Annotated in this window: 56 protein-coding genes and 1 pseudogene (1 of these 57 only partly in view); 21 read left to right on the top strand and 36 right to left on the bottom strand. The window is 32.7% G+C overall.

Annotated features, from left to right (window positions below):
• Nucleotides 1–124 precede the first annotated feature (124 nt).
• Entirely contained in the window at nt 125–1924 is a 1800-nt protein-coding gene (gene lepA / locus Q5I06_RS03045) for a translation elongation factor 4 (RefSeq protein WP_370690923.1), read from the top strand.
• Between the two features lie 264 nt (nt 1925–2188).
• On the opposite strand, the gene Q5I06_RS03040 is transcribed toward lepA, so the two are convergent.
• The 16 genes from Q5I06_RS03040 to Q5I06_RS02965 all read right to left on the bottom strand — a co-directional run bounded on the left by Q5I06_RS03040 (nt 2189) and on the right by Q5I06_RS02965 (nt 19304).
• Nucleotides 2189–2716, bottom strand: coding sequence for an HNH endonuclease family protein (locus Q5I06_RS03040; protein WP_305516957.1), 528 nt, complete (start codon nt 2714–2716; stop codon nt 2189–2191).
• Between the two features lie 141 nt (nt 2717–2857).
• Entirely contained in the window at nt 2858–6997 is a 4140-nt protein-coding gene (locus tag Q5I06_RS03035) for an autotransporter domain-containing protein (RefSeq protein ID WP_305516958.1), read from the bottom strand.
• Between the two features lie 74 nt (nt 6998–7071).
• Nucleotides 7072–8730 carry a vWA domain-containing protein gene (locus tag Q5I06_RS03030; RefSeq protein ID WP_305516959.1) on the bottom strand — a complete coding sequence of 553 codons (1659 nt, stop codon included), beginning with the start codon at nt 8728–8730 and terminating at the stop codon, nt 7072–7074.
• 2 nt (nt 8731–8732) lie between these two features.
• Complete coding sequence (gene tadF / locus Q5I06_RS03025; RefSeq protein WP_305516960.1) at nt 8733–9296, bottom strand: tight adherence pilus pseudopilin TadF; 564 nt, start codon at nt 9294–9296, stop codon at nt 8733–8735.
• Nucleotides 9277–9816 (bottom strand): TadE/TadG family type IV pilus assembly protein, encoded by a 540-nt coding sequence (locus Q5I06_RS03020; RefSeq protein ID WP_305516961.1) that lies wholly within the window; start codon nt 9814–9816, stop codon nt 9277–9279. The genes tadF and Q5I06_RS03020 overlap by 20 nt, the downstream gene beginning before the upstream one ends.
• A complete protein-coding gene (locus tag Q5I06_RS03015; protein WP_305516962.1) occupies nt 9813–10535 on the bottom strand; it encodes a tetratricopeptide repeat protein in 723 nt (240 codons plus the stop codon). The genes Q5I06_RS03020 and Q5I06_RS03015 overlap by 4 nt, the downstream gene beginning before the upstream one ends.
• Nucleotides 10535–11371: a type II secretion system F family protein gene (locus Q5I06_RS03010; RefSeq protein ID WP_305516963.1), complete on the bottom strand. Its 837-nt coding sequence runs from the start codon at nt 11369–11371 to the stop codon at nt 10535–10537. The genes Q5I06_RS03015 and Q5I06_RS03010 overlap by 1 nt, the downstream gene beginning before the upstream one ends.
• Nucleotides 11371–12279, bottom strand: a complete 909-nt coding sequence (locus Q5I06_RS03005) for a type II secretion system F family protein (protein ID WP_305516964.1) — start codon at nt 12277–12279, stop codon at nt 11371–11373. Before Q5I06_RS03005 ends, Q5I06_RS03010 begins: the two co-directional genes overlap by 1 nt.
• Nucleotides 12276–13595, bottom strand: a complete 1320-nt coding sequence (locus Q5I06_RS03000; RefSeq protein WP_305516965.1) for a TadA family conjugal transfer-associated ATPase — start codon at nt 13593–13595, stop codon at nt 12276–12278. Before Q5I06_RS03000 ends, Q5I06_RS03005 begins: the two co-directional genes overlap by 4 nt.
• On the bottom strand, nt 13586–14662 hold the full coding sequence (locus tag Q5I06_RS02995; RefSeq protein ID WP_305516966.1) for a hypothetical protein: 1077 nt from the start codon (nt 14660–14662) through the stop codon (nt 13586–13588). Before Q5I06_RS02995 ends, Q5I06_RS03000 begins: the two co-directional genes overlap by 10 nt.
• 9 nt (nt 14663–14671) lie before the next feature.
• Entirely contained in the window at nt 14672–16057 is a 1386-nt protein-coding gene (locus Q5I06_RS02990) for a type II and III secretion system protein family protein (RefSeq protein ID WP_305516967.1), read from the bottom strand.
• Nucleotides 16035–16874 (bottom strand): CpaB family protein, encoded by an 840-nt coding sequence (locus tag Q5I06_RS02985; RefSeq protein ID WP_305516968.1) that lies wholly within the window; start codon nt 16872–16874, stop codon nt 16035–16037. Before Q5I06_RS02985 ends, Q5I06_RS02990 begins: the two co-directional genes overlap by 23 nt.
• 20 nt (nt 16875–16894) lie before the next feature.
• On the bottom strand, nt 16895–17311 hold the full coding sequence (locus tag Q5I06_RS02980) for a prepilin peptidase (RefSeq protein ID WP_305516969.1): 417 nt from the start codon (nt 17309–17311) through the stop codon (nt 16895–16897).
• Nucleotides 17312–17320: 9 nt separating this feature from the next.
• Nucleotides 17321–17569: a Flp family type IVb pilin gene (locus Q5I06_RS02975; RefSeq protein ID WP_305516970.1), complete on the bottom strand. Its 249-nt coding sequence runs from the start codon at nt 17567–17569 to the stop codon at nt 17321–17323.
• 230 nt (nt 17570–17799) lie between these two features.
• Entirely contained in the window at nt 17800–18867 is a 1068-nt protein-coding gene (locus Q5I06_RS02970; RefSeq protein ID WP_305516971.1) for an NAD(P)-dependent alcohol dehydrogenase, read from the bottom strand.
• 14 nt (nt 18868–18881) lie between these two features.
• On the bottom strand, nt 18882–19304 hold the full coding sequence (locus Q5I06_RS02965; protein ID WP_305516972.1) for a (R)-mandelonitrile lyase: 423 nt from the start codon (nt 19302–19304) through the stop codon (nt 18882–18884).
• 320 nt (nt 19305–19624) lie between these two features.
• Here Q5I06_RS02965 and Q5I06_RS02960 point away from each other — a divergent pair, with 320 nt between their 5' ends.
• Genes Q5I06_RS02960 through Q5I06_RS02950 form a run of 3 tightly spaced genes read left to right on the top strand, consistent with a single transcriptional unit; the run spans nt 19625 to nt 21472 of the window.
• Complete coding sequence (locus Q5I06_RS02960) at nt 19625–20680, top strand: DNA adenine methylase (protein ID WP_305516973.1); 1056 nt, start codon at nt 19625–19627, stop codon at nt 20678–20680.
• A 56-nt stretch (nt 20681–20736) separates the two neighbouring features.
• Nucleotides 20737–21198: a hypothetical protein gene (locus Q5I06_RS02955; RefSeq protein WP_305516974.1), complete on the top strand. Its 462-nt coding sequence runs from the start codon at nt 20737–20739 to the stop codon at nt 21196–21198.
• Between the two features lie 10 nt (nt 21199–21208).
• Entirely contained in the window at nt 21209–21472 is a 264-nt protein-coding gene (locus Q5I06_RS02950; RefSeq protein WP_305516975.1) for a hypothetical protein, read from the top strand.
• Here the strand turns inward: Q5I06_RS02950 and Q5I06_RS02945 are convergent.
• Both Q5I06_RS02945 and Q5I06_RS02940 read right to left on the bottom strand, forming a co-directional pair.
• Nucleotides 21459–22232, bottom strand: coding sequence for a DNA-methyltransferase (locus Q5I06_RS02945; protein ID WP_305516976.1), 774 nt, complete (start codon nt 22230–22232; stop codon nt 21459–21461). The two genes, Q5I06_RS02950 and Q5I06_RS02945, sit on opposite strands and share 14 nt — an antisense overlap.
• The gene (locus Q5I06_RS02940; RefSeq protein WP_305516977.1) at nt 22222–22368 is read right to left on the bottom strand and encodes a hypothetical protein; all 147 of its coding nucleotides are present in this window, start codon (nt 22366–22368) and stop codon (nt 22222–22224) included. Before Q5I06_RS02940 ends, Q5I06_RS02945 begins: the two co-directional genes overlap by 11 nt.
• 181 nt (nt 22369–22549) lie before the next feature.
• Here Q5I06_RS02940 and Q5I06_RS02935 point away from each other — a divergent pair, with 181 nt between their 5' ends.
• Entirely contained in the window at nt 22550–22774 is a 225-nt protein-coding gene (locus Q5I06_RS02935; protein ID WP_305516978.1) for a hypothetical protein, read from the top strand.
• A 34-nt stretch (nt 22775–22808) separates the two neighbouring features.
• Here Q5I06_RS02935 and Q5I06_RS02930 read toward each other — a convergent pair whose 3' ends face one another.
• The 3 genes and pseudogenes from Q5I06_RS02930 to groES form a co-directional block, all read right to left on the bottom strand.
• Complete coding sequence (locus Q5I06_RS02930; protein WP_305516980.1) at nt 22809–23966, bottom strand: DUF5655 domain-containing protein; 1158 nt, start codon at nt 23964–23966, stop codon at nt 22809–22811.
• 243 nt (nt 23967–24209) lie between these two features.
• The gene (groL, locus tag Q5I06_RS02925) at nt 24210–25850 is read right to left on the bottom strand and encodes a chaperonin GroEL (RefSeq protein WP_305516981.1); all 1641 of its coding nucleotides are present in this window, start codon (nt 25848–25850) and stop codon (nt 24210–24212) included.
• Nucleotides 25851–25874: 24 nt separating this feature from the next.
• Nucleotides 25875–26144, bottom strand: a pseudogene (groES, locus tag Q5I06_RS02920) (co-chaperone GroES); the annotation flags it as partial.
• Between the two features lie 250 nt (nt 26145–26394).
• Here groES and dnaG point away from each other — a divergent pair.
• Nucleotides 26395–28050: a DNA primase gene (gene dnaG / locus Q5I06_RS02915; protein ID WP_305516982.1), complete on the top strand. Its 1656-nt coding sequence runs from the start codon at nt 26395–26397 to the stop codon at nt 28048–28050.
• Nucleotides 28047–29096 carry an argininosuccinate synthase domain-containing protein gene (locus Q5I06_RS02910; RefSeq protein WP_305516983.1) on the top strand — a complete coding sequence of 350 codons (1050 nt, stop codon included), beginning with the start codon at nt 28047–28049 and terminating at the stop codon, nt 29094–29096. Before dnaG ends, Q5I06_RS02910 begins: the two co-directional genes overlap by 4 nt.
• A gap of 27 nt (nt 29097–29123) precedes the next feature.
• Here the strand turns inward: Q5I06_RS02910 and Q5I06_RS02905 are convergent, their stop codons facing one another.
• The 6 genes from Q5I06_RS02905 to Q5I06_RS02880 all read right to left on the bottom strand — a co-directional run bounded on the left by Q5I06_RS02905 (nt 29124) and on the right by Q5I06_RS02880 (nt 36328).
• A complete protein-coding gene (locus Q5I06_RS02905) occupies nt 29124–30386 on the bottom strand; it encodes an MFS transporter (RefSeq protein ID WP_305516984.1) in 1263 nt (420 codons plus the stop codon).
• Nucleotides 30387–30654: 268 nt separating this feature from the next.
• Nucleotides 30655–32829 carry a ferrous iron transport protein B gene (gene feoB, locus Q5I06_RS02900; protein ID WP_305516985.1) on the bottom strand — a complete coding sequence of 725 codons (2175 nt, stop codon included), beginning with the start codon at nt 32827–32829 and terminating at the stop codon, nt 30655–30657.
• 96 nt (nt 32830–32925) lie between these two features.
• Complete coding sequence (locus Q5I06_RS02895) at nt 32926–34131, bottom strand: Opr family porin (RefSeq protein WP_305516986.1); 1206 nt, start codon at nt 34129–34131, stop codon at nt 32926–32928.
• Nucleotides 34132–34142: 11 nt separating this feature from the next.
• On the bottom strand, nt 34143–34979 hold the full coding sequence (gene panC / locus Q5I06_RS02890; protein ID WP_305516987.1) for a pantoate--beta-alanine ligase: 837 nt from the start codon (nt 34977–34979) through the stop codon (nt 34143–34145).
• Nucleotides 34976–35662, bottom strand: coding sequence for an orotidine-5'-phosphate decarboxylase (gene pyrF / locus Q5I06_RS02885; protein WP_305516988.1), 687 nt, complete (start codon nt 35660–35662; stop codon nt 34976–34978). Before pyrF ends, panC begins: the two co-directional genes overlap by 4 nt.
• On the bottom strand, nt 35663–36328 hold the full coding sequence (locus Q5I06_RS02880) for a DedA family protein (RefSeq protein ID WP_305517016.1): 666 nt from the start codon (nt 36326–36328) through the stop codon (nt 35663–35665).
• Nucleotides 36329–36422: 94 nt separating this feature from the next.
• On the opposite strand from Q5I06_RS02880, the gene Q5I06_RS02875 reads away from it, so the two are divergent.
• Genes Q5I06_RS02875 through nusB form a run of 4 tightly spaced genes read left to right on the top strand, consistent with a single transcriptional unit; the run spans nt 36423 to nt 38771 of the window.
• The gene (locus Q5I06_RS02875; protein ID WP_305516989.1) at nt 36423–37073 is read left to right on the top strand and encodes a carbonic anhydrase; all 651 of its coding nucleotides are present in this window, start codon (nt 36423–36425) and stop codon (nt 37071–37073) included.
• 5 nt (nt 37074–37078) lie between these two features.
• Complete coding sequence (gene kdsA / locus Q5I06_RS02870; protein WP_370690926.1) at nt 37079–37876, top strand: 3-deoxy-8-phosphooctulonate synthase; 798 nt, start codon at nt 37079–37081, stop codon at nt 37874–37876.
• Nucleotides 37873–38340: a 6,7-dimethyl-8-ribityllumazine synthase gene (gene ribH, locus Q5I06_RS02865; RefSeq protein WP_305516991.1), complete on the top strand. Its 468-nt coding sequence runs from the start codon at nt 37873–37875 to the stop codon at nt 38338–38340. Before kdsA ends, ribH begins: the two co-directional genes overlap by 4 nt.
• 2 nt (nt 38341–38342) lie before the next feature.
• Nucleotides 38343–38771 (top strand): transcription antitermination factor NusB, encoded by a 429-nt coding sequence (gene nusB, locus Q5I06_RS02860; protein ID WP_305516992.1) that lies wholly within the window; start codon nt 38343–38345, stop codon nt 38769–38771.
• Between the two features lie 13 nt (nt 38772–38784).
• On the opposite strand, the gene radA is transcribed toward nusB, so the two are convergent.
• The 3 genes from radA to Q5I06_RS02845 are packed head-to-tail and all read right to left on the bottom strand — an operon-like array spanning nt 38785 to nt 41610.
• The gene (gene radA / locus Q5I06_RS02855; protein WP_305516993.1) at nt 38785–40131 is read right to left on the bottom strand and encodes a DNA repair protein RadA; all 1347 of its coding nucleotides are present in this window, start codon (nt 40129–40131) and stop codon (nt 38785–38787) included.
• A 3-nt stretch (nt 40132–40134) separates the two neighbouring features.
• Nucleotides 40135–41004: a signal recognition particle-docking protein FtsY gene (gene ftsY, locus Q5I06_RS02850; RefSeq protein ID WP_305516994.1), complete on the bottom strand. Its 870-nt coding sequence runs from the start codon at nt 41002–41004 to the stop codon at nt 40135–40137.
• A gap of 15 nt (nt 41005–41019) precedes the next feature.
• Complete coding sequence (locus tag Q5I06_RS02845; RefSeq protein WP_305516995.1) at nt 41020–41610, bottom strand: hypothetical protein; 591 nt, start codon at nt 41608–41610, stop codon at nt 41020–41022.
• Nucleotides 41611–41676: 66 nt separating this feature from the next.
• On the opposite strand from Q5I06_RS02845, the gene Q5I06_RS02840 reads away from it, so the two are divergent.
• Both Q5I06_RS02840 and rny read left to right on the top strand, forming a co-directional pair.
• Nucleotides 41677–42282 (top strand): 5-formyltetrahydrofolate cyclo-ligase, encoded by a 606-nt coding sequence (locus Q5I06_RS02840; protein WP_305516996.1) that lies wholly within the window; start codon nt 41677–41679, stop codon nt 42280–42282.
• A complete protein-coding gene (gene rny / locus Q5I06_RS02835) occupies nt 42227–43798 on the top strand; it encodes a ribonuclease Y (RefSeq protein WP_305516997.1) in 1572 nt (523 codons plus the stop codon). Before Q5I06_RS02840 ends, rny begins: the two co-directional genes overlap by 56 nt.
• Here the strand turns inward: rny and kdsB are convergent.
• Together kdsB and Q5I06_RS08720 are read right to left on the bottom strand one after the other, a co-directional pair.
• The gene (kdsB, locus tag Q5I06_RS02830) at nt 43764–44507 is read right to left on the bottom strand and encodes a 3-deoxy-manno-octulosonate cytidylyltransferase (protein ID WP_305516999.1); all 744 of its coding nucleotides are present in this window, start codon (nt 44505–44507) and stop codon (nt 43764–43766) included. The genes rny and kdsB overlap by 35 nt on opposite strands.
• Nucleotides 44504–44977 carry a ferric reductase-like transmembrane domain-containing protein gene (locus tag Q5I06_RS08720; RefSeq protein WP_370692171.1) on the bottom strand — a complete coding sequence of 158 codons (474 nt, stop codon included), beginning with the start codon at nt 44975–44977 and terminating at the stop codon, nt 44504–44506. Before Q5I06_RS08720 ends, kdsB begins: the two co-directional genes overlap by 4 nt.
• A 187-nt stretch (nt 44978–45164) precedes the next feature.
• Between Q5I06_RS08720 and Q5I06_RS02825 the strand changes: the two genes are divergently transcribed.
• From Q5I06_RS02825 to Q5I06_RS02805, 5 genes are all read left to right on the top strand, one after another.
• Entirely contained in the window at nt 45165–45914 is a 750-nt protein-coding gene (locus Q5I06_RS02825; RefSeq protein WP_305517000.1) for a DsbA family protein, read from the top strand.
• A 30-nt stretch (nt 45915–45944) separates the two neighbouring features.
• Nucleotides 45945–46565, top strand: a complete 621-nt coding sequence (locus Q5I06_RS02820) for a UPF0323 family lipoprotein (protein ID WP_305517001.1) — start codon at nt 45945–45947, stop codon at nt 46563–46565.
• A gap of 8 nt (nt 46566–46573) precedes the next feature.
• Complete coding sequence (locus Q5I06_RS02815) at nt 46574–47746, top strand: glutathionylspermidine synthase family protein (protein ID WP_305517002.1); 1173 nt, start codon at nt 46574–46576, stop codon at nt 47744–47746.
• Between the two features lie 72 nt (nt 47747–47818).
• On the top strand, nt 47819–48361 hold the full coding sequence (locus tag Q5I06_RS02810) for a PepSY domain-containing protein (RefSeq protein ID WP_305517003.1): 543 nt from the start codon (nt 47819–47821) through the stop codon (nt 48359–48361).
• A 104-nt stretch (nt 48362–48465) separates the two neighbouring features.
• On the top strand, nt 48466–50643 hold the full coding sequence (locus Q5I06_RS02805) for a TonB-dependent receptor domain-containing protein (protein ID WP_305517005.1): 2178 nt from the start codon (nt 48466–48468) through the stop codon (nt 50641–50643).
• A gap of 19 nt (nt 50644–50662) precedes the next feature.
• Here Q5I06_RS02805 and Q5I06_RS02800 read toward each other — a convergent pair whose 3' ends face one another.
• The gene (locus tag Q5I06_RS02800; RefSeq protein WP_305517006.1) at nt 50663–52693 is read right to left on the bottom strand and encodes an ATP-dependent helicase; all 2031 of its coding nucleotides are present in this window, start codon (nt 52691–52693) and stop codon (nt 50663–50665) included.
• A 473-nt stretch (nt 52694–53166) separates the two neighbouring features.
• Here Q5I06_RS02800 and Q5I06_RS02795 point away from each other — a divergent pair, with 473 nt between their 5' ends.
• Genes Q5I06_RS02795 through Q5I06_RS02785 form a run of 3 tightly spaced genes read left to right on the top strand, consistent with a single transcriptional unit; the run spans nt 53167 to nt 54807 of the window.
• The gene (locus Q5I06_RS02795) at nt 53167–53415 is read left to right on the top strand and encodes a DNA adenine methylase (protein WP_305517007.1); all 249 of its coding nucleotides are present in this window, start codon (nt 53167–53169) and stop codon (nt 53413–53415) included.
• A 46-nt stretch (nt 53416–53461) separates the two neighbouring features.
• Nucleotides 53462–54205, top strand: coding sequence for a DNA adenine methylase (locus Q5I06_RS02790; protein WP_305520909.1), 744 nt, complete (start codon nt 53462–53464; stop codon nt 54203–54205).
• Complete coding sequence (locus Q5I06_RS02785; protein ID WP_370692170.1) at nt 54172–54807, top strand: restriction endonuclease FokI C-terminal domain-containing protein; 636 nt, start codon at nt 54172–54174, stop codon at nt 54805–54807. The genes Q5I06_RS02790 and Q5I06_RS02785 overlap by 34 nt, the downstream gene beginning before the upstream one ends.
• Before the next feature lie 5 nt (nt 54808–54812).
• Here Q5I06_RS02785 and Q5I06_RS02780 read toward each other — a convergent pair whose 3' ends face one another.
• The 3 genes from Q5I06_RS02780 to Q5I06_RS02770 all read right to left on the bottom strand — a co-directional run.
• Nucleotides 54813–55904: a TDP-N-acetylfucosamine:lipid II N-acetylfucosaminyltransferase family protein gene (locus Q5I06_RS02780; protein WP_305517009.1), complete on the bottom strand. Its 1092-nt coding sequence runs from the start codon at nt 55902–55904 to the stop codon at nt 54813–54815.
• A gap of 185 nt (nt 55905–56089) precedes the next feature.
• The gene (locus Q5I06_RS02775; RefSeq protein WP_305517010.1) at nt 56090–56872 is read right to left on the bottom strand and encodes a hypothetical protein; all 783 of its coding nucleotides are present in this window, start codon (nt 56870–56872) and stop codon (nt 56090–56092) included.
• Nucleotides 56869–57671, bottom strand: the 3' portion of a protein-coding gene (locus tag Q5I06_RS02770) for a formyltransferase family protein (RefSeq protein ID WP_305520908.1). Its footprint extends 70 nt past the window's final position; 803 of the gene's 873 nt are visible here — the last part of the coding sequence; its start codon lies off the right edge, out of view — the gene reads right to left on this strand; the stop codon is at nt 56869–56871. The genes Q5I06_RS02775 and Q5I06_RS02770 overlap by 4 nt, the downstream gene beginning before the upstream one ends.

Genomic DNA, 57671 nt, shown 5'->3' with positions numbered 1-57671 from the left:
GTACCCTGAAAATATAGAGAAATTCATTTGGCTTACAGAGTTTTCTCAACTCTCTGAAATAACGCAATGTTTAGGTTATAATGAATAATTTGATACAATACAATAAAAATAAAAATGGATATAAATGACCCAGATGCAACATATAAGAAATTTTTCTATTATTGCCCATATTGACCATGGTAAAAGTACGTTGGCAGATAGGCTTATTCAAGAATGTGGCGGAGTGAGCGAGAGAGAGATGACAAGTCAGATTATGGATACTATGGATATTGAAAAAGAACGTGGTATTACCATAAAAGCACAGTCTGTGAGATTAAAATATATCTTAGATAAAGAAGAATATATTTTAAATCTTATTGATACTCCCGGTCATGTTGATTTTAGTTATGAAGTTTCGCGATCGCTTGGATCTTGTGAGGGGGCTTTGCTAGTGGTGGATGCTTCTCAAGGTGTAGAGGCTCAAACCATCGCTAATGTTTATATAGCATTAGAAAATAATCTTGAAATCATTCCTGTTATTAACAAAATCGATCTTCCTGCTGCTGATCCTATTGCAGTAGCTGAAGATATTGAAGAAACCATCGGAATTGATTGCACAGAAGTATTGCAGGTAAGTGCAAAAAGCGGAATAGGGATTAAAGAGCTGTTAGAGAAAATAGTGCGTCAAATTCCTCCTCCAAATGGAGATAAAGATGCTCCCACAAAAGCTTTGATTTATGATTCGTGGTTTGATAATTATTTGGGAGCTTTGGCTTTGGTGCGTCTAAAAGATGGTTCTATCAAGGTGGGTCAAGAAGTACTTGTGATGAGCACGGGCAAAAAGCACGAAGTTCTAGCTCTGTATTATCCTCATCCAGTGCATAAGATTTCTACAAAAGAAATAAGCTGTGGAGAGATTGGCATTATCTCGCTTGGTTTGAAGAATGTGACAGATATGGCAGTTGGAGATACGATTACAGATGCGAAAAATCCGGTATCTAAACCTATCGAAGGCTTCATACCAGCTAAACCATTTGTTTTTGCAGGAATATATCCTATTGATACTGATCGATTTGAAGAGTTAAGAGATGCACTCAATAAGCTCAAAATGAATGATTCTGCACTCAGTTTTGAACCAGAGACAAGTGTCGCTTTAGGCTTTGGATTTCGGGTTGGCTTTTTGGGATTGTTACATATGGAAGTTGTAAAGGAAAGATTAGAAAGAGAGTTTTCACTTGATCTTATCGCCACTGCTCCAACAGTTATTTATGAAGTTACGCTTACAGATGGAAGTAAAGTTTTTGTCCAAAATCCAAGCGAACTTCCACCAGAACAAAAAATTGCCTCTATAGAAGAACCCTATGTCAGGGCTTCTGTAATCACACCTAGCGAATATTTAGGAAATATTATTACACTTTTGAGTAATCGCAGGGGAATTCAAGAAAAGATGGAGTATCTTACACAATCACGAGTATTGCTTGTTTATGCTCTTCCTAGCAATGAAATTGTGATGGATTTTTATGATAAACTCAAATCTTGTACGAAGGGTTATGCAAGTTTTGATTATGAACCTATTGAATCTAGAGAAGGTAATTTGGTCAAGTTAGATATTAGAGTGGCAGGTGAGGTTGTGGATGCACTCAGTGTGATTGTCGATAAGGATAAATCTTATGAGAAAGGTAAAGCACTAGTAGAATCAATGAAAGAAATCATTCCAAGACAGCTTTTTGAAGTCGCTATTCAAGCAAGTATTGGCAATAAGGTTATCGCTAGAGAAACCGTGAAGTCAATGGGAAAAAATGTTACTGCCAAATGCTATGGAGGTGATATTACTAGAAAGCGAAAACTCTTAGAAAAACAAAAGGAAGGCAAAAAGAGAATGAAAGCTATTGGTAAAGTTGAGCTTCCACAAGAAGCTTTTTTAGCAGTGCTGAAGATAGATTGAATTTTTTATCTCTCTTTGTGTTAGATTACAAAAGAGATAGGGTGTTCTTATTCTGATTGTAGATTATAAGATTGCTCAATGATTTGCATTATTTTATCAATGTCGCTTATTTTTCAAAAAATAATTCGACATTACGATTTCCCCAATGCCCGTTATTGATAATGTCTCTGCAAATTTTGTATGGATCATTTATTTCTTCAAAATTCATATTTACGCAGACGCAAAGCCTCTATTTTTGTATGATGATATCTGTAAAATTGGTGTCTAGTTTATAGGCAATTCAGGGTAGCTCCATATCTTACTAGCTATTTTTGCCAATTCTTTTGCTCTATTTTGTATAGTTTCTTCATTCCATTTATTTTGTTTTCGGATAAAGTTATTAATCTTCAGACCGCTTTCTATAAAGCCACCTTTTGTATTGAGCTTTTCTTGAAATGACTTATCGCTCATTTCAGAATTGTAGGCAGTAAGAGTTAGATTTCCGATTGTATGTAAGTACTTTTTTTGAATTTCTTTCCAATTTTGTCCAAGAGCTTCTTTCCAGTGATTATTTATTTTTTCGTTTTGGGGCATAATGTGTTCAATGGTATAGTTTTCAGTAATAATAGGCTCTTTGTTATTAAAATTTTCAAGATGACTGAGGATAAAATTACGCGTTCGCATATTATAGATATCTTTCCATAACCGTTTGCATTGCTCCCTTTCCCAGCTGTAATATCTTTGATATACTGGGATAATAAATTGCATATTTCCATTGAGTATTTTATAAAAATTGCCTTTATTTGCTTCCATTTTTTATTTCCTAATGATTTTTATTGATTATATATTTTTATGTTCAAAATAAATAGAATTGTAATATTTGAAACTTTTTGGAAGAAAATTCCCCCTAATAAACAAGAGGGGAATTTTAAAAATTTAAAAATTCAATAAAAATTAAAATTTATACCTCATACCTACAGAACCATTGTAATATTGTTCATTGGAGGCAATTTTAGCACCCAAAGATCCGAATGCAAAGAAGCTTTTATTTATTTTGAGCTCTCCTCCTGCCATGGCTGTATAGTAAATTTTATTGGGTTGTTCCACTGGAGAAATAATCTCTATACCTCCTAATTTGTGAGTGATAGTTTTTTGACTATTGTAAGCTAGGTAATCGATTCCTGGAATTACATAAAAATACCCACCATTTTTAAAATATTTACGAAACTCTATTGCGACATTTGTATCGAATGTGAAGTGTCCTTGTCTTATTTGTTCAAATCTTAGACCTTTTTCTTCATAATTTCCCTGTATATTGTAAGTTCCACTTATTCCTATTAAGGGCTTGATATAAAAATTACTATCTTCTTTTGCATCAAAAGCATATCCGTAGCTAAGCGATACATTGGTGGATTGATTGATATAATCTGAGTTTTGTGTAGAAGTAATACTTGCTATTTGCATTATTCGATTTTGATTTACAAAGCCAATATTATGGGAGATATTTACATCAAATTCGTGTTGATTTCTAAAATATCTAGAATATACACCAATTTGTGCATTATGAGATTTTGCAGTTATATTGCCTTGATTATTGCTTTTGGCATAAGCATAAGTTCCAAAAAATCCCAAAATCAACGACTCTTCTAATATCATATCATAGCCTATAGAGCCTCCATAAATGATAGAATTTCCATTAGCTTGTGCATATCCTCCGATTGCTGATGCCCATATATCCATAGTTTGATCTTCTTCTTTGCTAAAAGCCTCCTGGAGTGCATCAAAAGTATCCATTTGGATGTTTTCATCTAGCACATATCTTTCTTTGGATAGTTTTAAAATAGCTCTAGCAATGGGATTATTAGTGCTGAAAGGATTGCTCTGTAAGGCTAGTCTATTTTGAGTAAGGGTAGAAGAAATGAGATTGACGGTTTTAGAGATAGAATTATTTTTTGTTTGAGTGGAGAGATCGTCTATATTTTCTTCTATTGCATCAACCATATGTTGAAGAGTTGCTTCATCTTTAATATGGGCGATGAGTGAAGTAGCGATTTCATCAGATAGATTTTTAATGCCATTTAAAATATCCATTTTACGTTTCATATTGGAATTTTGGTTTTGAGCTACTAAGAGATTATTTATAAACTCTTCTTTTTTGTTGCGGATTGACTCTATAGTATTGGTAATTTCCTCTAGTTTGGCGACAGTTTCTTTTCCTAGTTCAGATAGTTTTTTTTGTAATTCTTCATTTAAAAGAGTCCCACCAGATTTGATGCCTTTTTGATAATCTCCATTTAGAGCTATATTCGCATCTAGAAGAAGTTTTGCATATTCTTTTAATCTTTCTGACGTGATATTATCGGGATTGTCATTTTCATTTTTAGGTGCAGAAAGTATCTCTGCATAGCTCTTTAAAGTACTCTCATCTGCATTGAGTATATCTTCAGGAGTGAATTTTTTGTTAGCTTGAGCACGTTTAGCCTTATTGAGATCAAACTCTAGTTTATTAATAGCTTTGTATTCTGCTAATGCTTCTATTTTGTCATAAGCATCATACCATTCATCGGAATATTTTTCTGCATCATTTTGTTGTTGTAGTAATTTTTGATATTCCGTATTGCTTTGAAGCTCTTTTTGTTTGTTATTTAGCTGTTCTTGTAAGTTTTTGATTTCAGGGGTAGGTGCATTTTTTATTTGCCCAATAATCGCATCAAAATCATTTTGAGCTGCTTTTTTATTGTTGGCTAATTCTGCTTGTTTGGCTACTTTTTCTTCTCTATAATTGCTACGTTTTTCTCTAAAATCTTTAACTAGTTCTTCAAATCTTTTGTATTTTTTATCGATAAAAGAGGTATATTGTTCTGTTATTTGTTTGAGTTCTTCTTGATTTTTTTCTAAGGATGGGATTATTTTTTCTATATTTATTTGTGTTTGAGCATTCAAAAACTCTTCAAAAGTGGAATATTTTTTAGTTTCTTGTGTATCATAATCCTTTCTCAAAATATCTATTTGTTTATCTGTTGCAAAAAATTTCAATCCTTCTATTGTATCTCTCATTGCATTATCCAATGCGTTAATATAGGAATTAGAAGCATTGAATATTTTTTCTAAAAGAACTGGATTGTAGCTAGAAGAGGCTTCATATTTATTTTTGATTTCTTCTAGTTTTGTGATTTTTTCTTTTTGAGTATTTTTTTCTGGAAGTGCATCTTTTATATCTTCTAATGTGTATTTTGCATCTCTTATTCTATTTTCCAATGTTTGGTAGGCTTTAATATCTGGGTGAGAGTTGTATTTTTTTCTAATAGGCACTTGATCTTTAAATGGAACACCTTTTAGTTCTTCTGCTTTTTGTGCGTTAGCTAGATCGTAAGCTGGTTTTAGTTTTTTTAATTCTTGTTCTTGGATATCAATATCTTTTTGAATACTTTGAAGTTTTTCATTCATAAATTCTGCTTCTGCTATGATTTTGTATTCTTGTAATTTTTGTTCATTAATGCTTTGTTGTTCTAAAAGTTTTTGCAAAGCTATTTTTTTGTCCATAGTATTTTTTTTGTTTTCTTGAAACTTTTTTTGCTCCACCGCTTGATTTGAAGCTTCTTTAATAAGCTCTTGTACGCTTTTTGTTTTAGCCACTTGTGAAGGTTTTAATATTACATAAAACTCTTTATTATCGTTTGAAAATGCAGTATCAAAGACAAGATTAGAACCTATATATGACTCTGAAACATTAATAAGTGAGCCATTTTGATTGGTGGCATTAAACAGGTGAATGATATTATTTGTTCCAGTGTTATTGGGTGATTTTGAATCTAAATCTTTTTTAGAAAATGTTTCAGTGATTCCTCCAGCACTTTTGAGTATAAGGTAGGCTTTGTTTCCAACTACGGGTTTATTTGGATTTGTGATGATGGCGATTTGAGTATTTTCTTTTAGTTCGCTTGTGCCGTTGACATTGATATAGCCAAAATCTTTAGTGTCTATAGCTCCAGATAGTAGCCAACCATTATTTGTAAAGTTTCCATTGATATTTAAAACACCACCATCTATAAGAAGTATGTTTCCATATAGCCCATTTTCCACATTTCCTATGATATTAAATGTTGCATAATCAGATACGAATATACGACCTTCTTTCCAGTTGAGTTGCTCTGTGAAGGGCTTTGAATTAATGCTATTAGATATATTATTGAGAGCGTCTATTATAGAGGCACTATGATGTTGTATGTAGTCTGGGTTTTGAGTAAAAACCCCATTTTCAAAACTATTTGCAGAGAGGTTGATTTTAGCATTGCTTGCAGCACCACTTATGTAAAGCCATCCTGAATTATTAAATCCAGTTGAGGTGAGGTTTAGATTTATATTTTGAGAAATGATAGCAGTATCATCTTTTGGATTATCCATAGAGCTTATATCATTGTAAAATTCATATGCAAAGCTGTCTTCATCGGTTTCATTACCGACATAATATCTAGTTTTGGGATAAGTGATAGAGTTTTGCATTTTGGAGTTGAAGTTAATTTTTCCTTTTATATTTGCATTTAAGCTCGATCCATTCCCCATGTAAATCAATCCTGAAATATTTAAATCTCCATTTTGCTCCATAGAGGCTTCTAGACTTCCTGATTGGAGATACTGGTTTTTAAGATCTGTTTGCAATGGAGCAATGCTTGTATCCCCAATACCAATACGCAACCCATTGATTTCTCCATCACCTGCTTGAGTTGCTATAAGTTTAAGATGCGAATATGGTCCTATTGAGTTTTGTCTGATGCGACCACCTTCGTTTTGATCAAGCGCAAGATTAATTTTTCGATCTTTTATTGTGAGATTGCTACTAGGAACACTCCCATCTTCAGAGGGTAGGGTATAGTAAAATATCAAGGTATCAATATTTGAGAGCTCAGGAGATTTTTTATTGTTTATCAATAAATGTTCTACATTTTCACCAATTTTTTTGCTATAACCATTTCCTGAATTTAGAAGTTTTGAACAAGAAATCCCACTATATCTTCCAGAACACAAGTCATTTTCACTCGCTTGTGTTGTAATAGCTATACCACCTAATAAAAAAATGCTTAAGGCTTTGTTCATAGTATATCCTTTTGTAATATTTTTGATTTCAGCTATATGGCTGAATATTTTTGAAAATCAAATTAGAGTTTTATTTATCCATTAGTAAATCTCCCTAATTCATTTCCAAAAATAAATTGCTTGAATGTCTTGAGGAATTCATCGATATTCTCGACAACCGCAGCATTTTTTTCTCCAGCACATTTTTGCCATCGTTTGAGGGTATTTTTTGATTCGTTTTTTAGAGAAATATTGATGAAAAATAAATCTACATTTACACCTCTTGATTTATATTCATTGCGGATTTTCTCGCACATTCCCATAGAAAAGAGCTTGTTTTCCATATATAAAAGATCTGTTTCACTGCTAATAGAGCTTCCTACATTTTCCAAATCAACTCCATCAGTAATAATCACTAAAATACGACGTTTGTTTTTGCCTTGAGAAAGAAGAGCTGCCCCTCTTAAAATTGCTGTAGAGACAAGCGTTAGACCTCCACCTAAGTTATCTGAATCAAAAGGTTTTAAATTTAAAATATCTAATATTTTTGGATTATCTATTCGCTTAAAATCTTGTTCATAAAATTTCATATCTAATTTTCTCATCGACTCTTTGGATATATTTTTTTTATCTCCATAATAATCGTAAGCGACACCATTGATTCTAGCTTCTGGTATAAAGCTATTAAAATCTTGGAATCCATAGAAGCGAAAACTAAAAATTTTATTAGGATCAAACATGTTTTTTAAAGTTTCTTCGTAATCAATAATTTTAGGGAGATTGTTTTCTATATGTGTATGAATAAGATTTTCTTTTGGTCTTGTGAGACGTTTGAAAAGTGCCATAGCATTAGATCGTTCTTCATGTGTGGAGTATGGTGGGGTATCAAAAGTGAGGCGATGATTATCAATGACAGCAGATCCAATAGGCATCACCCCTGACCAAAAATCATAATCAGATAAGCGATATTCTGGCTTAAAGGTAACTTGAAGGGCATAATAAGAAGCCTCTTGACTTTGTTCTGTATTTTTGCCACCCATATTGAGATTATAAGTAAAAGGTTTTTTGATTTGAGAACCTGCATAAAATGGCAAAAAAGCGAATTTAGATGAATGATTGGGGGTTGCATTGATGGTTTGGATGATTTTTTGGATTACTATTTGCATCACTTCAGCACGATTAGCACCAACTTTAAGTTTATTACAAATGATTTCATCATAATCAGGACTGTCTGGTTTGCAAAATCCTATTTTAGAGGTTTTGGTAAAAAAACTTTCTTTCATTGAGCTAGAAAAATCCATTGCGAACACATAATCTACATTTGGATCAACTCCATTGGTTGGTTCTATGGAAACTTTTGCACTAAGTGTGGTACTTGCTTCTTTGGTCAGATTTATTTTAAACCATCTATTTAGAGACATTTGTGCATAGGAGTTGATAATCTCTGCTGTATCTATCTCTTCTTTTGATTTTTTTGTACTTTGAGTCTTAGTGTTAGAAATATTTGAAAAATTCATATTTTTGTTATTGAAATAAACTTTGAGATAAGATTCTATAAATTTACGCTTCTCCCCCTCTGAAGATAAAGTATTTGCACCTAATGCAGCTTCCCTTAGAGCATCTTGAAGACGAGCTTGTTTTAAAAGAAGATTGCCTCCATCAAAACTAAGTGCCAAAAGAGCTACAATTAGCGGTGCGATGATTGCCAATATCAATGCGATTGCCCCATTTTTATCAGCTAAAAATCTTTTCATTTTCATCTTTCTAGCACAATGCTTGAGGATTGAATCTTGATGATTTTTTCCACAAGATTTAAAATAGGTGAGAAGCTATTTTTTTGCTCCATACATGTTGTGGCTCGATAGAGTGGAAGGTATCTTTTATGTGAGGCTTGAACACTAAGATTTGCATTTTCTTCAAAATTATTTGCCAATGTGCAATTAAAATCTCCAAAATCATAAGTGAGTATTTTTTGAATTTTCGGAGAGTTTAGAGTGTTGGGAGAGAAATACATTGCTTCAAGCTTGAGAGATACGCTAGAATCTTTTGGGAGAAAATCTTTGCTCATGTTTTGGAGGATTTTATAAATACTAAGGGCATGTTCAGGAGTTAGTTCTTGAGTATCTTGAAATAAACTTTTTTCTCTAATAATTGAAGCCATAGCGTAACTCAATCTATCCATCTTGCCTTGATTAATGAGCGCCTTTCCAATATCTGCAATAAGAACGATTAAAATGATAAGTAGTCCAAATATTATAGAGGCCTCAATGCTTACAGATCCTTTATCGTGATAAATAAAATTAGCTTTTATTGTTTTCATTTTCATTCTTTTGATTATTTTTGTTTTCATCATTATCTAGCTGGTAGTCATTTTTCTCGCTGTAATAAATTGCTTTACTTACTGTTTCTTCGGGAATTTCAAAAATCCTGAGTATTTTAAAGATAGGGTTTATTTTATAAGTAAGGGTATAGATAATGAGTTTATTCTCTATATTATTGCCCGTACAATTATTTTTTTCTAACTCCGCAATAGAGCGACAGAATTTTAAAGATGGCTTGAGTGAATTTTTTACATCAGTAAATAGCAATAGATTGTTTTTATATTTATTAATATATTCTTGAAATGTTTTTTCATATCCTTCATAGGGACTAGAGGCAGCAGTATATTGTGCAGAACTTGTGGTAATATAATCAATGATACTTATCTGATAAATCAAGATCATTGTCTCTACTATACTCATTATAAGCAAGAAAAAAGGCAGAAATAAAATTGCAAATTCAAGCGTAGCAAGCCCTTTTTTAGAGCGAATAAAATCTTGAAGATCACAATACTTTTTCATAGGGGATTTGCCTTTATTCTTTGTAAATTTCGAACAAAGTTTCTAGGAGATTTGGAAATATTTTCTTTTTGAATGATTTCTAATGCGATGTCTAATCGATTGGCTTTAACGAGTGCAAATATAAGGTTGTTGAGTATTTTGGTATCTTTGTATCCCCTTTTATATAATGGCATTAGATAATTGATTGCTTCAGTGTATTTTTGTTCCAAAATCGCCAACATACCGAGATTTGTATTTACAATAGAATCATTTAAAAACAACTCTTTAGCTCGCAAAAAGTTCTGTTTTGCAGGGCCAAATTTTTTTAATGAGGCATAAACAATTCCTTTAAGGTTGTATGCCTGTGCTATATTTTTATCCAAAACAGTGAGTTCCTCTAACATTTGTAGTGCTTCTTTGTATTTGCGAGTTGTTTCTAGAGCTTTGGAATATAAAAGTAAGGCTTCTGGGCTATTTTTTGATTGTATGAGCGGCTGAAGATAATAAAATACTGAACTATAATCCTGTGCTTCATAATAATATTGTGCGAGTTTTAGACGATTTTGCGGAGTGTCTTTTTTTTCCAATTTTTCCCTATATATCCTGATGAGGTCTTTGTAATTTTTTGCTACTAGGAGAATTCTTTCTTGATAGACTTCATCTCCAAAAAAATCTGGTTTTTTAGAAGAACAAGATAAAAATATAATTCCGATAACTATTACTATAAATAAATTTTTCATTAAAATCCTTTCAAAACTTTCATCACGCCAGGTGCAGCAATAATAATAATCACTGGGAACATAAAGAATAAAATCAATGGAATACTCATTTTTGCAGATAGTTTGCCAATAGCCTCTTCAGTTTTCAATAGTTCAAGCTCTCTAATTTCCATTGAGAGATTCATTAGGGTTTCATAAATACCACTTCCATATCTAAGGCTTTGTTTTAATGTAGCGCACATCATGCTTATTTCAGTGCTTGGAAGCTCTTTTTGAAGATCATCTATTGCAACTTCTAAACCACTTATTTCACTTTTCAGTACAATGCGAGATAAAAAAGGTGCAAAACCTTTATTGATCTGCCCCACACTACCTTCTAAAAATTTAATAGCACCTTCTATATTCATTCCTGATTGCACACAGATGGCTAATAAATCTACAAACATCGGAATATCGCGGCTAATTTTTTGTATTCTTGAGTCAATAATGATTTTTTGCAAATAGCTTGGAGCTAGAAAACTAGTTAGTATCGCGATTATTCCTATCATTCCAAGAAGTGCTTGGGAAATATGGAGAGAAAAAATAATATTGCATACATAAGTTAATAAAAATACCATAAATGCAGATAGGATTTTGAATGTGATATTTTCGTCATATAAGCGAATATTTTTTAATAGCGTATCGCTCTTTTCAAGTATTTCTTGCGATCTGTGTTTTTGATAATTTTTTGTAAAAAAATCATTTTTTTGAGTTTTCCCAAATAAGATGTGGATTTTTTTTATTTTGGAATTTTCATATAAACCATAAAAAAGTCCAAAAAAGCCAAATATTAAAGAAAATAAATAAAATATACTCATTATATCTTCCTCATCAAAAATAAAATAATCCCCATTCCAATAGCCTCACTTGTAAGAAAATAATATAAAATATACCGACCTGATGGATCATTCATAATATACTCAAAGTTATCAGGACTAATGAATTTCATCAAAATTAGAAATGCAAAAGGAATTGCGGCGGTGATTTTTGAACTCATTCGCACTTCAGATGTAATGGCATTTTTTTTCTTTTCCATCGATTTTGCTTTGGTGGTGCTAGAAGAGAGACGAGAGAGAACTTCTTTGATTTTTGCACCGCTTTTGATACTCACTAAAAGCGAGGTGAGAAAGAAATAGTAATTTCCAAAAGGAAGTCTTTTGTAAGAATTAGCAAAAATTTTGCTCGGATCGTCTCCTACATTGAGGCTTTTAACAATGGTTTTAAATTCATCTGCTAATACTCCATTTATCGAATTTGCACAATCCTCTAAGGCTAGAGTAATGTTGTTTCCTGATTGAACTGCTCCTTGTATAATAACCAATGCTTCGGGAAAATTTTTTTCAAAATCATTCTTGATGGTTTTGATATGTAGAATATTTGCAATATACCCTCCTAAGAATATTCCAAATAGAATCACTAAAAAAATATTGAATTGTAAAAATAGATGATTTGATAATATACATAACAACAAACAAATACACACGATTGTAAATCCTTTTATTATAAGACCATTTTCTCGTGTATAAACATTTCTGAAATACCAAATATTTTTTTGCCAAATTAGCTTTGTAATGGAAGTTTTTTGTTTTTGACTTTTTAGATTCGGATAGGAGAGATCGATTATGCCCATAAAGCTCTGTATATTTTTCATTCTTTGTATTGATATAATGACAGAGACAATAGTTGCAATTGCATAAAGAATACACAAAAGAAAGAAAATTTTCATCCAACATCTCCTGGCTCTAAACTTTTTACGATTTTTTCAAGTTCTGGATAAATATCAAACATCATTGAGTTTTTTTCTAAAATAGAGTTTTGGGGTAGATGGTTAAAAATATAATGTCCTTGAATCCTGCCATTTTTATCACGTTTTTTATCAACTTGGAAATCAAAAATATCATAGAGTTTGATCTGACCGTTTTCAATTCCCATTAATTCTGATATTTTGATAACTTTTCGACTCCCATCATTGAGCCTTGCTATTTGAACAATAATATTCACCGCAGAAGCAATATTATGTCTGATTGCCTCTATGGGTAGATTAAATCCAGCCATCATTACTAGGTTTTCAAGTCTAGACATCGCATCAAAAGGACTATTGGCGTGTAATGTCGTCATAGAACCATCATGTCCTGTATTCATAGCTTGAAGCATTTCAAATGCTTCTCCACCTCGACATTCTCCTACTATAATTCTATCAGGACGCATTCTTAAGGCATTGATAACAAGCATCCTCATTGTTACTTGACCACTATTTTCAACTCCCGCCATTCTTGTTTCTAAACGGACTATATGTGGTTGTTGTAGTTTTAGTTCAGCAGCGTCTTCAAGAGTGATTATTCTTTCATCATCAGAAATGTGATGAGAGAGTGCATTAAGCAAGGTCGTCTTCCCTGAACCTGTTCCTCCTGATACTACGATATTGCACCTAGATTTTGAGGCAATCATTAAAATCCCAGCTATTTGGGCGTTCATAGAACCATATTTACAAAGTTCTTCTAGTGTTTTTGAGCTTTTGTTAAATTTTCGAATTGAAATGGAAGTTCCATCTAGTGCGATTGGATTGATCACAACATTTAGGCGACTTCCATCAGGCATTCTAGCATCAACAAGTGGTTGTGCATCATCAATACGTCTGCCCATCTTTGCAACTAATCTTTTTGCAATATCTGTTAGCTGATCGTTGTCTATAAAAGTACGATTTGTTTTTTCTAATTTTCCATTTTTTTCAATATAAATATTAGAAGGACCATTGACTAAAATATCACTGACCTCTTCATCTTCCATTAAGATGCGCAATGGTCCCAATCCCATAATTTCATCAGCAATAATTTCACCCATCATTTGTAATTCATATTTGGATAAATATTTTTGATTTTCAGTAGCCACTTTTTGAATCACTCTAAGGATTTCTTTGAGAAATATTTCATGATTGTCAATGAGCTGTTCAATTTTTTCTATATCAATTTCTGAAAGTACTTTCTCTCGTATAAAACGGATTGAAATATTTTGTTTTTCCCTAATTAGAGTATTTAGAACCATTTTCTAGCCTTTTTGGCAGAGATGCCCATAAGTTTATCTACTAATGATTCTAGTTCTTTGAGTGTTTTTCCTTTTGCATCTGTTGCCATAGAGGTTTTGTCGATATTTTGATAAGGAATAATACTGTGTATTCTTGATTCGATAAGATCTTGCATATCGGAGACTTGGAGAGTATTTTTTAAATTCGTATGGTTTTGGTTGAAGCAAATATAGATTTTTTTGCTTCCTTGATGAACACTGAGTAAAAATTCATTAATCCTTAAAACTTCCTTTGCTTTTCTTAGTGAGTCAATATCATTAGTGATGGTGAGTATAGAAATGTCAGATTCATTTAAAATTGTTTCTATAAACTCTTTTTGTAATCCCTGTATAGAATGATCATAGAGAATAAAATTGAATTTAAAATGTTTTTGATTGTGATAATTGTATCCATCTTCTTTGGATTCTTTATATAGACAGACTTCATTTTCATTAAAATGTTCTTTTTCAAAAACTTTACCTGATAATAGATCAAGATTAAAAGAACTTTCTGGACCTTGCACATTTAAAACCAAAGATTTGAATCTTTTATAAATAATCAAAGCCATTTGATAGCTCAAAAATGAATTCCCACACCCACCTTTCGTCCCCAAAACACTGATTTTTATGGATTTTTTATTTTGGATATTTTCAGAGAAGTTAAATATTTTTTCATATATTTGATCAAGTTGAGTTTCCCAATCTAAATAAAAAATCCCTCGAGAAAGGAATTCTTGATGGATTTTTATGGAGTCATTTTGACCTAAAATGATACAAGGAATAGCTTTTGAAAAAAATCTTTCTATTAGATTGCAATATTTATCAATATCTTCAATAATTCCAGCATACAAGATTAAGGCTTGAATATTGCATTTGATTTCAGAAGAAGTTATTTCTAGAGGATTTTTATATACTTTTTTAGAATTGCTAATTCCTTTTAAACACAGATATTCGTAAATCGTGTCTGCATTATTTGGATTTTCAGAGATTATCAATATAAAATCGTGAGTGTTTTTCTGAATGCTTTGTTTTAGAAATGAATTTAGCATATTTTCTCCTTACTTTATAAAACCTATATTTTGGAAAAATATCTTTATCTCTTCCTTGTCGTTTTGTATCTTATGATAAGGGAAGTTGAAAAAAGATTCTGCAATACTTCTAGGCTCGTAAGTGTTAATAGAAATATCTTTAGAGACAGGGTGAGCTAAAGTTACTGTAGCTATTATAATGAGTTCGGTTTTTGAACGTGTGATGCTTGTTTTGCGAAATAATGCCCCTATTAGCGGTATATCTCCTAGAAATGGAACAGATCTGACATTTTCATTATCGCGTTCATCTAACAGACCACCTATGATAAAGCTTTCTCCATTGGCAACTTGAAAAACACTCTCTGCACGTCTTTTTTTAAGATTGGCTGCACTTGCCCCATTTTTTTCGATAATACTTTGAATATTGCTCACTTCTTGAGAGATACGAACAGTGATTTTTTCATTGCTTTCAACTTTTGGTTGTATGGTTAGAGATATTCCATAGTCTTTTGCAGTTCCTGGAGAACTTACAGGCTGACCTCCATAGGTTACTGAATTGGTAATAGGCGTGTATTGTCCTGTGACACTAAATTGCGCATTTTCACCGCTAAGAACAGATAGGTTTGGTTCAGCTAGAATTTTTGCCATTTGCTCATCTTTGAAGGCATCGACGATTGCGATCATGTTGAATTGAGATAATCCTAATACGCCATTTGTAATGAGTGGAAGTGCGTAAGTTCCAGCATTAAAATCTAGTCCAAGTTTAGCAACAAGATTTTTTTCAATATCTGCTACGATAAGTTTTACATTGACTTGATTGGGTAGTTTTATTTTTAGTTTGTCTATTAAAAAGGGAGTCTCATAACGAGCTAGAAAATCCAAAGAATTGTCTTCTTTATCCCCTTCTGATGATGTTCTTTGGCTAGTTCTATCTGCAGAAATAGCATCTTTTTCTTTTTTTTCTAATTCAAGTCCGAGTGCGAGAGCAGCCATATTGTAAGCACTATCACGACTTCCTTCATCTGTAACTACGCCGGTGATAACATAGCCTTGTTCTCCAGGTATTCCTAACTTAGTGATTTTTATTGAAGAATCAGGGAGTTTGCTTTCAATTAGCTTTGAAATCTTGTCCAGATCTTTTGCATAAGGATCTACAGAGATCTGAAGAGAAACTAAAAGCTCTTTGCCAAATATCTTGACATCTGCAAATCCATTATCATTGGCATAAATTACAACTTTTTTGTTATTAATGATTTTGTAATCAACAATTTTTGGATCAGAAGTAAAAACTGTGCTAATATCCTTTGTTGTGCTAAAAACTTTAGATTTTCCTTTTTGCATAATAATTTCTTCAGCGTTTGCAAAACATAAAACAAGCATCCATAAGATAATATTAGTAAGAATCGTTTTTGCCATCAGCTCCTCCTCTTAGTTCTTTTATAAAATCTTTTGTCAAAATATTTTCTGTGGCAATATTATTTTGTTGTTTTTTGTTGGTAGGAAAGATGATAAAAATACCCAAATCTTCAATTGCATAAATTTTTTTTATCTCTTCTTCAGAGAGCTCCACATGAAGTTGTGCAATAGGTTTTGAAGGAAGTGTTTGCTCTTCTTGTGCAGGTATTTTTTCTAAAAATAAAACTTTTTTGTTTGAAAATAATAATATTAAATTAGTGCTACTAGCATTTCCATCGCCCAAATACTGTTGATTTTGATTTCTTTTTGGAAGAACAGGAATAGTTTTTTTATTTTTAGTTTCGTATTTGAAATAAACATCTACAAGCTGACCTGGTTTTAGTTTTGACAAAATAGAGTATTCGCGTTTTGTCAAATCAAATCCAAAAGAGAATAGTCCATCTCTAGCATCAATTTTTAGTTCATTATATCTTTGGGTGCCAGGTCGAGTAATATCAGATTCAAGAATAAATTCTCCCTTTTTGATATTTTTTAAAGCGATTGAATTTGTAATAAAATCTTTAGTTTTATTTACTAATATATTTCCCCAATCTTTATTTTCTTCATCTTCCTTGTATTCTGTGGCAATATCGCTGAAATTTATAATTTCACCAGAATGCAAATCTCTTGTAGTAACTAAAAAAGAGTAGGTTATTTTTTTAGGTGTAGGAGATGTTTGCGGAACTTTATTTGATGTATCTTCTTGTGATGTTAATAATCCCAATATAGAAACTAATAAAATTATAATAGATATGATAATTATTATTTTTTTATTCATTTAAAAACCCCCTAGAATGTTTAATTTATCAGAGGTAGGAATAAGAGTAAAAAACTACTCATAATCGCTACTCCATAAGGAACGCTTTTTTCTATTTTTTTAAATTTTGCACAGATATAGATAAATATTGCTATCATCGCCCCTATGATTGAGATTAAGAACAAAAATAGGCTTATTGCATCATAAGGCATAATAAAAATCAGAGTACTTATAAGTTTTACATCTCCAGCACCTAAAATCCCAAATCTCCAGACAAAAACCCCGACAAAAAATACAATAAAAGCTGTCCAAAGATTAAAATCAAAATCGTATATAAAAAATGAAAAAGTTATCAATAAACCAATAAAGATAATTTGAATGTTGCTAATAACTCTGAAAAAAATATCTGTGTAAAAAATCCATATAGAAACTAAAATCCATAAAACAATTAGAAACATTTATTCTATTTATTTGTTGCCTTGAGATTTGCTGATACTTAATCCATCTTGAATAGAACGAAAGGATTCTTTTATTTTTGATATGAGACCATCCTCACCCCCACTCCCAAGAACAATAAAAAGCATGGAAGAAATAGCTACTGCAATTAGTGCATATTCAATTGCTGTCACCCCTTTTTGAGATTGCATAAATATTTTTCCCCTCAAAATAGCCACTAATTGTATATGGTGAAAAATACGCACGAGTTTTTTGAACATATATTTCCTTTTTATTAAAATTTTTATGGGCGGAATACTAATATAATGATTCTTAAAAAATGATAAAGATTATTATTATAATTTCTAAAAATATAAAAGAAGAAGTATATAGGGGGGGTTAAATACATACTTTTGGATTTTTATCTGAATATGTTGCAAAAAAATTATTTTTAGATGATGTTTGGCTTTTTGAAGAATTTGATAACCCTCTAAAAGAGGGTAGAGGGGGATTATTTTTTCATATCGATAACATAACGGAATTTTGCCTTGCCGGTAGTGAGGTTTTCATAAGCTTTGTCGATTTCATCAGCCTTTATGAGCTCTATTTCAGGATAGATTTGATGTTTGATAGAAAAATCAAGCATTTCTTGAGTTTCTTTGATTCCGCCAATAAGCGATCCATAGACCTTTTTCCCAGCGTTATAGACAAGTTCAGTTGCACTTACCTCGGGTGTAACATCAACAGGTGGTAGTCCAACAATTGCAAATTCTCCTCCGTATTTCAGGAGCTTCAAATATGGTTTAATGTCGTATTGTGTGGGTATAGTAGAAATAATGAGATCAAATTTTTCTTCTACATTTTCTAAAGCTACATAGAGATTTTTTGCCCCCATCTTAAGTGCTTCTTCTTTTTTATTTTCATTTCTTGCAAATACACTCACTTTTGCACCCATTTTTATAGCATATTTAACTGCCATACTTCCAAGCCCTCCAAAACCAGCTACCCCAACAACAGAACCTTCTTTGATATTGGAAAATTTGAGTGGAGAATAAGTTGTAATTCCTGCACACAAAAGTGGAGCAACTTTTTCTATTTGTGCATTTTCTGGGACTTTTATGGCAAATTTTTCAGATAAAACAATATTATTTGAATATCCTCCATAGGTTGGCTCATTGTTATGAAAACAGTCTAGATTATTGTATGTGAAGACACATTGACCTCGTTCGCAAAATTGTTCCTGACTTCTTTTACATGCCTCGCATTCTCCGCATGAATTTACCATGCAGCCAACCCCAGCATAATCGCCCACTTTGAATTTACTGACTTTATTTCCCACTGCAATTACACGTCCAGCTATTTCATGACCTGGCACCATTGGATATATTCCTTCGTGCCATTCACTTCTAGCGCTATGAATATCGCTATGGCAGATACCAGCATAGAGAATATCAATAACAATATCATTTTCGCCCATTGGATGACGAGTAAAGTTAAAAGATTGAAATTTTCCATCTTTGGAATGCACCGCATATCCCTTTGCGGGGATTCTCTCACCTGCATTGAATTGTTTTTCCATTTTCTTAATCTCCTTTATTTTATAATTTGATTATATTCTTCATCAGTAACTTTTTCTAACCAATCTACATTTTTTCCATTTTCATCCTGACCTGTGAGTGCAATATGGGACATAGAGCAATCTTTGCTTGCTCCGTGCCAATGCTTCACGCCCGGTGGACAAATGATAGTATCTCCTTTTTGGAAAATTTGGATAGGTTTGCCCCATTCTTGCGTGTAGCCTATTCCTTCAGTAACAATGAGACGTTGACCTTTTGGATGGGTGTGCCAAGCCGTTCTAGCTCCTTTTTCAAAACTCACTAATGCTCCAGAGATACACATAGAAGCAGTGGCTTCAAAAAGCATATTTACTTGCACGTTTCCACTAAAACATTTATCATCTCCTTTGAAAGATTTTGATTCTTCTTTTTTGCGTATTTCTTGATGATTTTCTTCCATATGTACTCCTTTACTGATTGTAAAACTTGATAATTTGGCTGAAACATCAACTATGAGATTTTTTGATCCTATTTGATAGTGTATGTTACTAATAAATCTTCAAATATTTTGATGTTTGTGAGGTTTTATTGTAGTCTTTAAAAGTAAGGCAGAAGGAAATAAAAATGTTATAATCATCTTAAGATATTTTTTAGAATCCAGAGGAAAAAATGGAAGTGTTAGATGAGCCTATGGATATTACTTTTACCTTCAAACATAAGAATGCAGGGGGAGAGAACCTATAAGACTCAAGCATTTGTTATCTTGCTGCTAGGTAACCTATGAATTATATCGGTGCTAAGTTTAAATTGCGCGAGTTTTTGTATTCCAATATAAATGATACTCTGCAAAAAGATAGCTACAAGCCATTAAATGGATGTATTTTTTGTGATCTATTTGCAGGAACAGGTATTGTTGGGAGATTTTTTAAAAACAAGGTCAAGGAAGTCATCGCCAATGATAGAGAATACTATAGCTTTGTCTTAAATCAAAATTATATTGCCAACAATGAGCCTATTTTTAAAGCCAAAGATTTATTTGAAGAACTTAACTCTGATGAACTCACCCCTCTTATTGAGGGAAAAATATATCAGAATTATTGTTTAGGCGAAGAAAGATTTAATCCAAGTAATTTTCAAAAGCCTGACTCTAACTCTCATAAGAGACAGTATTTTAGTGATTATAATGGTGCAAAGATTGATGCTATTGTTTCTAAAATAAAGAAGTGGAAGCAGGAAGATAAAATCAACACAAACACCTATTATTATCTTCTTGCTTCATTGCTAGAGAGTGCAGATAAAGTAGCTAATACTGCTTCAGTTTATGGGGCTTATCTGAAATATCTCAAAAAATCAGCTTCAAAGAATATTATTCTATCTCCTGCTACATTTGAAATTACCCCTAATATTCATAAGGTTTATCAAAAAGATTCAAATGAGTTGATAAAAGAGATAAAAGGAGATATTTTATATCTTGATCCCCCTTATAATGCTAGGGAATATGGAGCAAACTATCATTTACTCAACACTATTGCTTTGTATGACGATTTTATTCCTAGAGGAAAGACAGGGCTTAGAGATTATCAAACTAGCTCTTTTTGTAAGAAAAATCAAGTAGCTAGTGCATTAGAAGATATTATCAAGAATGCTGAATTTAATTATATATTTTTGAGTTATAACGATGAGGGGTTGTTATCTTTAGAAGAAATCAAATCTATTTTTTCAAAATATGGAAGATACAATGCGATTTCACAACCTTACCAAAGATTCAAGGCTGATTCTTCACGAATACATAAGCAAAATAGCACGATTGAATATTTGCATGTATTGAGCAAATAAGGTTGAATATTATGAGTTATTTAAAAATCAAAGAATATTAATGAAGGTTGAAAAAAATGCGTAGAAAATCAGATAAAGAACTAGAAGCTATATTTAAAATGATAGAAGAATATCATAAAGAATATCTTGCTGATAAGAAGATTGTATTGCCAAAATTAAAAAATAAAGATGGATCATATACAAAGGATGCTTTGATTCTTATTGCTTTAGCAGAAGGTTATCCAAATACAAAACCTATGTCAAAAACGGATTTAACAAATATCATCAGGGAGTTTTATCCAGATGTTAATGATATGCAACAAGCAAGACATCTAGGAGCACAAAAAGGTTGGTATATTGTAAGTGGAACTCGTGGAGAGATAATAAAAATACCAAAGGGGTTTTATTATCTTCAGAGCCTGGAAATTCCTCATCCTTCCTTTGTGGAGCATCGCAAAACAGGAATTATTTCAGATGATTTTGAAGTAAAAAAAAGAATATGCTTATCGATGTGCTACCTGTGGTTCGAAAGAAAATGAGCCACATTTGGTGAGAAAAAACACAATAGTTCAACTTCAGCAAGGACATATGAATCCAAAAAAAGATTTGATAGTGGGAAACATTATTCTACAATGTCAAATGTGTAATAGACCCGATAGAAATAGATGGGTTTATGATAAAACAGGCAGGGTGATAGCTGTGGCAGATACAGAAGATGGGATTAGAATCATATTGGAGTTTATTAAAAAGGCTTCAAAAGCCACAAAAAAAGCGATATTTGATAAACTATCACATATGATTAGCGAGAAATAGTTTTATTGAGCCTTTTTAGGGATATATCATAATATTTCTTTTCTATTTCAAATCCGATGAAACCTCTTTCATTCTCCAATGCAGCAACTCCGTGTGAACCACTTCCAGAAAATGGATCTAAAACAATTTGCCCTTTTTGGGTAAAAAGCCTGATTAAATGAGAAATCAAAGCGACGGGTTTGATGGTCATATGTTCTATTTTTTCATTCGTTTCTTTGTGTCTAGATTTTTTTGATACTTCCATAATATTTCCGGGAAATTTTCCATCTAAAGTTTCCTTTGTATTTAAAAGTCCTACTTTATATTTTTGCCAGTTTTCTACAAAAGTTCCAAATTTAGGCTTTTGTGCAAGTGCCATAGGCTCTATTTGTGGCTTTAATTGAGGTGTCTTTAGTCCTTCTAGTTCTGCGATCAGATTTTGTTTTTCATCTTCTGATAGCTTTTTATCTTTTTTTATGAAGTGGTTTTGTGAAAATGCTTTTGCTTGACCCTCGTATTTCCAACCAAGTAAATCTCGTATTTCAAAACCTGCTAAATCTAAAGCCATTGTACTTCTGTGATATAGCCTTCTTTGTGAAAAAACAACACAGAATGCTCCAGGCTTAAGCACCCTATAAAATTCTATACATAGGGGTTCTAGGAAATTTTGTAATTTTTTCCCTTGCTCTCTATCAAACTTCATGCCAACAGGCAAACCACCGATTACACCTGCTTTAGCTCTTTTTTTGCTGAGGTTTTTATCATTCCAATCATCTCCCATTCCATCTATTAAAATAAGGAGGATCAGTTACGATAAAATCTATTGAATTATCAGGAATATTTTTAAGTCCTTCTCTGCAATCTTTGTTAAATAGCTGGTATGTCTGAATTTGATCTTGTGTGATTGTTTGAGTCATTTTAGATAGCCTTTTATTTGTGCATCTCTGAAATTATATCACAATGCTTTTTGAGAAATATGGGATTATTTTTCTTCATATATTCTTCATAGCTTGTGATATAAAAATAAGATTTTTAGTGATATGATTGTATCTATGAGATCAAAACTTAGAATAAGAATTAAAGATCAAGGTAGAAAATATGGCGGATATAAAATCTCATTGTATCAGCGATGAAGAGTTTGAAAAAATTAAAAAAGAACACAAGTATAGATGTGCTATTTGCGGATCGGTACAAGGGCAACCTCATTTTTTGAGAACAAATATCATTATCGAGCTCCATCAAGGTTGCAAAGATCCGAAAAAAGATATGACAGCAGATAACATAATCCCACAATGTCAAATATGCCACAGATGGTCAAATTAGTAATCATATAGACATTAAAATCAATTTTTTATCTTTATTTATTTTTGTTATAAGATTGTTTGATAAGTGAGAGGAGATAATCTGTATCTTCGATGTTTTCGTAGATGAATTCGCAATCTCCAGATGCCCATTTTCCGACATTAGATACATCTCTAATTTTATTTTGCCAATCATTTATTTCCAAATATTTCAAATTAATATAAATTTTTATTTTATTTTGTAGAATTACAAATTCTACAATATTTTTTTTGAGCACAAAGGCTATAGATTGTTTTTTTGGATTTACGGAGATTTGGTTATCTAGTTTTAAAATCTCAGCTTTAATGATTTTGTATATTTTAATGACATTTTCCGAAGATCTTTTTAAATGCTCATCTTCTGTATATTGCTCAGGATTTTTTTGCAATATGGGAAAATTTGAGTTTTTAGTTGTAATGTCAATTGCATTTGATGCTTGTTGAGTGCTATTTTGTGAATGGTTTTTATCTTTAGAACCAATAAGCTCTTCAAAGGCTCTTTTAAAATAACCTCGAAACTCTTCTGTGAGAGCTGGAGTTATTCTAGATCTTCCTGAGATTTCCTTCACAAATAGTGAGATTAACTCATTGCTAGGATTTTTTATTTCTTCGTTCAAGATTTCTAAAACCTTGTTGTAATATTTGAGTTTTTTTCCTAATCCTTGAATCTCATTTGGATCTATTTTGTTATAGATGAAATTTTGGAGTATTTCTATGTCTTTGTCGCTAAAACTTCTTAAATCAAAAGTAAAAAATGATTCTTCATCTAATGTGTTATCTGCATTCAAATCAGAAAAAAATCTATATTCCACGCCATTTGTAAGGAGTGCTAGATGACAGCCATCTCTGACTTTGGTATTAAAATAACTATCAAGTTGCTCAGTGGAATGACATAGTTTATTTTTGTGATATTTGGTTTCTATAAGCATTATAGGTCGACCTTCTTTATAGGCAATATAATCGACCTTTTTTCCTTTTTTGTTTCGGAAATCTGCAATATCTTCAGAGACTAAAACACCGGGCTCCTCGACATCATAGCCTAGTATTTTAAGAAATGGATTGATGAGTTTAAGTTTGGTCTCTTCTTCGCTTCTTATAAGTTCTCGGATTTCTTCTTTTAAAATTCTATTTTTTCTAAATCTTTTAATTTCATTTATAAATTCATCATTTTCCATAAGTAACTTTCTTTTTAGTTTTATTTTTTTGTTTTTAATCTTATTGAGAGTATGGTTTGGGAAAAATCCATTCCAATATATAGAATTATATGCCCCCCCCCCCTTAAGATATTCTTAATTATTTGCTTTTAGAAGTTTGAAGATTATAGAAAATAGACTTTAATGAGAGCGATTTTGAAGTATTGAAGTGTAGAGACTACCTAAAAGGCAATCTCTATAAGAAGATGGGAAAAGTAGAGGGAGTTACATCATTCCGCCCATACCGCCCATTCCGCCCATACCACTCATATCTGGCATAGCAGCAGGTTTGTCTTCTTTGATTTCGTTGATAGTTGCTTCAGTAGTAAGGAGCAGACTAGATACAGATACTGCATTTTGAAGAGCTACTCTAGCCACTTTGAGTGGGTCAATGATCCCTTCTTTGAACATATCCACATAAGTTCCATTACTTGCATTGAAACCAAAAGATTCTTTATTTCTTTCAACTTCATTAACTACCACACCCGCGTCATAACCAGCATTCATTGCGATTTGTGCAAGAGGTGCTTTAATAGCTCGTTTGATGATTTCATAACCGATGAGTTCATCTCCACTGAGTTTGAGATTCACTTTTTGAGTTGCTCTAATGAGGGCAGCTCCACCACCGATGACAATACCTTCTTCAACAGCTGCTTTTGTGGCTGAAAGTGCATCATCTACTCTGTCTTTTTTCTCTTTCATTTCTACTTCTGAAGCAGCACCAACCTTAATAACAGCAACTCCACCACTTAATTTAGCAAGTCTTTCTTGAAGTTTTTCTTTGTCATAATCACTTGTGGTAGCTTGTATTTGAGTTTTGATTTGAGCGATTCTATCTTTTACTTCGCTAGATTTACCCTTGCCATCTACGATAGTTGTATTATCTTTGTCAATGACAATTCGAGCTGCTTGTCCAAGATCACTAATTTCTGCGCTCTCAAGTGTTTTGCCTAGTTCTTCGGAAATAACTTGACCGCCTGTGAGAGTAGCAATATCTTTAAGCATTTCTTTTCTTCTATCTCCAAATCCAGGAGCTTTTACTGCTGCGATATTGAGAACTCCTCGAAGTTTGTTTACTACTAAGGTTGTGAGTGCTTCACCTTCTATATCTTCAGCGATAATTAGTAGAGGTTTTCCACCTTTCATAGTCGCTTCAAGTAGAGGTAAAATATCTTTCATGCTAGAGATTTTTTTATCTGTCAAAAGAACATAAGCATTTTCTAATTGAGTAGTCATTTTGTCTGCATTGGTTACAAAATAAGGTGATAGATAACCTCTGTCAAATTGCATTCCCTCAACAACTGTTAGTTCATCATTAATACCTTTAGCTTCTTCTACGGTTATAACACCATCTTTTCCTACTTTTTCCATAGCTTCAGCAATGAGTTTGCCTATCTTATCATCAGAGTTTGCAGAAATAGTAGCTACTTGGGCGATTTCATCTTTCCCACCTACTTTTTTACTTGCTTTTTTGAGTTCTGCGATGATAGCCTCACTTGCTTTATCCATACCTCTTTTTACTTCAATTGGGTTAGCACCTGCAGTGATATTTCTGAGACCTTCTTTGAAAATACTATGTGCTAACACTGTTGCAGTCGTGGTCCCATCTCCTGCGGCATCTGCTGTTTTACTCGCAACTTCTTTTACAAGTTGAGCACCCATATTAGCAATAGGATCGGCTAGTTCGACTTCTTTTGCTACGCTAACACCATCTTTTGTAATGGCAGGAGCTCCGTAACTTTTTTGTATCAATACATTTCGACCTCTAGGTCCCATTGTTACTTTTACGGCATCATTTAGTTGTTTGACGCCCTCATAAAGTTTATTTCTTGCTGAATCTGAAAATTTTATTTCTTTACTTGCCATTTTTTACTCCTTATGTAATTATTTACTTAAAACACCTAGAACATCTTCTAGTTCTAAAACAATATATTCTTTATTATCAAGCTTGATCTCTGTGCCTTTGTATTTACCAAAAACGATGGTGTCGCCTTCTTTTATACATTTGCATTCTTCAGAAATTTTTTTGCTGATTGCTTTTACATTACCCATTAGTGGTTTTTCCTTTGCATTATCAGGAATAATGATTCCAGAGCTTGTTTTGCTCTCTTCTTCTAGTCTTTCAACCAAAATTCTTTCACCTAGTGGCTTGAACTTCATTGTATCTCCTTGCAAGTTATTTATAAAATTGGCACTTAAAAAATTTAAGTGCCACAATTATAATATATTTTGATAAACAAGTCAATATATTTATAATAAATATATCAAAATATATTAGTCATATAGACTAAATATTAGTATATGTATTATACATAACTTTTCGAAAAAATAGCACTAAAACTATTATTGTTAAGGGTTGAAATAATAATTTTTGATAGAATTATGATATAAAGATTTAGAAAGGGGATGAATGATTACTCAGACTTCCATAGAAGCTCTCAAGGCAACCATAGATATTGTGGATATCGTAGGTAGCTATGTAGATCTTAGGAAATCAGGTAGTAATTTTACTGCTTGTTGCCCATTTCATGATGAAAAAACTCCAAGTTTTATGGTAAATGGTTCAAAAGGTCTTTATCACTGTTATGGATGTGGAGTTGGAGGGGATGCAATAAAATTTGTGATGGAATATGAAAAGCTGAATTTTGTTGAAGCTGTTGAAAAAATAGCGGATTTGTGTAATTTTACCCTTGAATACGAAAAAAATAGCATCCCCAAAAAAGATGATTTTAAGTCCCTTGAAAAAGTCGCTAAATTTTATCAAAAGCGTTTGATGGAGCTTACTGAATATAGAGATTATCTTTATAAAAGAGGAGTAAGTACATCTTCTATAGAAAAATTTGGGCTTGGATTTTGTGGCCCTAGCTTTGAGACTTTGAGGTTTGTTGAACAAGAGGGTATGGATAAAAAAAAATTGATTGAATTAGGCGTACTTGGCGAAGATAGTGCACGTACATATGTGAGATTTGCTGAGAGAATTATGTTTCCTATTCATTCTCCTGCTGGAAAAATTGTGGGATTTGGAGGTAGAACAACTAAAGACAATCTACCAAAATATCTCAATTCACCCCAAACTTCGCAGTTTAATAAGTCTAAGCTTTTATATGGTTACCACATCGCCAAAGAATATATTTATAAATATGAACAGGTGATTGTTACAGAAGGATATTTGGATGTGATTATGCTACATCAGGCTGGATTTAATACCGCAGTGGCTACACTTGGAACAGCACTCACGCAAGATCATTTGCCAATTTTGAATAAAGGGAACCCTAAGGTTATTTTGAGCTATGATGGAGATGCTGCAGGAATAAAATCTGCTTTTCGGGCATCTGCTATGTTGGCAAAAGATAGTAGAGCTGGGGGTGTGGTTATCTTTGAAGGAGGACTAGATCCTGCTGATATGGTATTTCAAAAAAAGACAGATGAGTTAGAAAGGTTGTTTTCTTCACCTATACCTTTTGTGGAATTCGTTTTTAAGCAAATTTCTCTGAAATATGATCTTTCTGATCCTTTGGCAAAAGAAAAGGCTCTCAAAGAATCATCGGATTTTTTACACACACTTTCTCCGCTTCTACAAGAGGAATACAGGGATTTTGTTGCTAGAATACTGAAAATTCCTTTGAATCTTATTGTTCCTAGTTATAAGGGTAGTTCAAAGATTTATCCAAAAGCGACAACACCCCTTAGAAATAAGACGAATTCATATGATGGGTTAGAAAGTCTTATTATAAAATATATTTTAGAGGATAAGTCTTTGCTTGATATGGCGATTGAATACATTGATGAGCGAGTTTTTCAATACAAGAGAAAAGAATTTTGTGCTTTATGTAGAGGGGATTTTGAAGATGAGGGATTGATTGGAATAGAGATCAATGAAGAATTGCTTTTGCATAAAGGGGGATTTAAAGATGAGTTAGTGATGCTGATTTTGAAATACAATCAAAACCAACTTGAAAAAATCATAGCTGATTCTGATTTGAATTTTCAAGAAAAAAGCTTCAGAATTAGACAGATAAAAAACAATATTATCAGATTACGAAAAGGAGAATTGATAGGAATATGAAAAAAGCATTAGCATTATTTAGCGGTGGGCTCGATAGCATGATCAGTATGAAGTTGCTCAAAGATCAAGGGATTGAAGTTATAGCACTTCATTTTAATATTGGTTTTGGAGCAAACCGTGACAAGCTTGAATATCTCAAAAATGCAACCGCTCAAGTCGGTGTTGAGCTAAAGGTTTGTGATATTAGAGAGCAGTTTTTTAACGAAATACTTTTTACTCCAAAATATGGCTATGGAAAATTTTTTAACCCTTGCATTGATTGTCACGCCAATATGTTTACTCACGCGTTTTATAAATTACTTGAACTCAATGCTGATTTTGTTATCAGCGGAGAAGTGATTGGTCAAAGACCTAAGAGTCAAAGAAGGGAAGCTCTTGATCAAGTCAAAAAAATCATAAGAGAGATAGGTAAAAATAGTGCATTTGATACTGTTGTGAGTCGCGATGGGAGTGATACTTCAAAACCTTCTTTTCTTGATGAGCTTATTTTAAGACCAATGAGTGCGAAGCTTTTGGAACCTACTTTTCCTGAAAAGGCAGGTTGGGTGGATAGAGAGAGATTGTTAGATGTTAGTGGCAGAGGGCGCAACACGCAGTTATCTATGGTGGAGCAATTCGGTTGGAAATATTACGAAAAGCCTGGCGGAGGATGTCTTCTTACTGACACGAGTGTGAGTTTAAAACTCAAAGATCTTAGCTCTCATCGGAAAATGGTGATAGAAGATAGCACTATGGTAAAAATTGGTCGTTATATGGTTTTGGAAAATGGTGCTAGATGTGTGATTGCTAGGAATGATGAAGAAAATCATAAACTAGATAATCCTCATCCACTGATGGACAAAATAGAGCTTCTTGATTGTGTGGGACCCATTGGGCTAGTTGAAAAATCTGCAAGCCAAGAAGATAGAATTTTAGCAGGAAGAATTACTCTTAGTTATGGAAAGAGTGAAATTTCTCAAAGCTATCGGGTTAAGATTGGAGAGGAGGAAAAGGAACTTTTCCCTTATGATAAAGAAGAGATCAGAAAATTTTTGTTTTTAAAATAGTCTTAGAAATTTCACAACAGAATTAGATCAATCTAATTCTGTTTTTGATGGCATTATCCAAGCAACAACAAGTGCAATGATAAGCATAATGACTATATAGATAAAAAATCCATTTTCAAATCCTACTTCTTTAAACTTCAATGCCAACATTGGAGCAGTTCCTCCAAAAATTGTATTAGCAATTGCATATGACAATCCCGTACCTAATGCACGAATATGTATAGGAAAAAGTTCGGCTTTTAAGATACCAGCTACAGAGGTATATAGGCTAAGTATCGCTAAAAACAATGTGATGATAAAAAATCCCATCATTGCACTATTGATATGACCTAGTGCGACCATTAAGGGGTAGGTGCATATAATTCCTAAGATACAAAAAGCTCTCAATAGGTTTTTTCGTCCTACCTTATCCCCAATAGCCCCAAAAATAGGCTGAAAAATCACATAGCAAAACAAAGCACCTAGCATAATATAATTGGAAGTCTGAGAGGCTATTCCAGCAGTATTTATCATGAATGTTTTGGTGTAAACCGTGAAGGTATAAAAGCACAAAGAACCAGCAGCTGTAAAACCTAAAACCATCAAGAGTGATTTTTTGTATTTAAATAATTCTTTTAAAGAACCTCTATCTTTATGTGTTTTAATATTTTCAGTAGTATCGTGCATTTTTTTTCTAGCCAATAATGATAATAAAGCCAAAATTCCACCCACGACGAATAATATTCTCCAAGCGTATGAACCCAACTCTTGCTCTGTAAAGAAAGTCTCCATTATTACGGCTGAAAAAACTGCAAGAAGCTGTCCGCCGATGAGTGTTACATATTGAAAGGATGAATAAAATCCCCTGTTTCCCCTGCTTCCAAGCTCAGAGAGATAAGTTGCAGCAATTCCATATTCCCCTCCTACACTTAGCCCTTGAATCATTCTAGCAATGAGTAAAAAAATAATGGCAAAATCTCCTACTGTGTCCTTAGTGGGCAAAATAGCTATTAAAAAAGATCCTATTGCCATCAAAACAACCGAATAAACCATTGATTTTTTACGACCGATCTTATCTGCCAAAGATCCAAATAACCAGCTTCCAATAGGTCTCATCAAAAATCCAAGCGCAAATACAGCATAAGCACTAAAGAGTTCTACTGTGGGATTACCTGAAGAAGAAAAAAGATGAGCAAAATAATGAGCAGTAAAAGCATAGATATAAAAATCATACCATTCTACAAGATTCCCAGAAGAAGCGGCAATAATAGAGGTGATTTTTTGTTTTTTGGTGATAGTTTTTGATTCCATAAAGGCCTTTCGTTTGATTGAATTGTTTGTTTAGTGTGTGATTATCTCATAAAAATATTTGTGGGTGCGTAAAGTTGATATGACCTAGTATTTTTTTTGAGCAGAGTTTTTACTAGAGGTAACATTATTAGAATTTTGGGGTTTTGAAATCTCTAGTAATACTTGATAAGGCTCTGGAAGCAGAAAGATGATCTATATTTGAAGAAATATCAAGAGTAAAATTGAGTTTGAAATTTTCTTCTATTGATGCTTTTATCTTTTGGGATTTTTAAGAAAAGAAAAACAAACTCAAATATTTGGCTACATAAAATCCAATGAGTGAAAAAATATAAGCTACAACAGTAGTAAAAATAAACAGATAAAAAACAAACTTAATTCCTCCAGCTTCCTTTCCAAAGGATATTGTAGCTGCAAAACAAGGAATATAAAACATTATAAAAATAATAAATGCGATGGCTGTTGGCATACTAATATTTGCTTTTAGAGCATTTCTAAGTCCTTCTGAATCCTCTGCAGCAGAATCTCCTAATGAATAAAGTACTCCTAATGTTGAAACAATCATTTCTTTTGCTGCAAATCCAGTGATAATTGAAATTGAAAGTCTCCAATCAAAATTCATAGGTGCAAAAATGGGTTTGAGAGCTATCCCAATATACCCAGAGTAACTTTGTTGAAGAGATAGTTCTTCAAGCTCGTTTTTGAGTTCTTCAATATCTTTTGTTTTTGTTTCTTTGGAAATATTTTTATTATTTTGAACAGCTATGATTTTTTTCTCATAAGCTTGATGCAATTCTGGATTTTTTGGATAATGAGATGCAAACCATATAATCATTGATCCTAAAAAAATAAATGTAGCGGCCTTTTTGATATACATTAGCACCTTTGTGTAGATGCTAAACCAAATAATCCTCCAGCTAGGGAGCCTGTATTTTGGCATCTCCATCACAAAAGGTTCATTTTTTCCGCTAAAAACACTGAGTTTGAGAAATTTTGCCATCAGTAAAGCTACTAAAGCTCCCAATATATAGATTCCAAAAAGTGCCATTCCTGCATATTTGTCAGAAAAAAATGCCCCTACAAATAGCACATAAATAGGCAATCTTGCACTGCAACTCATAAAACCAATAACAAATAAGGTAATCAACCGCTCATTTTTGTTTTGTAGGGTTCGTGTGGCCATATATGCAGGAACAGAACAGCCAAACCCAGTTACAAGAGGAATAAAACTTTTGCCATGAAGTCCAAATTTATGAAAAATCCCATCAAGCAAAAAAGCAACGCGAGACATATATCCAGTAGATTCAAGCAAAGATATTCCAAAATATAAAATAATAATAAGTGGTAAAAAGGATAATACAGCACCCACGCCCCCGATGATACCATCTCCTATGAGTGAAGCAAAATCTTCATTTGTGATAAATGTTTTTGCCATCACTCCAAGCATATCAATACCGTTTTGTGCCCAATCCTGGAGTATTCCACCAATTAAAAAAGTCATATCAAATACAATAAACATTAAAATTAGAAAAATAGGTAATCCTAAATATTTATTAAGCATAATCGCATCGATTTTTTGAGTTTGATGGAGTGATTTATTTGGTCTAGAGAGAACTTCTTGTGCTGCTCCTCTACCAAATGATAGGGCGTCGGAAATGAAAATATTTTGGATATTGGATTCTTTGGAAAATTTGTATAGATTTTGAATGCAGTGTTCTAGTGTCTTTGAAATTTCTAGCCAACAGGCTTTATCGTGTAAATATGAGTAAATTTTTGTTTGTTGCGATAGGAGCATTATGGATATTTCTCGAAAAGAGATAGTTTCTGTGGTTTGATATGATTTGATAAAAGCTGATATTTCCGGATAAGATTTTTGATCTAAAAAATCTGATAGAACTTGAATTTGAGATTCTATAAAATCAGCATATATTCTTTTAGGAGGTATGAATTTATTTTCATAAAGTTCTACTATGGATTTTATTAGTAGTGAAATATTGAGATTTTTGTTTGCAGAGGTGGGAATACATTGTACGCCCAATATTTCTGAGAGGAGTTTATCATCAATTGAAATATTTTCTTTTTGTGCTTCATCCCACATATTTAGTGCAATGAGAGTTTTTCTATTTTTTTCCAAGACTTGAGCACTCAAAGCTAGATTTCGTTCCAAATTTGTAGAATCAACAACATTTAAGATGATGTCATAAGACTCTTTTTCTAGGAAGTCCTTAGTCACTTTTTCTTCCATTGTAAAATCATTGAGAGAATAAGTACCGGGTAGATCGATGATGGTGATTTTAGTATCGTTATAAAACAGCGAAGCTTCGGCTTTTTCTACAGTTACTCCTGTAAAATTTCCAACTTTAAGGTGAGCACCACTGATGCTATTGATTAGGGAACTTTTCCCTACATTTGGTTGTCCTACTAAGGCTACGATAATTTCTTGCATATTTCTCTCAAAATATTGATTTTTTAAATTATACATAAATAATATTAATTATTATTATAAAAATATTTTAAATCATATTTTTTAGAAATAAGAAGATTAAAAAGAAAGTCTAATTCCTCCATTTATCTGTGTTGTATTTGGAATATTGGTAGCATCTTTGTGAGTATTGAGAACATTTAATATCCCAAAAACATTGTTTGTAAAGCCTATTTCTGTAGAAAAATCAATTTCATTTTGTCTTGAAGATACACCATAAGAAGTGCTACCATAGGTAAGTGAAAATTTGAATTTTTGTACATTTGCACTGATGCTTCCATAGATTAGATTTGCATTAGGTTGTGTTTTTACAGCTCTACCGCCCCATACAAAAAATGGATCAATACTATCCCCCATAATTCCTAGATTTCCCCAACCTGAATCTTTGCTCGTATGAATATAGCCTCCAGCAATTTCAAAATATTTCATACCAAAAAAAATCTTTGCATTTATGGCTGAGGCATTGTGAACATAGCCACTATAGATGGGTTTGCCTTCAAAACTATAAGCATATCCAAGATTCCCTCCAATAAAAAAATCTGAAATATTAAAACGTCCATCAAGACTTGCCCCTAATGCAGTGAATATTTTTGGTGTGAAAAATGTATATGCTTTGATAGTGAATGTTTCTGTGATATAGTATTTAGCAGTCAGATTGAGTAATCCGAAATTAGAATATGGGTTGATTTTTTCAAATGAGGTCATCTGATAGTATGCTACTCGCCCATAATCATGTGCCCAAAACCCTTCAAGCATTAAATTTTCAATAGAACGGTTGCGTATCCAGATACCATCACTCATCGTGTTGATCCATTCATTTGGAATAGTGAATCTTCCGGCTTTGATATTTGTATCCCCGTCAAAATATTCAAAAAATGATTCAGCTAATGTGGCTTGATTTTGAATAAAAAAATCTTTTGAGGAATCTCCTTTTCCATAAGGGGTGATGATATTTTTATGCACATTCCAAAAAGATGTACCTGCTCTAAAGCCAATTGCAGCACGAATATATTTATAAAATCCAGATGTGTAGCTTAATCCGACGCTTCCTTGTAGATATCCAGTATTTCCTAGATAACTATATGTAGCAATATTATTTGGCGTTAAGATAGTGGCATCACCTTTGTTGAGACCTTGATAATCTCCATAAAAGATCACATCACCTTTAGAGACCCCATTTTTAAGTGCTTCATCAATACTATCATATGCCAAAATAGGACTGGATCCAAATATTAAAAGAGGTATTATTTTTATCAAGTTTTTCACTTTGGTCCTTTTTATATCCATAAATTATCCAACAATCTTGTTTGTCCTACTTTTGCAGCAATAAGTGCAATGCTTGAATCTTTTTGTATATGGGTGATGGAATTAAGATTGTAGTCGCAAATATCCAAATATTGTACATCTAAATTCGTAAGTTCTATTTTAGCCAACTCTATGAGTATAGAGGTTTTTGTTTCACCTTCTTTAATGGCTTTAGCAATTCTTGAAAGTCCAGCAGGAATTTTAAGCGCCTCTTTTCTCTGTAGATCGCTTAAGTAGATATTTCGGGAGCTCATTGCCAAACCATCAGGATCTCTTTGTGTGGGGCAGGGAATAATTTTAGTTGGCAAAAAAGTATCTTGCACTAGTCTTTTGACAATTAAGAGCTGTTGAGCATCTTTTTGCCCAAAATAGGCGTGATGAGGCAAACTCAAATGCAGAAGTTTTAGCACAATAGATAAAACTCCATCAAAATGACCTTCGCGGATAAATCCTTCATATATATACCCCATATTTTTTGGTGCTCTTAGTGTTATTTCATCATTTTTCAGATACATTTCATTTGCAGATGGGGCAAAAACTACAGCCACTCCACTTTCTTCACAAAGCTTGAAATCCTTGTCGATATTTCTGGGGTATTTACTGAAGTCTTCATTTTGACCAAATTGTGTTGGATTTACAAAAACAGACACAATCGTGTGTGAGTCTGTTTTTCGAGAATGTTCTATTAGGCTTTTATGTCCATTGTGTAGTGCCCCCATAGTGGGAACAAGCCCCACTATGGAATCATTAGGGAGAGAATTTCTATAATTGATGAGCTCTTTTGTAGTTTGTATCAGTAGAGTTTTCATTTTATTTTTTCCAAAATCCTTTCAACAACTTCTTTTGGGTTTGTAGCTTTGTAAATAGGTCTTCCTATGACAATAAAATCTGAAAGAGCTTCTTTTGCCCCATCTATATCGGCGACTCTTTTTTGATCATCATTGTTTTCTGAAAAAGGACGAATTCCAGGTGTTAGAGTCAAAAAGCTTGGATCGGTCGCTTTTTTAATATATTTGCTTTCATGCACTGAACAAACTGCTCCATCAAGATTGCATTCAAATGCCATTTTTGCTAAAGTTTGAATGTGATCATTTAATGGTGCATTGTAAATACTTTGAAACTCTTGAGAATCAAAACTGGTTAGGGCACTAACAGCAAATACAAGAGGAGGTTTTGAGGTCGCACCAAGTCTTTCCATAACAGCCATCATCGCATTTTTTCCACTACTTGCATGTAAGGTCATCATATCAATATTTAGTTTGGCACATTCAAGTGCTGCATCTGCCATTGTATTAGGAATATCATAGAGTTTTAGATCCAAGAAAATTTTAAAGCCCAAATCGATTTTTTTGATCTCTTCTATGAAGTCTCTTCCATCTCTGATATAAGATCTCAAGCCTACTTTTACCCAAATTGGAAATCCTTTTAAGGACTTTAGAAGGTCTATATTTTGTGATTTTTCTTCAAGATCTAAAGCAACACATAACTGCATTTATTTCCTTCTTTTTTGATAAAAGATATATCCCAAAGCGACAACAAAAACAGATACAAGTGTAATCAAAATAATTTTGTTTAGATGTGATTTAATATCTAGTTCATAATTGTCCAGCGAGGCAGATGTGAAAGCCTGAACAATCATTTCTGTGTTCATATCACTGCCTAACCACATCCCTACATAATATCCAAAACAGGCTAAAATAGCTACCCATATTCCAGCACCTATTCCTGTATAGATGCAAAACTTCACAAGATTCATTTTTGAGAGACCAGCAGGTAATGATATGTATTGCCTCACTACTGGAATTAGCCTTCCTAAAAATGTACTGATTTCTCCGTGTTTTTTAAAAAACATTTCCATTTTTTGCATTGAATTTTCGTTAAAGAAAAAATATTTTCCATATTTGATGATAAAATCCCTACCAAATCTAAATGCTAGGTAATAATTAAATAAGCTTCCTGCAATGCTGCCTAATATTCCCATCAAAATAGCAACATAGATATTCATATCACCTTTATAAGCTAAAAATCCCGCTGGAATCATTACAACTTCAGAAGGAAAAGGAAAAAAGCTTGATTCTAAAAACATCATCAAAAAAACGCCTAGATACCCTAGATTTCCGACAGATTGAACAATAAAATCAATAATCTGTGACAAAATATCCTCCAAAAGGTTTTGAAATATTGATTTGATATTATATGCTATTAGTTTGGTATAATTCAAGACTTTAGTTTTTTAAATACAGAAGGTGGGAATGAGAGAGTTATTTGAAGGTGCTTTGAAATTTCAAGAAGATGATTATAGCAAATATAAAGACTTATATGAAAGTCTAAAAAAACATCAAGAACCGCACACTTTGTTTATCACCTGTGTGGATTCTAGGGTTGTCCCAAGTATAATTACAAATGCCTTGCCCGGAGATTTGTTTGTGGTCAGAAATATGGGTAATATTATTCCTCCTTACCGAGAAAATGACAATATGATGCGTGCGGGTTATCTTGCAACAACTGCCTCTATTGAATACGCACTTAATATATTGGAAATTAAAAACATTATTATCTGTGGGCATAGTAATTGCGGTGCTTGTAGTGCTGCTTATGCTTCAGAAGAAAAACTCCAAAATGCTCCTTATGTAAAAAAATGGATCGAACTCCTTGATCCTGTTAAAAAAAAGGTGAAAGCTCTCTGCCCATCTACTAAAGCAAAAGAGCTTTGGCTTACTGAACAGATTAACATCGAGCATCAGTTAGAAAATCTTATGACTTATCCATTTGTAGAGGAACGTTTTGATAGAGGAGAGATAAATATTTATGGGTGGTATTACATCATAGAAACAGGAGAAATTTTCAATTACAATATGATTACACGCGAATTCAAACCTATCAATAAGGAAAAGAAACAATGAAAAAAATGATACTTTTAAGTGGTCCTTGTGTGATAGAAAGCTATGAGAATCTTCGCGTCATAGCTTTAGGTCTAAAGGCATTAAATCAAAATCCAAGAATAGATTTTTATTTTAAAGCAAGTTTTGATAAAGCCAATCGTACGAGCCTTGATAGCTATAGGGGACCTGGACTTGAAGCCGGAATGGAAATGCTTGGTGAAATTAAAAAAGAGTTTGGTTATAAAATCATTACAGATATCCACGAAAGCTATCAGGCAAAAACCATTGCTAAGGTAGCTGATGTGATCCAGATTCCTGCATTTTTATGTAGGCAAACAGATTTGATTGTGGAAGTAGCAAAAACAGATAGTATTATTAATATTAAAAAAGGACAGTTTATGAATCCTGCAGATATGAGGTATTCTGTTCTTAAAGCTATCAAAACAAGAGGTGGTGATAAGGCGGAATATTCTCAATCTGAAAAATACAATGTTTGGTTGTGTGAGAGAGGTAGTAGTTTTGGATATGGCAATTTAGTAGTAGATATGAGAAGTCTTGTGATTATGAGAGAGTTTGCTCCTGTGATTTTTGATGCTACACATAGTGTTCAAATGCCCGGTGCAGGAGGAGGTAAAAGTGGAGGAGATAGCTCTTTTGTGCCTTACTTGGCAAAGGCTGCAGCGGCAGTAGGAGTGGATGGGTTTTTTATGGAAACACATCCAGATCCTAAGAATGCTTTAAGTGATGGACCAAATATGGTTTCTTTAGATTTGTTGCCAGATTTAGTAGGAAAAATTTTAGATATACAAGGAGTTTTGAAATGAACATTATCGAAGGAAATATAGCTCTTAAGGGCGATGAAAAAATCGCTATTGTTGCAAGCAGATTTAATCATATTATTACAGATAGGCTTATAGAGGGTGCAAAAGATAGTTTTTTAAGACATAATGGAAATGATAAAAAGCTTGATTTGATCTTGGTTCCAGGTGCCTATGAATTGCCTTTTGCATTGGATAGAATTCTCTGTGCTGGTAAATATGATGGAGTTTGTGTATTAGGAGCAATCATAAGAGGAGGAACACCTCATTTTGATTATGTAAGTGCAGAAGCTACCAAAGGGATAGCTAATACGACTTTGAAATACACAACTCCTGTGAGTTTTGGGGTATTAACTACAGACAATATTGAACAAGCGATTGAAAGGGCTGGAAGCAAGGCTGGGAACAAGGGTTTTGAATCAATGAATGCACTCATAGAACTTATCAATCTTTATAAACATCTAGGCTAAAAATGGCGACAAGAACTCAGGCTAGAGAGAGTGTAGCAGGGCTTTTGTATGCTTATGATAGTGGCAATGTTAATATTAGAAATTTTGCACAAAGCATATTGGAAGAAAAAAAAATAAAAAATAAGCAACAGGATTTTGCTCTAGCTCTTTTTGATGGTGTTTTAGCAAATATTGCTGAACTTGATATTCTTATCAAATCCCATCTAAAAGACTGGGATTTTGAAAGACTTGGAGGAATGGAGAGGGCGATTTTGAGATTAGGGGCGTATGAGATTAGATTCACTCCCACAGATTCCCCTGTTGTAATCAATGAAGCTGTTGAGCTTGGAAAAATGTATGGAGGAGATAATGCTCCAAAATTTATCAATGGAGTTTTGGATTCTTTATGCAAGATTGATAAAAGAGATATTCATAAAAAAGAATCAGAGTGAGATTTTTTTGATCTTACATCCAATCAAGAAGTTTTGTAACTTCTGTTACTTCATAGCATTTTATTTTTGATTGGGTGCTTGGTTTTTTGGGAAGGATGGCTTTAGTAAAACCATAACTTTCCATTTCTTTGAGTCTTGCATCTATATTGCTGATTTCGCGTATATCGCCAGTGAGGCTTACTTCTCCCATAAAAGCTGTCGTATTGTTTAAGGGGCGATTCTTAAAGCTTGAAACAACACTAGCAATAAGTGCCACATCTGCACTTGTTTCGTTGATCTTGATTCCACCTGTAACATTTATAAAAACATCGTAATGATTGAGGGGGATATCTAATTTTTTTTCCAAAAGAGCCAAAAGCATATTCAAACGGTTGCTATCAAAACCAGTAGCAGAGCGTTTAGGAACAGCAAAGCTACTTTCACTCACTAGAGCTTGTATTTCAAGTACAATTGCCCTAGAACCTTCCAAGACCACAGTTATTGCACTTCCAGCAGAAGCTTTTTTTTGTGAAAAGAATAATTTTGAAGCATTTTTTGCACTCACTAATCCTTCGGCTTTCATCTCAAAAATGCCAATCTCGCTAGTAGTTCCAAACCGATTTTTAAATCCTCGAAGCATACGTAATTCTCTACTAGGATCTCCTTCAAAATACAAGACAGTATCAACCATATGTTCTAGTACTCTAGGACCGGCTATAGAACCTTCTTTTGTAATATGCCCAATGATAAAAATCGCTATATTGTATTGTTTTGCTAATCGCATCAGTTCAAATGTGATTTCTCTAACTTGTGAAATTGATCCAGGTGCAGAAGTGATTTGAGGAGAATAAATAGTTTGGATAGAATCAATAACACATACAGGATATTCTTTGGTAGCTAGATTGGATTTGATGGAGTTTAGATCAATTTCATTGAGCAAAAAAAGATCTTTTTCTATGCAGCCAAGTCTTTGCGCTCGAAGTTTGATTTGACCCGCACTTTCTTCCCCACTTACATACAATACTTTTTTTCCATTTTTAGCGAGTCCTCCTGCCACTTTTAGTAATAATGTTGATTTTCCAACACCAGGACTTCCCCCGACGAGATAAAGCCCACCTGGAACAATTCCGCCACCTAAGACAATATCAAGTTCTTCTTGTGAGGAAGAAAATTTCACAACATTTTCATATTCTATTGAAGTGATAGAAGTAGCAGAGGCATTTGAAAGGATGGTATTTGTTTCTTTGAGGGTTTGAATTTGTGAAGCACTTAGCTCAATCATGCTTTCCCAAGCTCCGCAGTTTGTGCATTTACCCATCCATTTCGTGCTTTGAAATCCACAATGCTGACATTCAAAAAGATTTAAAGATTTTTTTGCCATATTTTACTCAAAAATAGATTCTAAGATACTCTGAATATAAGCTTTTTCATCAAAGGGAATTAAATCATCTTCTTTTTCTCCCATTCCCAAAAACATAATAGGCAGTTTAAGTTCATATAAAATACTTAAAATTGCCCCACCCTTGCTTGTTCCATCTAGTTTTGTAATGATAACTCCATCAACTTGAAGTGTTTCATGAAATATTTTTGCTTGAGAGAGAGCAGAACTTCCCTGTGTTCCATCCAAAATCAATATTTTTCTAAAATCTTTTTCACCCAGAGCTTTGGCACAAGTACGAGAAATTTTTATAAGCTCATTTTTGAGATTGGTTTGATTGTGTAGTCTTCCTGCGGTATCAATAATGACATTATCCATATCCCTTGCTATTGCAGCTTGAATGCTATCATATGCTAATGCACTTGGATCAGCTCCATTTTGTGCACTGATAATACCAACACCAATTTTTTCGCTCCAGAGTTTGAGTTGCTCACTAGCGGCGGCTCTAAATGTATCCCCCGCACCTAAAAGAACTTTTTTACCTTTGGATTTATACATTTTTGCTAATTTTGCAATAGTAGTTGTTTTTCCTGCTCCATTTACTCCGATAATCAGCTCTACAAGAGGTTTTGTTTTTATGGGTTTTAATGTTGCTTTATCATAATAGCTTTCTCCCCTAAAAAACCTATCTAGAGCAACCTCAAGTTGGTTTTTACTGATGGTTTCAGGGAGATGTTCTAGCATAGAATCTACGATATCATATTGTATATCCGCTTCTATAAGAATATTTTCAAGTTCATCTTTTGATATGTTCTTAGTTTTTTTTCCCATTATTGATGAGATATTTTGGGCTGTTTTTTTGAAAATATTTAACATTTTGACTGCTTATTCTTAATGTTTTTTTGACAAAGTATCAATATCATAAGCAAACATTTCTTCAGGAATCATTCCGGTATATGTTTGATATTTTTTTCCGTGCTTATCATAAAGAACAAAAAATGGAATCTTTGAGGATGTGTCTGTTTGTTGTGCTTGAGTTTCATCTGTAGGATTTACTTTTTCATCAGATTCGTTTATTTTTTTAAAAAAATCATCTAAAAGATTTTTGCTGTCAGTTGGATTTAATATGGGGAAATGAATATGATTTGTTTGAATATATTGATCAATTTCGGTGTTAGGGTATTTTTGAGTTAGTATTCCTATTATATAGGCCTTAGGAAATGTTTGTGTTAGGTGATTGAGACCAAGAATGTAGTCTTTAGAATTCTCAGAGCTTAGATCTAAAAACATTATTAAAGTCGTTTTTTCTATATCCTGAGGCTTTGGTGTATCGCTAAAGATATCAAAAGTATTGAAATCAGTTTGTATCTTGATAGGTTGTCCTTCCTGATCGGTAAATCTGTAAGTAGTTTGATTTTTGTGTGCATTGTCTGTACAGGCTATAAAAAATAATACGATTAGTAAAGAGTAAAAATATTTCATCTGCATCCCTTTTAGGTTTATAAAAATTACAATGATGTATTATACATAAGAGAAATTAAAGGAGCGATGATAAAAGCTGATTTTCGTAATTTTTGTAAAAAACATTTGATGAGCTTGTCTAAGAAATCTAATTTCGAGGATAAAAAAACTGTTGCAATGCTTAAAAGAGAAATTTTACATCTAAAGAGCAAAAATATATTGTTGTATTGTCCAATGGAAATAGAGGTTAATATTTATCCCTTGATTTATTGGCTTAAAAAACAAAGAGGGGTTAGGATTTTTATCCCATATATAGAAGGGGTTAGTTTTAAAATGATACCATTTCGACTGCCATTAGTAAAAAACAAATATAGTATCTTTGAATCTAAAAAATCTTTATTTTATTTAACTAAAATAGATACAGCAATAGTCCCTTGTATAGGGATTGATAGAGATTTTAAGCGAATAGGTTTTGGAAAGGGAATGTATGATAGGTTTTTTGCAAATCTCCGTTTTCGTCCAAACATTATTTTTGTCAGTAGAAAAGTAATATATTCTAAGCAAAAAATTACAGATAAATACGACATTGATGCTGATATTGTTCTTAGCAACGGTTGTAAATTAAAAAGAGGAATCAATGACAGAATACTTAGTGATAGGTTTTATAATATTTGGTCTGATTGTCGGTATTAGCGTTTTCTTTCTTGCTAAAAAAATATTTACTTCAGATGCTAATGCCATCATCGGTCAAGCTAAAGCTAAGGCTCAAGCTATTGAATATGAAGCACAGAATTTACTCAAAAATGAGCAATTCAAAATTAAAGAAATAGAACTTGAACTGCATAAAAAACACAAGGAAGAAACATCAAGAGTTATCAGAGAGTATGAACATAAACTTTCATCTATTCAAGCCAAAGAAGATAAGATGAGTCAAAAAATTGAGCGTGAGATGAAGTTTATTGAAGAAGAAAAGCAAAAGATTTCGGATTTAAAAAATAAACTTTTAACCGAGCAAGAGTCTCAGAATAAATTACACAAACAATACAAAGAAGCCAAAGAAAAAGCACTCAATACTCTTGTTGAATATACTGGATACACAAAAGAAGAGGCAAAGTCGTTATTGTTAAAATACCTAGAAGATGATCTGATCATGCAAAAGTCAAATATGATTCGTCGCTATGAACATCAAGCTAGAGAAGAAGCAATGAAAAAAGCAAATTATATTATCGCTCAAGCCACCACCCGTTTTGCTGGTGAATTTGCCAATGAAAGGCTCATTAATGTGGTCAATCTTCCTAATGATGAACTCAAAGGTAGGATTATTGGAAAAGAGGGTAGAAATATTAAAACTCTTGAAAATATTAGTGGGGTAGATGTTATTATTGATGATACGCCTGGAACAATTATTTTAAGTAGTTTTAATCTCTATAGACGTGCGATCGCCACAAAAACCGTAGAATTATTAGTTGAAGATGGGAGGATCCAGCCTTCTAGAATTGAAGAAGTTTATGCAAAGGTCAGTTCTGAAATGGAAGATCAGATTTTGCAAGATGGAGAGAATATCATCTTAGATATGGGATTGGGCTATATGCATCCTGAGCTCAAAAAACTTATTGGAAAAATGAAATACCGAGCAAGTTTTGGACAGAACGCTTTAGGGCATTCTATTGAAGTTGCTAATCTTGCAGGAGTTATTGCTGGTGAGCTTGGAGGAGATGAAAAACTTGCTAGAAGAGCAGGGTTGTTGCACGATATTGGAAAGGCACTCACTCAAGAGTGCGGAGGTAATCATGTTGCTTTGGGCGTTGAAGTTTGCAAACGTTATAAGGAGCATCCGGTGGTTATGAACGCTATTATGTCACATCATGGAGATGAGGAAATTGCGAGTATTGAAGCAGCCGCAGTTTGCACTGCTGATGCTCTATCTGCTGGACGTCCAGGTGCCAGAAGAGAAGTGCTAGAGAGTTTTTTGAAGCGAATGCAAGATTTAGAACGTATTGCTATGGATAAAATAGGTGTCAAACAGGCCTATGCAGTGAATTCTGGGAAAGAAATTAGAGTGATTGTTCGTGCAGATTTGCTTGATGATGCTCAAAGTGTAATACTTGCTAGAGATATTGCACAAGAAGTAGAGAGTACTTTGCAATATCCTGGAGAAATAAAAGTTAATGTCATTAGAGAGAGTCGTGCAGTTGAGTTTGCGAAATAAGTTCTAGAGCTTTTTGAAGATCATTAGGAGTATCAATCCCAATACTTTTACTCTGTACTATTTTTATTAAAATAGATTTTTTGTGATAGATTGCACGAAGCTGTTCTAGTTTTTCTATGTCTTCTAGAGGACTTTTTGGAAGTTGGCAAAACTCTTGCAATGTTTGTGAATAAAAGCCATAGATTCCTAGATGACCATAATAAGGATTGGTTTGAAGCAGTGGATTTTCTATTCCATCACGACTATATGGAATAGGAAGTCGTGAAAAATAGATAGCTTCTTTATGGACATTCAAAATCACTTTTACCAAATTAGTATCAGAAATTTCGGATTTATCGATGATTTTTGCACAAGTTGCCATAAAGGAAGCTTCTTTCATAGAATCTATAAGAGAGGATATAACCTTTCTTTCCAAAAATGGCTCATCAGCTTGAACATTAATAATAATCTCATCATCTTTGAGTTTTAGTATTCTACACACTTCCGCACATCTGTCTGTTCCGCTTGTGTGCATGGGGTTTGTAAGAAGAGCTTTGAAATGATATTTTTTGCATATTTCAAGTACTTCACTATCATCACAAGCGATGACAACTTCATCGACCTTTTGTGCATTTTCAGCGGTTTTTATAAGCATAGGAGTACCACAAATGTCAGTTAATATTTTTTTTGGAAATCTGCTTGAATGCAATCTTGCTGGGATGATGATCATTTTATATCCTTATTTGTTAAGTTTTTTGATAAAAGCTTAACACAAATCAGGATTAAAAATATCATAAAGATTATATATGACGTAATTGAGGGAATTTTTTGTCCTAATAGATAGTGTATGCTACTTAAAAGACCTACAAGATAAGAAAGTGAAGAGATCAAATAGAAATATCTTGAGAAAAAAAATGAAAAAAATCCAAGTATAAATAACCCTATCAATGCCCAAAATCCAAAAAATAAATAAACTCGTAACAAAATCTCTGATAGTGTATTTTTAACATTTCCATCTTGTTCAAAAATAACATATGCTAGGAAGTGTAAAATCGCATAAAATAACCCATGTAAACCGGCTATCTTTCTTAAAATTTTGAAATTTTTATTTATAAAAGATGCTTTTAGAAATCTGGAAAAACTAGAGAACAATAAAGAAATTAAGATAAAATAAATGCTCCAGTCCCCTAAAAAATGCAAAATTCTCTTGGTGGGCTCTGCACCGTAGTTTTGTAATAGGACATTGTAGGCTAGATAGCTCAGTGGAAAAATCCCTACACATAATCCTAATAAAAAAATAAAATATTTCAAAATATATCCTTATGGTGTTTTGATTGACTAATTTTATATAAAATCTATGTCATTAAGTCTTTAAAAAGGAAATTGAATGAATAAAATAGTAGGTACTTTGGTTCTGATGACTTTCGGATTAAGTGTTTTAAGTGCAGATGTCTCTGATAATATCGTAAAAATACTTCAAGATCAAACAGGGAAGAAAATATCTGTTTTAAAAATAGAATCACTCAAGGGCAGCCCTGATTTTAAGATAGCTGTTATTAAGGATATGGAAACTAAATATGAAATTCCAATTTTTGTGAGCAAAGATGGAAAAACAATGATCGGGTTAAGCAATGTATTTTTTAGCGATAATAAAAATGATGCTATGCTTGTAGATGAAGTGTATAAAAAAACTCAAGAGCACAATATTCAACAACAAAATAGTGCCAAACTTGACGCATTATTTGATTCTATACCTAGCGATTATGTGATTTCTATTCCTTCAACAACTAAAGGTAACCAAAAAATCACATACATTGTATCAGATCCGATGTGTCCACACTGTCAGCAAGAGCTCAAAGGTATTGATTCTCGTCTAAAAGATACCAATATTAAGATGGTCGTTGTTGGATTTTTGGGTAAGGAATCAGGCATAAAATCAGCTCTGGTATTAGAAAAAATCAAAGCAGCTAAAACTCCTAGTGAAAAAATAGCTATTCTCAATGAGATTTATAATCCCTCATATAAAGCTAATGGAGCAAAAGATACTGAAATCAAAAAAGTAGAAAATATTACTAAGAAAATTTCTGATTCGGGTATTATCAAGTATGTTCCTTATATTTATGAATACCAAAAATAAAGTTTTTAAAAATCTCATAGAGAGGCACAAATGAAACATTTTAGAAAAATATCAGATTATGCAGTGATTGGGGGATTGAGTGCTTTGGTCGCGGTTTCTTTAGCAGCTTGTGGAAGTGATGCAGGGCATTCTGGAGATAAAAACTCTGCAAATGTTTCAAACACCTTACAAAAAGGAGCTTTTGTTATTCTGGAAGAACAAAAAGACGGAAGTTACAAGGTTGCCGAAGAGTATCCAAGTGAAAAAACCCATGTTGTTGTACGTGATATAAATGGAAATGAACGAGTACTTTCTCAAGAAGAGATTGATAAGCTTATCAAACAAGAGGAAAGTAGAATTGACAATGGTACAAGCAATCTTACTAATCCAAATTCAAGCGGTGGGCTTGGGCTTGGAGGTGCTTTGTTGGCGAGTGCAGCTGGTGCAATTTTGGGAAGTTATATAGGAAATAAACTTTTTAATAACCCTGCTTACAAGCAAAATCAGCAGCGAAATTACAAGTCTCCTCAAGCTTATGAAAGAAGTCAAAATAGTTTTAAAAACACATCTGCAACAAGAGCTAGTTCAACCCCTAGTAATGCAAAAAGTGGTTTTTTTGGGAATAATTCAAATACATCTAGCACTCGAAGTACGGGTTCTTTTGGTTCATAAGGTATAGAATGAAAATAACACCTCTAAAAGCCCTTGATAATTCTACTCTTGAAGAGATTGGACTTGCTTGGCACACAGATACAGATAACACTTCTTATATAGAAAACGAAATGATTGAGCTTACACAAAAAGAAGCAGACAATTATTATGATGCCTGTAATGAGCTCTATGATATGTATGTAGAGGCAGGGGAATGGGCTATTGAAAAAGATTTATTTTTTGATTTGGATATTCCTCCTGTACTGATTCCTATGATAAAACAAAGCTGGGAAGAAGATGTGCATTGGCACTTGTATGGTCGTTTTGATTTAAGTGGTGGGCTTGATGGGAAGCCAATCAAGCTTCTTGAGTTTAATGCCGATACTCCGACAATGCTTTATGAAACTGCAGTTATCCAGTGGGCATTACTTAAATTTAATGGCTATGACTCTGCTTCTCAGTTTAATAATCTCTATGAGGCTATTGGAGAAAATTTCAAGAGAATGATCACCTTAGGAGAAGATACGAGCAGTTTTTCAGAAATATACGAGGGTTGGAAAATATTGTTTTCCTCGATCAGGGGAAATATTGAAGAAGAAAGAACAACAAAATTTCTTCAGGAAATTGCCAAAAGCGTAGGTTTTGAAACAGAATTTTGTTATATTGATGAGGTAAAATTTAGCGAGGAAGATGGAGTATTTGCAGATAGTGTAAATTATGAGTTTCTTTTCAAATTATTGCCTTGGGAAAATATCGCTATTGATGAACCAGAACTTGCACTTATAATGCGTTCAATGATGGAGAATAAAAATGCTATATTTTTGAATCCTGCTTATACGCTAATGTTTCAGAGTAAGAGATTTTTAAAGTTATTATGGGATTTATTTCCAAATCATCCTCTACTTTTAGAAACAAGTTTTGAGCCACTTAGAGGAAAAAAACAAGTTAAAAAAAGTGCTTTTGGCAGAGAGGGTGCAAATATTGAAATATTTGATGCTTCTTTTAAAACTATCGCGTCTAATGAAGGTATATATGGAAATCACAAAAGTGTTTATCAAGAGTTTTATGAACTTAATCAAGAAGGGGAATTTTATTATCAACCCAATGTTTTTTATGCTTATGAGTCTTGTGGATTAGGCTTTAGAAAAGGTGGAATGATTTTAGATAATTACTCAAAATTTGTGAGTCATATTATTAAATAGACTAAAAATTTCGACTTCACAAAAAATTCATTTTCACTTATTAGAATTCTCATAAAAAATTTAAGGATCTAAATGAAATTAAAAAAGTTCTCTCGTCAATTCCATATTTATGTGAGCGTATTTTTATTGCCGATGGCGTTGCTTTTTGCTATTACAGGCATTGTATATATCTTAGGTGTAAATCAAGATTTTGGGGCGACAAAACAAAAATGGGTTATTGAAGAAACAATCCCTCAAGAAAAGCAATTTGATTATTTGATTGATTTTATGCGAAAAAATAATATTTCTTTTCCACAAAATATTGAACCAAAACAATACAGAGGAACATTGATGATAGGTAGTGCGAAATATGCCGTTACTATCAATTCTCAAGAAGGTAAAACGATTATTCAATCTATTAAAAGAAGTTTTTTGGGCAATATGATTATGCTACATAAGGCAAAAGCAAAATGGTATTTTGATATTTTGAGTATAGCTTTTGGACTTGCTTTGGTGTTATTTTATGTGAGTGGGGTTATTATGACAGCATTTTGTAAGAACAATAGAAAGGAAATTTTGATCTCGCTTGTATTAGGATTTATTGTAACTGCTATACTCGCCTATATTAGCCTTTGAGTTTGTATCTATTGATACAAACTTTCCATATTCTTCATATAATCTTAATATATTATAATTATCATTATCATTTTTAAATAAAATAATTCAATAAGGTGATATGAATGATGAATTTTATAAAAAAATCTTTGTGGCTTTTGCCATTAGGGTTATTTGCTCAAGAAGAAAGTCAAACTTATACTTTAAATAAATCTGTAGTTTCTGCCTCGGGATTTGCTCAAGAACTCAAAGAAGCTCCTGCTTCTATTTCAGTGGTTACCAAAGAGCAGTTAGAAGATAGACCTTTTAGAGATCTTGCAGAAGCAATTTCAAATGTTCCGGGTGTGAGTATTGATACCAAAACAGCTCAAACAGGTGGATATGCTATTTCTATCCGCGGTATGCCAACGAGCTACACGCTTATTTTAGTAGATGGGAAGAGACAAAATGTTACCACAAGCGTTTTTCCTAATGGCCTAGATGATGGTGTTTTTACTTCTTTTATGCCGCCATTAGCAGCTATAGAGAGAATTGAAGTCATCAAAGGTCCTATGAGCACCTTGTATGGGAGTGATGCAATTGGTGGAGTGGTAAATATTATTACAAAGAGAAATTTCGATAAGTGGTCATCTAGCTTCACTGTTGAAACAACGCTTGAAGAAGAAAAATTATTTGGAAATCTATATAGCGGAAGTTTCTATACTTCAGGCCCCATAGATAGTGGAAAAAAATGGGGACTTGCAATAAGGGGTTCTGAAAAATACCGTGCATTTGTACCATCTTCAGATCTCAATATTGTTCCTGATGGAAAAGGTGGAGATAAAACTATTGGTAGAAGTAAGGTAGTGGGACTTACAGAATCTAATATATATAATGTTGGTGGAAGAATTTCTTATTCCCCTAGCGAAGAAAATTATTTTTATATTGATTATCAAAACTCCGAACAATGGATAAACAATGTACAAAAAATCTTTAATCCTAGATCTCCTGATAATCTTAGATATTACCAGAATAATGCGATTATTGCACATATAGGGAGTTATTCTTTTGGAAAAACTGATACTTCTTTGCAATATATATCTGCAAGCAATCCAGATACACCCATAGGCAATGAATCTCTTCCAAAAAATGCACCCGCTGATGTAAAAGCACTCGCAGGTAAAAGCAGAGGACTTAGAGGTGATGATGTGATTTTAGATGGCAAATTGGTTTCTCCTTTTGGGAAAAGATGGTATGCCAACAAGCTTACTGTAGGTTATCGATATTGGTTTACTAGCCTGAGGGATAAAATGGCGTTTGAAAATCCTTTTATGTATCATCATAATGCAGCAATATTTGCCGAAGATGAGTGGAGTTTTACAGATTTTTTATTTCTAACATTAGGGATAAGAGAAGATTATAACTCTGCTTTTGGTTTTCACACCTCTCCTAGAGGTTATCTTGTCTATAATGTTTTTGATTGGCTGACTTTAAAAGGAGGGGTATCTACAGGATATAAGACCCCCACGGTTTCTCAGCTTATACACGGGGTAAATGGCGTTACCGGAGGAGGAACAAGCACTGCTTATGGAAATCCTGACCTTCAGCCTGAAAGCTCGATCAATTATGAACTTTCCATCCTTTCTGAGACGGATTGGACAGATTTGGGAGTTACAGGATTTTTTACTGATTTTAGGAACAAAATTACAAGCACCAAAGTTTCTACAGGATTGGATTTACCTGCTAGAATCGGAGGGAATTGCACAGGAACTGAAAGCTGTTCTTATAATATCAATACTGATGCTGCCATCACTTATGGAGCAGAAGTGTTTTTTGCTATCAAGCCGATCAATATTGTGTATGGAGATGTTAGTTTGAATGTGAATTATACTTTTACAAAATCAAAAATCACCAAAGGAAGTGCTAAGGGAACCCCTTTAACTTTCACGCCAGAGCATAGCTTAAATGGAGCGATTAATTATAATATTTGGAAACTTGGATTCTATATTCGAGGAGAATTTAAGGGCAAACAATTTAAATATATCACTTCTGAAAACATATTATCGCAACTAAGAGCAAAAGATCCAAATTACAACCCTTATTATAAAGATTTTGGTTTATTGCATATAGGAGGTCATTATAATATTACCAACTCTATACGTTTGCACGCAGGAATTTATAATCTTCTCAACCATAATTTTGTAGATTTTGAAAAACAATTTGTAGCTGGTAGGGGAGGAAAAATATCAGAATCCTATGAAAACAATTATCAATTCATCAGAGAGGGAAGAAGATATTTTATCAGCTTGAATATGGATTTTTAGATGTTTGGTTTATTAGAATTTAAGATTTATTTTTAGATTCTATCATTCCCGCTTCATATAGAAAGATAGAGGGCTCATAATCAATATTTTTTATGGCATCTTTTTTTGCGTAAGAGAGAAATAGATTTTCTTTTGCTCTTGTGGTGGCAACATAAAAAAGTCTCCTCTCTTCTTCAATGCTTCCACCTTTTGACATCAGTTTGCGATTAGGAAATCTTCCATCCATCAAGTCAATTATATATACATCTCTGAATTCAAGTCCCTTACTAGCGTGTATGCTAAGTAAATTCACACCACTCCCCTCACTAGCTTCTCCTGACCCTAGTATCATCGCGTTCAAAAAACGTCCAATGTCTTCATAATGCTTGGCTAGATCGGCAAGTAAAATCAACTTACGCATGATTTTTTCCATTGCTTCCCTTCTTCTATTTTCATCAAAGCTTCCATCTTTGTTTTTGCTTCTATCTTTGCATAAAATCTCGGCAATAGATTTAAAAAAATCAGAATCAGCAATATTTTTAATCAAAGAGTAAGGAGAGGTGATTTTATGTGTTTGGACATAGAGAGCAAAAAATTTACCCAAAAATACAGCCCCATCTTTTGTAAGTTTCGGATGCGAGAGGAGCGGATGAGAGGCAAAATCTTGTGGAAGAAAATCATCAAAACGGGCACTTGATTGCAGTGCAAAAAAATCATCAAATAATCCTAGTTGAGTATTTTTTACTCTCAAGGCATAAGGTTTAATCGATTTATTAGGTAATAGAAGTCCTTTTTTTGCATTTCCTTCGCCTAGATTGTTTAAAGCATCATAGATGTCTTTTGCGATAGAATTACCAATACCGCTTCCATAGCTAAGTGTATGGATGTGTGCCATCATATCTTTTGGATTATATAGTAAGGAGCAAATATCAAGAGCAAGAGAGATTTCTTTGGTATCAAAAAAACTAATTCCTCCTTTGCGTTTCGAAGGGATTCCCATCTCTCGCAATGAAGCTTCGCAACCATCCGCACTAGAGTTGTTTCTAAAAATAATAGCAATGTCTTCAAAATTATAATTACTTGTAGCGATTCTTTTTGCAATACCTTGATATTGTAAAAAAAGCTCATCAAAACTTAAGAGTTTTGGCAGAGAGTAGTTTCCAGTTTTGACCACTTCAAGGCTTTTTTCATAAATGCGTTCATTTTTTTGGATAACTCGGTTTGCAAGATCAAGTATATAATGAGATGATCGGTAGTTTTTTTTGAGCGTAAAGACCTTTGCATTTGGATATTTTTGTGTAAAATTGCTGATAATGCTGATATCTGCACCATTGAAGGCATAGATACTTTGATCGTAATCCCCTACGCAAAATAGACTTTTTGCATTAATAGCATTAATGAGTGAATCTTGAAGAGGATTTGTATCTTGGTATTCATCACAGAGTATTTCAGCATAAGGACTAGGTATTTTTTCCATCTCTTCTTTGTACATTATAAGTAAATCATTATAATCTGCATAGCCGTATTCTTTTTTGAGATTTGCAAATTCATCAAAAATATCTTCATAGATAGGTAGATAGATACTCTGATCAGGAGATTTTTCACCCAGCCATTCTTGAAAAGTCTGCTTTTTTTGCGAGTTTAGATATAAAGAATGGATGTCATAGAGGTATTGTGGTGAATATGGATTTGTACTGCTTCTATCTGTATAAATACGACGTTCAGCGATACTTTTAAAAAGCGTTTTTAATTCCCTTGGCTGTTTTAGAGAGATTTTGAAATGTTCTTTTAGGTAGCGATATGCTACTGCGTGAAATGTGCCTGATTCTATTTGTTTTGCTGTTTTTTCACCAAACATTTTGGAAACTCGCTCAATCATTTCGTTACTTGCTTTGTTGGTAAAAGTGAGCAGAAGAATTTCTTTTGGAGAGATGCCATTATTTAACAAATGGGCAATTCTACCTACAATAGTAGATGTTTTTCCTGTTCCAGCAGAAGCGATGATGAGATTATAACCGCTAGGAGCGGTTGCGGCAGAGTTTTGCTCAGCATTTAGATTGAGATCTTTCATATATAAATACTCAAGTATAAGGATTTAGATTTTGTTGATATTAAATACAAGACTTAAAACTTCCTTGAAGAGCAATATTTTTTTGAGGGGTGCGAATCCCTTTTGAATAAAATTATATTTGAAAATTTTTGAGTTCTTGCTTTATGGGTGTGAATTTATAAATTAGAATTGATTGTATTGTTTTAATGACAGATTTGATTATCTCTGTTTTTTTCTTCTAGGAGTTGTTTGGATTTAGATTTTAATTCAAATTTAAATTTATCTGGGCAACAAGAAGAAATACTTTGAATATATTTTTTACATTCAAGTGCGCTTTGTTTATTGGCTTTTGTTTTATAGGGGCTAACATCTAAGCAACCTTCTTGAAAGAAATAAAACCTCTATTTTAGCATAATAGATTTTTTAGGATTGCTGTATTCTCTGGTATACTGGTATAATGGTAGAGAAGATATTTTGAAAATTACTGGGGATATATGAGATATATCGGATCAAAGATTTTATTGCTAGGAGAGATTGAAAAAATCATAAAAAATAAAAATCTAAATATAAAATCATTTTGTGATATATTTTCAGGAACTTCTATTGTAAGCAGATATTTTAAAAAAGATTTTGAAATCACTTCAAATGATTTGTTGTATTTCTCTTTTGTGTTACAAAAAGCGACCATTGAAAATGATAGTCAGCCTAATTTTGAAAAGATCAATTTTTTTTTTAGACAATGAGTTGTTTGATTATTTACATAATGCGAGTATTCGGCCAAGTGAGTTGATGCAAGAGCCATTTATTTATAAAAACTATTCTCCAAATAAATATTCTCAGAGGCAATATTTTAGTAATGAGAATGCTCTAAGGATTGATTTTATCAGACAAAAAATTGAAGAATGGAAAAATAAAGATTTTTTAAATACGAGTGAATACTTTTATTTATTAGCCTCACTTTTAGAATCTATCCCATTTATTTCAAATATAGCTGGAACCTATGGAGCATATTTGAAGCACTGGGATAGAAGAGCTTTAAAAAAAATACAATTATCAGAGTTAAGAATTATTGAAAATAAAAAAAATAATCGATGTTTTAATAAGAATTCTAATGAATTAATCAGAGAAATATCAGGCGATATGCTTTATATAGATCCACCATATAACTCTAGGCAATATGCCCCCAACTACCATATTTTAGAAACAATTGCAAAATATGACAATCCTCTCATATACGGTAAATCAGGAATGAGACCTTATGGAGATAAAAAATCAAACTACTGCATCAAAGATAAAGCAGCAAACACACTCATTGATTTGATAGAAAATGCAAACTTTAAACATATACTTTTAAGTTATAGCACTGAGGGAATCATAAGTGTTTCTGAAATAGAAGATATTTTAAAAAAATATGCTAGAGATGGTAGCTATGAGTTAGTAAAGATTCCTTATAGAAGATACAAACATACCCCAAAAGATATTGAACATAATTTGTATGAATTGCTATTTTATATACACAAGATGAAGAAATAAAAAAAGAAATTAAAAAAACTATAGATTATGTTATTGACAATACTAAAAATTTAGATCAAAATCTAATTGAAAAGATTGTAGAACAGTCATTTAGCGGACAGAAGTACTGCAAGGAGTTTGAAGATTCTGTTTTTGATCTATATAATAAAGTGATAGGATTTGAAGGTATAAAGCTTGGTGGGGTCGGGAACACAGAGCCAGATAGTTTGTTTTGGTATAGAGCATCCAATGATGATGATAGCTATGGATTAATAGTTGATGCAAAAGCGTATTCAAAAGGTTTTAGAATAAATACCAATTCGTCAAGACAGATGAATGATTACATCTATAAATTTGTTAATAAACTGCAAGATGAATACAAAATAAATCGGAGTCATTATCATTGGGTGAGTAGTAAGTATATTGGAAATGGAGATATTGAGGATTTTGCAGAAAATGTAAAAAATATGTATTTCTTTGAAAGTAGAGGTTCTATAGTTTCTATTTCAAATGCCTTATTGATTGCAGATAGAATTCAGACTCACAGAGATTTTAAAAAACTAGAATCCTTGATGGCCATTCAAAGAGAAATATTGCAAAAAGATATAGAAATGTTATTTTGAATATATTAAGAATCAAAGACATATCTAAAATTTTGTATTTGTTTTTGCATTGAATATTCACTTAAGATTAGATTTTTATTATGCAATGCTTCATCAATAGAGAGTTTGTTTAGATTGAATTCTTTGATATCAAATATTCTAAAGCCTTTTTGCTTTAGAAACTCATAATGTGTATAGCCTTCTTTGAGATAGATTTTTTTGCCCAAAAACAATAATACAAAAATATTTCCCATTGCCTGTTGTCTGTTTGTGGCAAAAATCGCTATATCTGTGGATTTGAGGATTTTATTGTATTCTTCAAGAGGTATAAAATCTTCGAGGATATGAGCTGAATCCCCAAATTTCTCACAAGCAAATTTTTTGATTTCTACGCAATAGTCTTCTTCTCCATATGATAGAGGTAAAATAATATTGATTTTATCCTTGTATGGATAGAGCAACTCCAAGACTTCTTTGTGATGATTGCTAGAAGTAGCTGAATTTCCAACTTGAATAATTGTTTTGTCCTTAGGCAATGTTTTAGCATTCCATAAAGCTTCGTATTTTTCATAGAATTGCATATAAAACATCTCTCCTACACATTTTGCACGTGTTTTGTAGTATTTTTGAGCGAGTTTATAATCCCCATAAACAACAGGGGTAATTGATCCAAATCTTTTAATAATAAATCTTCTTAGAAATTCTTTTTTGGAGTATTTTTTGTTAGTTTGATATTCGTATAGATCTCCGCCCCAAATGAGCCAATGGCATTGTTTGAGTTTGTGAAAAAAAAGAGCCAATATGATGTTAGCATATATTACCCAAAGCCCGTGTAAATATATTTTTTTGGCGTGATAGATGTATTTTGCTAATAAGGAGTATTTTTTGAATCTACCTTGAATATTTGTATTTAAGATAATAATATTTTTGTTCAAGAGTTCTATTTCAGGTATTGCGAATTTTTTTAAGTTTTCATCGGAGGCAAAGATTATAAATATGTGCGAAGAAAAATCTAAATACTCTTTAGCGTGAGCTAGAAATGTAGGAATGAATTTTTCTAGTACAAGTATATGAATTCTTGAGGCTTGGATTTCCTTTTTTGTATGAATTTTTTGCATTTTTTAGTGATTTAAAACATTAGAAGAAATAATATTTTGCATACATATTGTTTGATGGATTTTTTCCATTTATAATCTTTCTTTCTAGTTTGATTGGATAATTCAATTCTAGCATAATTTCAGTTAGATATTTATTGTGCTATTTTAGAACTCAAGAGCTTGGAGTTTTATTTTTATAATCATGACTAGTTATTTTTGATAAAAGCATAGTTAAAAATATTACTAGATTGATAGCCATAACGCAAATGCATATTTTTAACCCGAATATTTTTTGTAATATCCACCCATAAATAGATATGGTTGATTTGAAGAGTTTTCATTTTTTCATAATATTCTTCTATTAGTTTGATAACCTCAAATGAACTCGCATCAATATTTTTTAGATAGTTAAAATGACTCGTTTTTCCCTTTAGCGTAAAAATACAATAAGCTGAAATTTCTTGATTTTTTCTTTTGATTAAGACTTGTTTGTTTTGAATATAAAAAAGCAGAGTATCCTTGCTAGGAAGATGGTCAAAGCAGCTATCAAAACTCTCGCATAGATTTTTATATAAAAAATCCAATTCATCTTCATTGCAGCATTGTATGCTTTGTGATAAATTTTGATCTTTGAGTTTGGATTTTAGGTTTTTGGTATAAAGCGTCATTTTTTCATATATCCCATCTATGGTAAAGTATTTTGTTAGGATATTTTTTAGCACAGGAGATATATCACCTTTTTGAATGATTTCCAAATAGATTTTTTCTGCAGGTAGCTCGGCTATGAGTTTTTCTAAATCGTCTAAATCTATAGAAGTAAAATACAAAAAAGTGAAATCTGAATTTTTTGTTAGAAATATAAGACTTTTTTGAGTAATCTTTCCATAAAAATACTCTGTTTGAAGGCTAAAATAATTTGTATAGCAAATGGTATTGCTTAGTAAAATTTGATGGTGTTTGTTGATGATTTCAGGGGCTAGAAATTTCATGCACACCTCTTATTTTCAAAAAGTTCTAAGAGGTTGTTATGATATTTTTCATATACCCCCCCCCCATTTGATTTTAAGAGCATTGAAATGTTATTTTTATATAACACTAAGGAATTTTCCATAAAGGGTGTTTTTGCAAACCCATAAGATTCTATAATGTACTCATTTTCAGATATTAAAATTTTGGGCTTGGGTATCACACCTCCTGCATCCATACTTCGCAAAAATGCACTGATTTTGTCTTCATTCCAACTTATATCCAAAAATCCTTTATTGGGGAGATCTTTGGCTTTGTTGATGGGGGCATAGGAGGGAGGCATTTTTGTGAGTTTTAAATCATCTTGCAAGAGGCTATCTTTAAATCCCAAAAAAGAACTGATGCCTAACTGAATGAGAATCTTGATTAATTCTATAGCTTTTATATTGGGAGTTAGCTCAAATTGGCTTTGAGAAATGATTTCACCACTATCTAATTGGCTATTTACCATATGCCAAGTGATGCCTGAAATTTTATCTTGATTGTAAATACTCCAAATAGGTGCATTCACTCCTTTATACAGTGGAAGAAGTGCATTGTGAAAATTGATAATTTTTATTTGAGGTTTCTCAATGATTTCTCTTGGAAATATGTAGTGGTTGTTTGCACTGATGATAAGAGTTTTTTCATTGAAATTGTCTAAAAATTTCGTGATTAGATCATTCTGATTAAAATGATAATAAGGAATATGATTTTTTTTGCAGAAAATCTCTAACATGCTTAAAAAATGAGGTTTATATGAGATGGCAATAGGGCAGTATG

Source organism: Helicobacter cappadocius (genome assembly GCF_030688855.1).
GTDB classification, from domain to species: Bacteria; Campylobacterota; Campylobacteria; order Campylobacterales; family Helicobacteraceae; genus Helicobacter_J; species Helicobacter_J cappadocius.
Note: the sequence above shows the minus strand (reverse complement) of the source record. Positions and strands in the feature narration are given on the sequence as shown.

Bases quoted from the DNA above. Each gene is read 5' to 3' on its own strand.
- lepA (WP_370690923.1), top strand. From the start codon at position 125: ATGACCCAGATGCAACATATAAGAAATTTTTCTATTATTGCCCATATT.
- Q5I06_RS03040 (WP_305516957.1), bottom strand. From the start codon at position 2,716: ATGGAAGCAAATAAAGGCAATTTTTATAAAATACTCAATGGAAATATG.
- Q5I06_RS03035 (WP_305516958.1), bottom strand. From the start codon at position 6,997: ATGAACAAAGCCTTAAGCATTTTTTTATTAGGTGGTATAGCTATTACA.
- Q5I06_RS03030 (WP_305516959.1), bottom strand. From the start codon at position 8,730: ATGAAAAGATTTTTAGCTGATAAAAATGGGGCAATCGCATTGATATTG.
- tadF (WP_305516960.1), bottom strand. From the start codon at position 9,296: ATGAAAACAATAAAAGCTAATTTTATTTATCACGATAAAGGATCTGTA.
- Q5I06_RS03020 (WP_305516961.1), bottom strand. From the start codon at position 9,816: ATGAAAAAGTATTGTGATCTTCAAGATTTTATTCGCTCTAAAAAAGGG.
- Q5I06_RS03015 (WP_305516962.1), bottom strand. From the start codon at position 10,535: ATGAAAAATTTATTTATAGTAATAGTTATCGGAATTATATTTTTATCT.
- Q5I06_RS03010 (WP_305516963.1), bottom strand. From the start codon at position 11,371: ATGAGTATATTTTATTTATTTTCTTTAATATTTGGCTTTTTTGGACTT.
- Q5I06_RS03005 (WP_305516964.1), bottom strand. From the start codon at position 12,279: ATGAAAATTTTCTTTCTTTTGTGTATTCTTTATGCAATTGCAACTATT.
- Q5I06_RS03000 (WP_305516965.1), bottom strand. From the start codon at position 13,595: ATGGTTCTAAATACTCTAATTAGGGAAAAACAAAATATTTCAATCCGT.
- Q5I06_RS02995 (WP_305516966.1), bottom strand. From the start codon at position 14,662: ATGCTAAATTCATTTCTAAAACAAAGCATTCAGAAAAACACTCACGAT.
- Q5I06_RS02990 (WP_305516967.1), bottom strand. From the start codon at position 16,057: ATGGCAAAAACGATTCTTACTAATATTATCTTATGGATGCTTGTTTTA.
- Q5I06_RS02985 (WP_305516968.1), bottom strand. From the start codon at position 16,874: ATGAATAAAAAAATAATAATTATCATATCTATTATAATTTTATTAGTT.
- Q5I06_RS02980 (WP_305516969.1), bottom strand. From the start codon at position 17,311: ATGTTTCTAATTGTTTTATGGATTTTAGTTTCTATATGGATTTTTTAC.
- Q5I06_RS02975 (WP_305516970.1), bottom strand. From the start codon at position 17,569: ATGTTCAAAAAACTCGTGCGTATTTTTCACCATATACAATTAGTGGCT.
- Q5I06_RS02970 (WP_305516971.1), bottom strand. From the start codon at position 18,867: ATGGAAAAACAATTCAATGCAGGTGAGAGAATCCCCGCAAAGGGATAT.
- Q5I06_RS02965 (WP_305516972.1), bottom strand. From the start codon at position 19,304: ATGGAAGAAAATCATCAAGAAATACGCAAAAAAGAAGAATCAAAATCT.
- Q5I06_RS02960 (WP_305516973.1), top strand. From the start codon at position 19,625: ATGAATTATATCGGTGCTAAGTTTAAATTGCGCGAGTTTTTGTATTCC.
- Q5I06_RS02955 (WP_305516974.1), top strand. From the start codon at position 20,737: ATGCGTAGAAAATCAGATAAAGAACTAGAAGCTATATTTAAAATGATA.
- Q5I06_RS02945 (WP_305516976.1), bottom strand. From the start codon at position 22,232: ATGGGAGATGATTGGAATGATAAAAACCTCAGCAAAAAAAGAGCTAAA.
- Q5I06_RS02940 (WP_305516977.1), bottom strand. From the start codon at position 22,368: ATGACTCAAACAATCACACAAGATCAAATTCAGACATACCAGCTATTT.
- Q5I06_RS02935 (WP_305516978.1), top strand. From the start codon at position 22,550: ATGGCGGATATAAAATCTCATTGTATCAGCGATGAAGAGTTTGAAAAA.
- Q5I06_RS02930 (WP_305516980.1), bottom strand. From the start codon at position 23,966: ATGGAAAATGATGAATTTATAAATGAAATTAAAAGATTTAGAAAAAAT.
- groL (WP_305516981.1), bottom strand. From the start codon at position 25,850: ATGGCAAGTAAAGAAATAAAATTTTCAGATTCAGCAAGAAATAAACTT.
- dnaG (WP_305516982.1), top strand. From the start codon at position 26,395: ATGATTACTCAGACTTCCATAGAAGCTCTCAAGGCAACCATAGATATT.
- Q5I06_RS02910 (WP_305516983.1), top strand. From the start codon at position 28,047: ATGAAAAAAGCATTAGCATTATTTAGCGGTGGGCTCGATAGCATGATC.
- Q5I06_RS02905 (WP_305516984.1), bottom strand. From the start codon at position 30,386: ATGGAATCAAAAACTATCACCAAAAAACAAAAAATCACCTCTATTATT.
- feoB (WP_305516985.1), bottom strand. From the start codon at position 32,829: ATGCAAGAAATTATCGTAGCCTTAGTAGGACAACCAAATGTAGGGAAA.
- panC (WP_305516987.1), bottom strand. From the start codon at position 34,979: ATGAAAACTCTACTGATACAAACTACAAAAGAGCTCATCAATTATAGA.
- pyrF (WP_305516988.1), bottom strand. From the start codon at position 35,662: ATGCAGTTATGTGTTGCTTTAGATCTTGAAGAAAAATCACAAAATATA.
- Q5I06_RS02875 (WP_305516989.1), top strand. From the start codon at position 36,423: ATGAGAGAGTTATTTGAAGGTGCTTTGAAATTTCAAGAAGATGATTAT.
- kdsA (WP_370690926.1), top strand. From the start codon at position 37,079: ATGATACTTTTAAGTGGTCCTTGTGTGATAGAAAGCTATGAGAATCTT.
- ribH (WP_305516991.1), top strand. From the start codon at position 37,873: ATGAACATTATCGAAGGAAATATAGCTCTTAAGGGCGATGAAAAAATC.
- nusB (WP_305516992.1), top strand. From the start codon at position 38,343: ATGGCGACAAGAACTCAGGCTAGAGAGAGTGTAGCAGGGCTTTTGTAT.
- radA (WP_305516993.1), bottom strand. From the start codon at position 40,131: ATGGCAAAAAAATCTTTAAATCTTTTTGAATGTCAGCATTGTGGATTT.
- ftsY (WP_305516994.1), bottom strand. From the start codon at position 41,004: ATGTTAAATATTTTCAAAAAAACAGCCCAAAATATCTCATCAATAATG.
- Q5I06_RS02845 (WP_305516995.1), bottom strand. From the start codon at position 41,610: ATGAAATATTTTTACTCTTTACTAATCGTATTATTTTTTATAGCCTGT.
- Q5I06_RS02840 (WP_305516996.1), top strand. From the start codon at position 41,677: ATGATAAAAGCTGATTTTCGTAATTTTTGTAAAAAACATTTGATGAGC.
- rny (WP_305516997.1), top strand. From the start codon at position 42,227: ATGACAGAATACTTAGTGATAGGTTTTATAATATTTGGTCTGATTGTC.
- kdsB (WP_305516999.1), bottom strand. From the start codon at position 44,507: ATGATCATCATCCCAGCAAGATTGCATTCAAGCAGATTTCCAAAAAAA.
- Q5I06_RS02825 (WP_305517000.1), top strand. From the start codon at position 45,165: ATGAATAAAATAGTAGGTACTTTGGTTCTGATGACTTTCGGATTAAGT.
- Q5I06_RS02820 (WP_305517001.1), top strand. From the start codon at position 45,945: ATGAAACATTTTAGAAAAATATCAGATTATGCAGTGATTGGGGGATTG.
- Q5I06_RS02815 (WP_305517002.1), top strand. From the start codon at position 46,574: ATGAAAATAACACCTCTAAAAGCCCTTGATAATTCTACTCTTGAAGAG.
- Q5I06_RS02810 (WP_305517003.1), top strand. From the start codon at position 47,819: ATGAAATTAAAAAAGTTCTCTCGTCAATTCCATATTTATGTGAGCGTA.
- Q5I06_RS02805 (WP_305517005.1), top strand. From the start codon at position 48,466: ATGATGAATTTTATAAAAAAATCTTTGTGGCTTTTGCCATTAGGGTTA.
- Q5I06_RS02800 (WP_305517006.1), bottom strand. From the start codon at position 52,693: ATGAAAGATCTCAATCTAAATGCTGAGCAAAACTCTGCCGCAACCGCT.
- Q5I06_RS02795 (WP_305517007.1), top strand. From the start codon at position 53,167: ATGAGATATATCGGATCAAAGATTTTATTGCTAGGAGAGATTGAAAAA.
- Q5I06_RS02790 (WP_305520909.1), top strand. From the start codon at position 53,462: ATGCAAGAGCCATTTATTTATAAAAACTATTCTCCAAATAAATATTCT.
- Q5I06_RS02780 (WP_305517009.1), bottom strand. From the start codon at position 55,904: ATGCAAAAAATTCATACAAAAAAGGAAATCCAAGCCTCAAGAATTCAT.
- Q5I06_RS02775 (WP_305517010.1), bottom strand. From the start codon at position 56,872: ATGAAATTTCTAGCCCCTGAAATCATCAACAAACACCATCAAATTTTA.